Origin of the sequence: Butyrivibrio sp. XB500-5 (assembly GCF_003625505.1) — a bacterium.
GTDB lineage: Bacteria > Bacillota > Clostridia > Lachnospirales > Lachnospiraceae > Butyrivibrio.
The window spans coordinates 288,356-346,026 of the sequence record NZ_RAIS01000002.1 but is presented as its reverse complement, the minus strand read 5'-3'; the positions used below and the strand labels follow the sequence as shown (position 1 = coordinate 346,026).

59 protein-coding genes (2 of these 59 running past the window's edge) are annotated in these 57,671 nt (G+C 42.4%); 11 read left to right on the top strand and 48 right to left on the bottom strand.

Annotation, left to right across the window (positions count from 1 at the left end; all coding sequences use genetic code 11):
- From D6856_RS06295 to D6856_RS06260, 9 genes are all read right to left on the bottom strand, one after another.
- Window positions 1–60, bottom strand: partial view of an NUDIX hydrolase gene (locus tag D6856_RS06295; protein ID WP_120686221.1) — the beginning only. It extends 600 nt beyond the left edge of the window; the window shows 60 of its 660 coding nt (coding positions 1–60); it begins with the start codon at window positions 58–60; the stop codon falls past the left edge of the window.
- 14 nt (window positions 61–74) lie between these two features.
- Window positions 75–893, bottom strand: coding sequence for a hypothetical protein (locus D6856_RS06290; RefSeq protein ID WP_120686220.1), 819 nt, complete (start codon window positions 891–893; stop codon window positions 75–77).
- A 129-nt stretch (window positions 894–1,022) separates the two neighbouring features.
- The gene (locus tag D6856_RS06285) at window positions 1,023–2,615 is read right to left on the bottom strand and encodes an ABC transporter substrate-binding protein (protein ID WP_120686219.1); all 1,593 of its coding nucleotides are present in this window, start codon (window positions 2,613–2,615) and stop codon (window positions 1,023–1,025) included.
- Window positions 2,616–2,636: 21 nt separating this feature from the next.
- A complete protein-coding gene (locus D6856_RS06280; RefSeq protein WP_330544028.1) occupies window positions 2,637–3,467 on the bottom strand; it encodes a carbohydrate ABC transporter permease in 831 nt (276 codons plus the stop codon).
- A 69-nt stretch (window positions 3,468–3,536) separates the two neighbouring features.
- Window positions 3,537–4,427, bottom strand: coding sequence for a carbohydrate ABC transporter permease (locus tag D6856_RS06275; protein ID WP_120686217.1), 891 nt, complete (start codon window positions 4,425–4,427; stop codon window positions 3,537–3,539).
- Window positions 4,424–5,518, bottom strand: a complete 1,095-nt coding sequence (locus D6856_RS06270) for an ABC transporter ATP-binding protein (protein ID WP_120686216.1) — start codon at window positions 5,516–5,518, stop codon at window positions 4,424–4,426. Before D6856_RS06270 ends, D6856_RS06275 begins: the two co-directional genes overlap by 4 nt.
- A 10-nt stretch (window positions 5,519–5,528) precedes the next feature.
- On the bottom strand, window positions 5,529–5,699 hold the full coding sequence (locus tag D6856_RS15260) for a DUF6472 family protein (protein WP_177223827.1): 171 nt from the start codon (window positions 5,697–5,699) through the stop codon (window positions 5,529–5,531).
- Window positions 5,696–6,028: a cupin domain-containing protein gene (locus D6856_RS06265; protein WP_092246052.1), complete on the bottom strand. Its 333-nt coding sequence runs from the start codon at window positions 6,026–6,028 to the stop codon at window positions 5,696–5,698. Before D6856_RS06265 ends, D6856_RS15260 begins: the two co-directional genes overlap by 4 nt.
- Window positions 6,029–6,043: 15 nt before the next feature.
- Complete coding sequence (locus tag D6856_RS06260; protein ID WP_147367811.1) at window positions 6,044–7,579, bottom strand: ASKHA domain-containing protein; 1,536 nt, start codon at window positions 7,577–7,579, stop codon at window positions 6,044–6,046.
- A gap of 149 nt (window positions 7,580–7,728) precedes the next feature.
- Here D6856_RS06260 and D6856_RS06255 point away from each other — a divergent pair, with 149 nt between their 5' ends.
- The 5 genes from D6856_RS06255 to D6856_RS06235 all read left to right on the top strand — a co-directional run bounded on the left by D6856_RS06255 (window position 7,729) and on the right by D6856_RS06235 (window position 14,361).
- Window positions 7,729–8,841: an SPFH domain-containing protein gene (locus D6856_RS06255; RefSeq protein WP_120686214.1), complete on the top strand. Its 1,113-nt coding sequence runs from the start codon at window positions 7,729–7,731 to the stop codon at window positions 8,839–8,841.
- Between the two features lie 14 nt (window positions 8,842–8,855).
- On the top strand, window positions 8,856–9,917 hold the full coding sequence (locus tag D6856_RS06250) for a hypothetical protein (RefSeq protein WP_120686213.1): 1,062 nt from the start codon (window positions 8,856–8,858) through the stop codon (window positions 9,915–9,917).
- Window positions 9,918–9,940: 23 nt separating this feature from the next.
- Complete coding sequence (locus D6856_RS06245; RefSeq protein WP_120686212.1) at window positions 9,941–10,828, top strand: TPM domain-containing protein; 888 nt, start codon at window positions 9,941–9,943, stop codon at window positions 10,826–10,828.
- A gap of 76 nt (window positions 10,829–10,904) precedes the next feature.
- Window positions 10,905–12,665, top strand: a complete 1,761-nt coding sequence (locus D6856_RS06240) for a GGDEF domain-containing protein (RefSeq protein WP_120686211.1) — start codon at window positions 10,905–10,907, stop codon at window positions 12,663–12,665.
- A 1-nt stretch (window position 12,666) separates the two neighbouring features.
- Window positions 12,667–14,361, top strand: a complete 1,695-nt coding sequence (locus tag D6856_RS06235) for a GGDEF domain-containing protein (protein WP_120686210.1) — start codon at window positions 12,667–12,669, stop codon at window positions 14,359–14,361.
- 9 nt (window positions 14,362–14,370) lie between these two features.
- Here D6856_RS06235 and D6856_RS06230 read toward each other — a convergent pair whose 3' ends face one another.
- From D6856_RS06230 to D6856_RS06190, 9 genes are all read right to left on the bottom strand, one after another.
- Window positions 14,371–15,009, bottom strand: a complete 639-nt coding sequence (locus D6856_RS06230) for a hypothetical protein (protein ID WP_147367810.1) — start codon at window positions 15,007–15,009, stop codon at window positions 14,371–14,373.
- Window positions 15,006–15,845, bottom strand: a complete 840-nt coding sequence (locus D6856_RS06225) for a metal ABC transporter permease (protein ID WP_092246076.1) — start codon at window positions 15,843–15,845, stop codon at window positions 15,006–15,008. Before D6856_RS06225 ends, D6856_RS06230 begins: the two co-directional genes overlap by 4 nt.
- Window positions 15,842–16,552 (bottom strand): metal ABC transporter ATP-binding protein, encoded by a 711-nt coding sequence (locus D6856_RS06220; RefSeq protein ID WP_092246079.1) that lies wholly within the window; start codon window positions 16,550–16,552, stop codon window positions 15,842–15,844. The genes D6856_RS06225 and D6856_RS06220 overlap by 4 nt, the downstream gene beginning before the upstream one ends.
- A 4-nt stretch (window positions 16,553–16,556) precedes the next feature.
- Window positions 16,557–17,681: an SLC13 family permease gene (locus D6856_RS06215; RefSeq protein WP_120686240.1), complete on the bottom strand. Its 1,125-nt coding sequence runs from the start codon at window positions 17,679–17,681 to the stop codon at window positions 16,557–16,559.
- Between the two features lie 192 nt (window positions 17,682–17,873).
- A complete protein-coding gene (locus tag D6856_RS06210; protein ID WP_147367809.1) occupies window positions 17,874–19,349 on the bottom strand; it encodes a hypothetical protein in 1,476 nt (491 codons plus the stop codon).
- 19 nt (window positions 19,350–19,368) lie between these two features.
- On the bottom strand, window positions 19,369–20,505 hold the full coding sequence (locus D6856_RS06205; RefSeq protein WP_120686207.1) for an ATP-grasp domain-containing protein: 1,137 nt from the start codon (window positions 20,503–20,505) through the stop codon (window positions 19,369–19,371).
- A gap of 9 nt (window positions 20,506–20,514) precedes the next feature.
- Entirely contained in the window at window positions 20,515–21,441 is a 927-nt protein-coding gene (locus D6856_RS06200; protein ID WP_120686206.1) for a glycosyltransferase family 2 protein, read from the bottom strand.
- 30 nt (window positions 21,442–21,471) lie between these two features.
- On the bottom strand, window positions 21,472–22,725 hold the full coding sequence (gene sstT / locus D6856_RS06195) for a serine/threonine transporter SstT (RefSeq protein WP_120686205.1): 1,254 nt from the start codon (window positions 22,723–22,725) through the stop codon (window positions 21,472–21,474).
- A 65-nt stretch (window positions 22,726–22,790) separates the two neighbouring features.
- Window positions 22,791–23,927, bottom strand: coding sequence for an MFS transporter (locus tag D6856_RS06190; RefSeq protein ID WP_305781703.1), 1,137 nt, complete (start codon window positions 23,925–23,927; stop codon window positions 22,791–22,793).
- 186 nt (window positions 23,928–24,113) lie between these two features.
- Here D6856_RS06190 and D6856_RS06185 point away from each other — a divergent pair, with 186 nt between their 5' ends.
- On the top strand, window positions 24,114–24,677 hold the full coding sequence (locus D6856_RS06185; RefSeq protein ID WP_120686203.1) for an alpha/beta hydrolase: 564 nt from the start codon (window positions 24,114–24,116) through the stop codon (window positions 24,675–24,677).
- A gap of 6 nt (window positions 24,678–24,683) precedes the next feature.
- Here the strand turns inward: D6856_RS06185 and D6856_RS06180 are convergent, their stop codons facing one another.
- The 6 genes from D6856_RS06180 to D6856_RS06155 form a co-directional block, all read right to left on the bottom strand.
- Window positions 24,684–25,904 (bottom strand): hypothetical protein, encoded by a 1,221-nt coding sequence (locus tag D6856_RS06180; RefSeq protein WP_120686202.1) that lies wholly within the window; start codon window positions 25,902–25,904, stop codon window positions 24,684–24,686.
- A gap of 23 nt (window positions 25,905–25,927) precedes the next feature.
- Window positions 25,928–27,415, bottom strand: a complete 1,488-nt coding sequence (locus D6856_RS06175) for a 4Fe-4S dicluster domain-containing protein (RefSeq protein ID WP_120686201.1) — start codon at window positions 27,413–27,415, stop codon at window positions 25,928–25,930.
- A gap of 61 nt (window positions 27,416–27,476) precedes the next feature.
- Window positions 27,477–28,004 (bottom strand): cysteine hydrolase family protein, encoded by a 528-nt coding sequence (locus tag D6856_RS06170; protein WP_120658337.1) that lies wholly within the window; start codon window positions 28,002–28,004, stop codon window positions 27,477–27,479.
- A 12-nt stretch (window positions 28,005–28,016) separates the two neighbouring features.
- The gene (locus D6856_RS06165; protein ID WP_120686200.1) at window positions 28,017–28,835 is read right to left on the bottom strand and encodes an MBL fold metallo-hydrolase; all 819 of its coding nucleotides are present in this window, start codon (window positions 28,833–28,835) and stop codon (window positions 28,017–28,019) included.
- A 25-nt stretch (window positions 28,836–28,860) separates the two neighbouring features.
- On the bottom strand, window positions 28,861–29,427 hold the full coding sequence (locus tag D6856_RS06160) for a GNAT family N-acetyltransferase (RefSeq protein WP_120686199.1): 567 nt from the start codon (window positions 29,425–29,427) through the stop codon (window positions 28,861–28,863).
- Between the two features lie 26 nt (window positions 29,428–29,453).
- A complete protein-coding gene (locus D6856_RS06155) occupies window positions 29,454–30,125 on the bottom strand; it encodes a DUF5680 domain-containing protein (RefSeq protein ID WP_120686198.1) in 672 nt (223 codons plus the stop codon).
- A gap of 115 nt (window positions 30,126–30,240) precedes the next feature.
- On the opposite strand from D6856_RS06155, the gene D6856_RS06150 reads away from it, so the two are divergent.
- Complete coding sequence (locus D6856_RS06150; protein WP_120686197.1) at window positions 30,241–30,705, top strand: GNAT family N-acetyltransferase; 465 nt, start codon at window positions 30,241–30,243, stop codon at window positions 30,703–30,705.
- A 30-nt stretch (window positions 30,706–30,735) separates the two neighbouring features.
- Here D6856_RS06150 and D6856_RS06145 read toward each other — a convergent pair whose 3' ends face one another.
- From D6856_RS06145 to D6856_RS06125, 5 genes are read right to left on the bottom strand one after another with little or no spacing between them, the layout of a single operon-like run.
- A complete protein-coding gene (locus D6856_RS06145; RefSeq protein ID WP_120686196.1) occupies window positions 30,736–31,218 on the bottom strand; it encodes a DNA-deoxyinosine glycosylase in 483 nt (160 codons plus the stop codon).
- Window positions 31,215–31,727, bottom strand: a complete 513-nt coding sequence (locus D6856_RS06140) for a GrpB family protein (protein WP_120686195.1) — start codon at window positions 31,725–31,727, stop codon at window positions 31,215–31,217. The genes D6856_RS06145 and D6856_RS06140 overlap by 4 nt, the downstream gene beginning before the upstream one ends.
- Window positions 31,724–32,521 carry a class I SAM-dependent methyltransferase gene (locus D6856_RS06135; RefSeq protein ID WP_120686194.1) on the bottom strand — a complete coding sequence of 266 codons (798 nt, stop codon included), beginning with the start codon at window positions 32,519–32,521 and terminating at the stop codon, window positions 31,724–31,726. The genes D6856_RS06140 and D6856_RS06135 overlap by 4 nt, the downstream gene beginning before the upstream one ends.
- A gap of 44 nt (window positions 32,522–32,565) precedes the next feature.
- Window positions 32,566–33,717, bottom strand: a complete 1,152-nt coding sequence (locus D6856_RS06130; protein WP_120686193.1) for a sensor histidine kinase — start codon at window positions 33,715–33,717, stop codon at window positions 32,566–32,568.
- Window positions 33,717–34,421 (bottom strand): response regulator transcription factor, encoded by a 705-nt coding sequence (locus D6856_RS06125; protein WP_120686192.1) that lies wholly within the window; start codon window positions 34,419–34,421, stop codon window positions 33,717–33,719. The genes D6856_RS06130 and D6856_RS06125 overlap by 1 nt, the downstream gene beginning before the upstream one ends.
- Before the next feature lie 157 nt (window positions 34,422–34,578).
- Between D6856_RS06125 and D6856_RS06120 the strand changes: the two genes are divergently transcribed.
- Together D6856_RS06120 and D6856_RS06115 are read left to right on the top strand one after the other, a co-directional pair.
- Window positions 34,579–35,298: an ABC transporter ATP-binding protein gene (locus D6856_RS06120; protein ID WP_120686191.1), complete on the top strand. Its 720-nt coding sequence runs from the start codon at window positions 34,579–34,581 to the stop codon at window positions 35,296–35,298.
- A gap of 2 nt (window positions 35,299–35,300) precedes the next feature.
- Window positions 35,301–36,818, top strand: a complete 1,518-nt coding sequence (locus D6856_RS06115) for an ABC transporter permease (protein ID WP_120686190.1) — start codon at window positions 35,301–35,303, stop codon at window positions 36,816–36,818.
- A gap of 119 nt (window positions 36,819–36,937) precedes the next feature.
- Here D6856_RS06115 and D6856_RS06110 read toward each other — a convergent pair whose 3' ends face one another.
- The 12 genes from D6856_RS06110 to tig all read right to left on the bottom strand — a co-directional run bounded on the left by D6856_RS06110 (window position 36,938) and on the right by tig (window position 49,887).
- A complete protein-coding gene (locus tag D6856_RS06110) occupies window positions 36,938–37,582 on the bottom strand; it encodes a shikimate kinase (protein WP_120686189.1) in 645 nt (214 codons plus the stop codon).
- 206 nt (window positions 37,583–37,788) lie between these two features.
- Complete coding sequence (locus D6856_RS06105) at window positions 37,789–38,559, bottom strand: class I SAM-dependent methyltransferase (protein ID WP_120686188.1); 771 nt, start codon at window positions 38,557–38,559, stop codon at window positions 37,789–37,791.
- A complete protein-coding gene (locus tag D6856_RS06100) occupies window positions 38,556–39,518 on the bottom strand; it encodes an adenosine deaminase (protein ID WP_120686187.1) in 963 nt (320 codons plus the stop codon). Before D6856_RS06100 ends, D6856_RS06105 begins: the two co-directional genes overlap by 4 nt.
- A gap of 33 nt (window positions 39,519–39,551) precedes the next feature.
- A complete protein-coding gene (locus D6856_RS06095; protein ID WP_120686186.1) occupies window positions 39,552–39,980 on the bottom strand; it encodes an NUDIX hydrolase in 429 nt (142 codons plus the stop codon).
- Window positions 39,981–40,144: 164 nt separating this feature from the next.
- A complete protein-coding gene (locus tag D6856_RS06090; RefSeq protein ID WP_120686185.1) occupies window positions 40,145–40,711 on the bottom strand; it encodes an HD domain-containing protein in 567 nt (188 codons plus the stop codon).
- A 392-nt stretch (window positions 40,712–41,103) separates the two neighbouring features.
- The gene (locus D6856_RS06085) at window positions 41,104–41,994 is read right to left on the bottom strand and encodes an aminoglycoside 6-adenylyltransferase (RefSeq protein ID WP_120686184.1); all 891 of its coding nucleotides are present in this window, start codon (window positions 41,992–41,994) and stop codon (window positions 41,104–41,106) included.
- Between the two features lie 47 nt (window positions 41,995–42,041).
- Window positions 42,042–42,797, bottom strand: a complete 756-nt coding sequence (locus tag D6856_RS06080; RefSeq protein ID WP_120686183.1) for a class I SAM-dependent methyltransferase — start codon at window positions 42,795–42,797, stop codon at window positions 42,042–42,044.
- Between the two features lie 65 nt (window positions 42,798–42,862).
- Window positions 42,863–43,663, bottom strand: a complete 801-nt coding sequence (locus tag D6856_RS06075; protein ID WP_120686182.1) for a hypothetical protein — start codon at window positions 43,661–43,663, stop codon at window positions 42,863–42,865.
- A gap of 529 nt (window positions 43,664–44,192) precedes the next feature.
- Window positions 44,193–45,743 carry a glutamine-hydrolyzing GMP synthase gene (guaA, locus tag D6856_RS06070; protein WP_120686181.1) on the bottom strand — a complete coding sequence of 517 codons (1,551 nt, stop codon included), beginning with the start codon at window positions 45,741–45,743 and terminating at the stop codon, window positions 44,193–44,195.
- A gap of 116 nt (window positions 45,744–45,859) precedes the next feature.
- Window positions 45,860–47,176 carry a C40 family peptidase gene (locus D6856_RS06065; RefSeq protein ID WP_120686180.1) on the bottom strand — a complete coding sequence of 439 codons (1,317 nt, stop codon included), beginning with the start codon at window positions 47,174–47,176 and terminating at the stop codon, window positions 45,860–45,862.
- A gap of 88 nt (window positions 47,177–47,264) precedes the next feature.
- Window positions 47,265–48,656, bottom strand: coding sequence for an asparagine--tRNA ligase (asnS, locus tag D6856_RS06060; RefSeq protein ID WP_092246148.1), 1,392 nt, complete (start codon window positions 48,654–48,656; stop codon window positions 47,265–47,267).
- Between the two features lie 19 nt (window positions 48,657–48,675).
- Window positions 48,676–49,887: a trigger factor gene (gene tig, locus D6856_RS06055; RefSeq protein WP_158588846.1), complete on the bottom strand. Its 1,212-nt coding sequence runs from the start codon at window positions 49,885–49,887 to the stop codon at window positions 48,676–48,678.
- Window positions 49,888–50,036: 149 nt separating this feature from the next.
- Here tig and D6856_RS06050 point away from each other — a divergent pair, with 149 nt between their 5' ends.
- Window positions 50,037–50,510, top strand: coding sequence for a hypothetical protein (locus tag D6856_RS06050; RefSeq protein WP_120686178.1), 474 nt, complete (start codon window positions 50,037–50,039; stop codon window positions 50,508–50,510).
- A 47-nt stretch (window positions 50,511–50,557) separates the two neighbouring features.
- Here D6856_RS06050 and D6856_RS06045 read toward each other — a convergent pair whose 3' ends face one another.
- From D6856_RS06045 to ispE, 3 genes are all read right to left on the bottom strand, one after another.
- The gene (locus D6856_RS06045; protein ID WP_120686177.1) at window positions 50,558–51,589 is read right to left on the bottom strand and encodes a hypothetical protein; all 1,032 of its coding nucleotides are present in this window, start codon (window positions 51,587–51,589) and stop codon (window positions 50,558–50,560) included.
- Window positions 51,590–51,681: 92 nt separating this feature from the next.
- Window positions 51,682–52,122, bottom strand: coding sequence for a DUF1934 domain-containing protein (locus D6856_RS06040; protein WP_120686176.1), 441 nt, complete (start codon window positions 52,120–52,122; stop codon window positions 51,682–51,684).
- A 42-nt stretch (window positions 52,123–52,164) separates the two neighbouring features.
- Complete coding sequence (gene ispE / locus D6856_RS06035; protein WP_120686175.1) at window positions 52,165–53,040, bottom strand: 4-(cytidine 5'-diphospho)-2-C-methyl-D-erythritol kinase; 876 nt, start codon at window positions 53,038–53,040, stop codon at window positions 52,165–52,167.
- Between the two features lie 210 nt (window positions 53,041–53,250).
- On the opposite strand from ispE, the gene D6856_RS06030 reads away from it, so the two are divergent.
- A complete protein-coding gene (locus D6856_RS06030; RefSeq protein ID WP_092246165.1) occupies window positions 53,251–53,871 on the top strand; it encodes a hypothetical protein in 621 nt (206 codons plus the stop codon).
- A gap of 79 nt (window positions 53,872–53,950) precedes the next feature.
- Here D6856_RS06030 and D6856_RS06025 read toward each other — a convergent pair whose 3' ends face one another.
- The 4 genes in view from D6856_RS06025 to D6856_RS06010 are tightly spaced (at most 40 nt apart) and all read right to left on the bottom strand, a layout consistent with a single transcriptional unit that may run on beyond the window.
- Window positions 53,951–54,850: a dihydroorotate dehydrogenase gene (locus D6856_RS06025; protein WP_120686174.1), complete on the bottom strand. Its 900-nt coding sequence runs from the start codon at window positions 54,848–54,850 to the stop codon at window positions 53,951–53,953.
- Between the two features lie 3 nt (window positions 54,851–54,853).
- Window positions 54,854–55,633, bottom strand: a complete 780-nt coding sequence (locus tag D6856_RS06020; protein ID WP_120686173.1) for a dihydroorotate dehydrogenase electron transfer subunit — start codon at window positions 55,631–55,633, stop codon at window positions 54,854–54,856.
- Window positions 55,634–55,669: 36 nt separating this feature from the next.
- Entirely contained in the window at window positions 55,670–56,662 is a 993-nt protein-coding gene (locus D6856_RS06015) for a hypothetical protein (protein WP_120686172.1), read from the bottom strand.
- Window positions 56,663–56,702: 40 nt separating this feature from the next.
- Window positions 56,703–57,671, bottom strand: partial view of a dihydroorotase gene (locus tag D6856_RS06010; RefSeq protein WP_120686171.1) — the 3' portion only. Its footprint extends 318 nt past the window's final position; 969 of the gene's 1,287 nt are visible here — the last part of the coding sequence; the start codon falls outside the window, past its right edge; the stop codon is at window positions 56,703–56,705.

Sequence of the window (57,671 nt, the reverse complement as noted above, 5' to 3'; positions counted from 1 at the left end):
TAAGAACTTTTTGTCAGTGACAAGCTCTACGCATTCTTTTGTAATCTTTGGTCCCTGCATAATATCTCCGTCTATTACTTCACGATTACCTTTGTGATATGAGGGTTAACTCCCTGATACCAGTAAAGGAATCCTTCAAGATCTACTGTCTGTCCGATCTCAAGACCTTCTACAGCCTTGTATACATCTGAATCCTTGTCGCAAAGGTAAGACTCAACCGTGAAATTGTATGTCTTTCCGTCAATTGAAACATTGAAGTAAAGATCATCACCCTGCTCACCTGAGCCGTCCCACTTATAAAGATAAGCAACCTCGTTGCCGTTTGCATCAGTTGAAGCCTCAACCGTCATGCCCTTAAATGCAACGAACTTGTTCTGATTTTCAATAAGCTCATCTGTTCCGAGAAGTGCTGTTACATCCTGCGCGGGAGCAACATAGTTGCCTTCCTCGATCTCGAATGTTGCGTCTGAGATCTCTACTTCGCCTTCCCACTCTGACTTGTAACCTGTAACCTTGATCTTGGTTCCGGGAGTAAGCTTAGCATAATCCTCCTCGGAGCAAGCCATCTCATAAAGGAAATAAGCGCCGTCCTGATCCTGTGTATAAACAGTTGCCTTATCTTCCCACCATGACTGCTTGGCCTGTACATAAGTCTCAACGACAACTTCACTGTCAATTTCGGCTGCGGCATACTCTGCGTATGTCATAACGCCTTCCGACTTAACATCCTCAAAAGTTTCCGTTACTACAGATACTGCTTCGCTTGCAGCCTCTACTGCCTCAGAAGCGGCTTCGCCGGCGGTCTCTGCTGTCTGCTCTGCCTTCTTGGGCGTGCATCCGATCATTGAAACAGCCAGACCCATTACCAAAACAAGTGCCAATGTTTTTTTCATAATATTCCTCCCTGTTCGTGCATGCGCTCATCTGTGTTGCGTCACGCCGTGTCTTTCAAACAATGAAATTATACTAGATTATATAAAAAATAAAAACACTTATTTAAGTAACAACCTTGCATATATCCGTTATTTCTTTTTCCGTGAAGAAACCTTGTCAAAAGCGGCATATCCACCGATTATCACCCAAGCAAGAACAATAGCGGTCAAAAGAATTACCGAAGCGGCCGGAAGTTTTCCGAGTTCGGCTTTTCCTCCGAGACTTTCTCCACCCGCTCCCCGGTCAAGATGATACAAAGATCTTACATCCTTGTAGAGCCCATCAATATAGGCATCATCCACTGTCTTTTTACGCCTTACGGACTTAACCACGTTCTCGATAAGCTGTCCCGAAGCATCTCGCACAGAAGCCGATCCGTTAAAAACAGGCGTCACAAAGGTATTTCCCGTATTGGCCATCAAAAGCTCCGCAGCATCTATCTTAACTTTGTAATGCTCATTGTTGTCGCTACCTTTTTTACCAAGATAATCTTTATATTCAGGAGCATTCTGAGCCTTGCTCGTAACAGGTACATAGCCCTCCGTTTTGGAATAAGCTATCTGAACATCATTGGTCAAAAGATATTGTGCAAAGATCCACGATGCCAGAACAACCTGCGGATCCTGCTTGTTAAATACGCATATAGAAGGTCCCTGTGAGATCATACATGGATTCTCGGGATCATACTGCGGGATTGTCATTACCCTTGTATCAAAATCGACCATCTTTTCTTTTGCGATATCAACAAGCGGCGCATCGGATCCCATCCAGGAAGCTCCCGCCGTTGAATCGACCGCAAAGATACACTGTCCCGCATTTAGGAAATTAGCGGGATAACCTGATACCTTAAAGGTTGAAAAAGCACCGGTTTTCACATGGCCGGCGATAGTCTTAAGAACCTCTTTTGTGTCATCGTTAAAAAGAAGGATATTGCCGTCTGTATCCGAATAGCCGGCGCCAAGCTGCTTAAGACTCTGTATCATCATGTTATCCGTAGACTTATAGATAAACGGAATCATAACCTGCTGCCCATTGACCGCAAACGTTCCGTCTGCGTTCTTCTCCATAGCTGCCTCGGAAACCTCCCACACAAAATCCCATGTAAGAGTTTCGGGAAGCTCGTATCCAAGCTTCTTCACATATGTCTCATTTACATAGCAGGCTTCGGTAGATCTCATATACGGAATGGCGTAATGCTTATCGCCTATCATACACTCGGAAAGAAACTCAGGAACTATCTCCTCTTTTTGGGGCGAGTCAAACTTAAGCTCCGAACCGCCAAGTCCGTATCTCTCATCCTCAAAAAGCTCATCCAAAGAGAGTACCGTGTTGTTACCGGTCAGATACGTCGCAATGTGATCCGGATATGTAATGCATACATTCGGAGTTGTTCCCGTTGAAATATTGGTGATGACATCGTTATATATCTTGCCGTAGTCGGTATAAAATCTGACATTTACGGTTATATTCGGATATAGCTTTTCAAAGTCATCGATCGCTTTCGAATATATTCTTGTCTGATTTACATTGGTGTCATTCTTTGCCCAAAAAGTAAGCTCTATCTTTTTGGATTCATCAAGTTCACCGGGAATATCAAATTCCGCAGATTCCCTTGCTCCGTGGCAACCTGTCAGAAGCACCGATATGCATATGAATGTAATTATCTTCTTTAATACTTTCATCTTTATCCTCGCCGGGTTATCTCAGCCCTTTGTTCCGCCCCTTGCAACGCCTGCCATGATCTTGCGTCTGAAGATCAAAAAAAGTACAACCAAGGGAACCGAGATAACAACAACCGCCGCCATCATAGCGGGAACATTCTCTCTTCCGAATCCGTTCTCTCTGATCTCCTGAATGCCGTTGGAAACAAGGAAATAATTGGAATCATCGGTTATAAGCCTCGGCCAGACATACGAGTTCCAGCACTCAATGACCTTTAATATTATTATGGTAATTATCGTAGGTTTGGATATAGGAAGCATGACCTTCCAAAGATATCTGAAATCGGAAGTCCCGTCGACCTTAGCCGCCTTATACAATTCCTCGGGAATCTGCTCAAAATTCTCTTTTAACAGATAAATATAGAAGACCGAAGTTACGGAAGGAAGTATAAGTCCAAGGAATGTATTTCTGAGATCAAGGTTTGTGATCGTAACGAAATTCGTGATGATAACAAGCTCATTGGGGATCATCATAAGAGAAAGAAACATCGAAAACAAAATATCTTTTCCCTTAAAATCAAGCCTTGCAAACGCAAACGCCGAAAGGATAACAACAAACATCATTATCGCAGTTGTGATCACAGTAAATACAAATGTATTGAAAAAATACCTTGCAAGCGGAACAGCGGTAAATGCCGTTATATAGTTATCCATAGTGGGCGCTAAAGTAATAAACTTAGGGACATACTCGGAATTGTATGAGCCGTAACTTTTTACCGAAGTAAGGATCATCCAATAAAACGGAAAAAGGACAATAATTCCCCAAAGAGACAGAAACAGATGCGTTCCGATCTTTCCCAGTCTCTTTTGCACGGCTGACCTTATTTCAATTTTTCTATTCTCCGATTCGTTCATATAATACCTTTAAAACCTTTCAGACAATCAGCTGTAATAAACCGTCTTTTTGCTGACCATAAGATTTATGGTAGTTATCGTAAATACTATTGTAAAAAGAATGAGTGCTGCCGCAGATGCGTAGGAAGGATATCCTCCGCTGTTTCCGTAGAGCATGTCATACACATAGCCCACTATCGTGTTCATTCCCGCAGCATTAAGATCCGTTCCGAAGAGAGCAACCTCATCGCTGTATGCTTTAAACGCCCCGATAAATCCGGTGATCACCAGATAAAAGACCATCGGCGATATCATAGGAAGTGTGATCTTGTAGAACACTCTCCACTTTGGCGTTGCGTCAACCTGCGCAGCCTTGTAGTACATCGGATTGACCGATGCAAGCGCAGCCGTAAGAATCAGTATCTTAAACGGAAGCACGATCCATATCGTATATAAGCACATAACAAACATCTTAGCCCAGTACGGACCCGAGATAAAATCAACAGACGGACCTCCGAAGAACTGAATCAGCAGCGAAATAAGCCCATCCGAGTATGCTGTTTTTTTGAACAGGATCATGAAAACAAGACCGACCGCCAACGTGTTGGTGACATACGGAAGAAAATAAACCGTCTGGAAAAAATCTCTCAAAACCTTGATCGAACTTAGCTCAAGAGAGATCAAAAGAGCGATTCCCGTAGATAAGGGAACCGTGATAATTACAATTATAAAAGTATTTTTCAGCGCCTGAATAAAATAAGGATCGTGAAGAACATAGGAATAGTTGTAAAAACCCGTTCCCCAGAATTTTCCGGATGCAAAATTGTACCCCTCTTCGAAGGAGTAAATAAGTACATCAACAAGCGGATATACCATAAATATCAAAAGAAATAGCAAAGCCGGAAGAAGACACAGCCATGCGGTCAGATTCTTTTTCATAGCTTTATCCTCTCCTCGGTAGCCTTGTCAAAAAGGCGCACTTTAAATGGTTTTAAAGAAAACGATACCGTTCCGTCCTCATGGTCTACCGCCTCTTCGGATGGAATGATCGCTCTGATGTTATCTCCCAAAAACTTATCATGTAATGCAACAACGCTGGTATCTCTGCCCATTACTTCTCTGTTTATAAATTTGCAGGTAAGAGCACCGTTTTTGTCCACAATAAAGCCTTCCGGTCTTATCGCAACATAAACATCCCTGTCGCTGACACCCGAAGCATCAAGAACGGCCTTATCATCTATATAGACCTTGCCGCCTTCTATTTTTCCTTCAAATACATTGATCTGCGGCGTTCCAAGAAACTTGGCAACAAAAAGATTCACAGGCTCATCGTATATTTCCTGCGGCTTACCCATCTGCTGAAGCACTCCGTCTTTCATAACTACGATAGTGTCGGAAATACTCATCGCTTCTTCCTGATCGTGAGTTACAAAAACCGTCGTAATGCCGGTCTCCACCTGAATCCTCTTAAGCTCCTCCCTAGTCTGAAGACGAAGTCTTGCATCAAGATTGGATAAAGGCTCATCAAGCAAAAGAACTCTCGGCATTTTAACAAGGGCTCTTGCTATCGCAACTCTCTGCTGCTGACCACCCGACATCTCGGAAGGTCTCCTGTCCAGAAGCTCCGTTATCTGCACAAGAGCAGCCGCCTCCTGCACTCTTTTTTCCATTTCTTCCTTGGAAAGCTTGTCTTTACCGCGCAGATTCTCAAGCGGAAATCTTATATTCTCGCGCACCGTAAGATGCGGATAAAGCGCATAGTTCTGGAATACAAGTCCCACTCCCCTGTTTTCGGGAGGAAGATTTGTAACATCGATATCGTCAAAAAATATCTGTCCCTCTGTAGGCTTCTCAAGACCGCAGATAAGATTGAGCGCAGTACTCTTGCCGCAGCCCGAAGGTCCCAAAAGGCCTATAAGCTTGCCACCCTCTATTTCAAAATCAAAATCATTTACCGCAATGACCTCATCTTTTATCTTCTTGTTTCTGTTCGGAAATTTCTTGGTGAGGTGCTTTAATACTATCTTCATACCCATCCCCTTACATCTGGTGCCTTACAACCTTGTATTCATCATCGTCCTGATAATACGGACACTCTTTGGCCCCGCCGCTCATAAATCTTGCGTAGTCATCCTCGTCCATATTTACCATGCAGGTATAGCATTCCCAATCCTCGTCATAAACATAATTGGCACAAGTATCACAGATCATACAAAATCCTCTCTCATTGGATTAAAGATATCAAGAAGAACGCCTTTTTCCAGGCAGACACAACCATGCACCACATCATTTGTCTTGAGCATGCTGTCTCCCGCTCTTACTACCTTCCTGACACCGTCAATCTCAAATTCAAACTCGCCGCTCACAACATAAGTTATCTGCGTATGCGGATGATGGTGCAATGCGCCTATCGCGCCCTTTTCAAAAGAATTCTCGACACACATAAGGTCTTTGCTGTAGGCAAGCACGCGTCTTGTAACTCCGCCGCCCATATCCTGCGCATCAACATCCTTATAAAACACCCATCTGTCATCTATCATAATAAACCTCCGAGATCAAAAATTCATCGCTTCCACAAAAGTATCATCAAAATCATCTTTATTTGCAAGAATCAGCTCGCTTGCAGAATCTTTTATCTCTGTCAAAAGAGCTGTCTCTTCCGCTTCATTCTTCTCTCCGTAAAGCGCAGCCGAAAGGAACTTAAGCGCTCCTTTAAGAGATGTATTTCCTACGCCTTCGCAGTTCCCTCTGATCGAACCCGGAAACATCTTAAGCGGTGTTATTGCTTCGTAATCAATATTGGTTCCAAAGCCCCCTGAAATAAAGACTTTATCAGGCACCTCTCCGTCAAGAAGCTGCCTTATTCCGGAGTTAACGGCAGCCTTCGCAAGTTGAATATTTCTTATATCTCCCTGCGTAAGCCTTACCTTTCCGTCTTTTGTAAAAGAAAAACCATCTTCAAAAAACTCGTCCGAAAGAAGACCATCCGATGATATCACACCTACTCTTACAAGCTCCGCCACAGCCTCCATAACTCCGGTTCCGCAAAGACCTATCGGAGCCTTGTCTCCTATGGTTTCATAGCTTGTTTTAAGATCGTCACTGATCTTAATATGCGATATCGCACCCGGAACTGAAGCTACTCCGCACTCGATCGTTCCACCCTCAAACACGGGGCCTGCCGCAGTTGAGCATATCTTAAGCTTACTTCCGTCATAATAAGCCATCTCACCGTTGGTACCAAGATCGAGAAGAAGCCTCTTTTCACCCTTCTTGATCAGTTCCGTATAATATACTCCGGATAAAATATCGGCCCCTACAAATGCCGTAAATCCAGGCATCAAAACTGTTTTTATACCATAAAAATCACATTGCTCGATCTCAAGATTCTTTGTCTTATATGGATATCTTCCAAGACTCTCCACGCTTATGTTTCTGAATATATGAAGCATAGTCGTGTTACCCGCTATAACAAGCAGATCAACATTTTGATCAATGTCTTTTCTAAGTTCATTTACAAGCTCTTTCACATCGGCCGTGACGATCTCATTTAGCTTTTTAAGCCCCGCTTCATCGGAAGCATAAGCAATTCTTGATATCACATCGTCCCCATACTGCCTCTGATGATTGATCGTCGATCCTGTCTTAATAACAGTGACCTCGCCGTTCCCTGCTATTCCAAGAAGTGCCGCCGCGATCGTTGTAGTTCCGATATCAACGGCAATTCCGTATTTGTTTTTTCCACCGGCAGCGCTGAATACTCCGGTATCAACGTTCTGCGCCACTATACTTTCTTCATCTACGCCGCCCGGAACGTTTACTTCGCAGTCTCTGTCAAGCACGCACCTGCATAGAAGCCTATAGCCATCCGAAAGCTCTTTTTCCGAAATATAAGTACTGTCCGCAGACGTTAGTCTCGGCGCTCCCGTCACAAACCTCACCTTGCATTTCCCGCACCTTCCGTTTCCTCCGCACGGGAAAAGATAAGAGATTCCTTCCGCCTCCAGAACATCCCTAAGGAGCTTACCTCTGACGGTCTCTATATTATGAATTTTTCCTTTGTAATTTATCTTTATTTTTATCTTTTTCACGGCATCTCCACCCACTAAACATAATGATATCACAAAGGTCGGAAATTTTTGCCCCGTTATGGTTTTTTAGATACAAATGTGCGAAAATAGATATTACCTAGTTTATTTAAAGTTTGACCAATTTTTTTAGGTTATGAAAGGAGATAGTTATGGGGCTTATTCAAGCAGCAATGGCAGCAGGCGGAAGCGTGCTCGCAGATCAATGGAGGGAATACTTTTACTGTCCTGCACTTTCAAATGACACTCTTCTTACAAAGGGCGAAAAGAAGGCAGGCAGAGGATCAAATAAGAAAGGCAATGATAATGTCATCTCTGACGGTTCGATCATTGCAGTCAACGAAGGTCAGTGCATGATCCTTGTGGATCAGGGACAGATCACGGAGATCTGCGCAGAAGCAGGAGAATTCGTTTATGACACATCAAGCGAACCTTCTATCTTCTACGGAGACCTGGGAGAAGCTATCGTTAACAGCTTTAAGCAGTTCGGCAAAAGACTCGGTTTCGGCGGCGACGCAGCCAAGGACCAGAGAGTTTATTTCATAAATACAAAAGAGATTCTCGGAAACAAGTACGGAACGGTTAATCCGATTCCTTTCCGCGTAGTTGATACAAACATCGGCCTTGATATGGATGTAAGCATCAAGTGTCACGGCGAGTTCAGCTATCGTGTCATCGATCCCGTTCTTTTTTATAAGAACATCTGCGGAAATGTATCGGAAGATTTCAAAAAAGATCAGATCGAATCTCAGCTTAAGAGCGAGCTTCTTACAGCTCTTCAGCCTGCATTTGCAAAGATATCCGAGATGGGAATCCGTTACAGCGCTCTTCCCGGACACACAAACGAAATTGCCAATGCATTAAACGAAGTTCTTTCCGATAAATGGGATGACTTCTACGGAATCAAGATCTCAAGCTTCGGCGTAAGCTCTGTAGTAGCTGACGAAGAAGACGAAAAGACTATCAAAGAGCTCCAGAAAGCAGGCGCTCTTCGCAATCCCAATATGGCAGCAGCTACGCTTGCAAGCGCACAGGCTCAGGCTATGCAGGATGCAGCCAAGAACACTTCTGCAGGTCCCATGATGGCCTTCGCCGGAATGAACATGGCTCAGCAGGCAGGCGGAATGAACCCCAATCAGTTGTTTAACATGGGCGCCGCTCAGGCAGCTCCCCAGCAGAACGCCGGAACATGGACATGCTCATGCGGTAACGTTAACACGGGTAACTTCTGCCCTAACTGCGGATCACCCAGACCCGCCAACTGATCATAGAGGATAATATGGCTTTACAAGAATATGAGTGCCCCGCCTGTGGCGGGGCAATGGAATTTAATCCGCATACACAAAAGCTCAAATGCCCATATTGTGATTCGGAATTTGATGTAAAAGACTATGTTGCCAACCATAACTCATCCTCACAAGGAGAAGCTGTCGACGACTCTTCTTCCGGACAGGCCAATGCTTCAAGCGAACCCATGTATATATACTCTTGCGGTTCCTGCGGAGGTGAGATACTTGCAACAGAGTCTCTTGGATCAACCAAATGTCCCTTCTGTAACAACAATATCGTTGTAAAAGAAAAGTTCACCGGTGAATTCAAGCCTGACTACATCATACCTTTTCAGAAGACCAGGGACGATGCCATCGCTACTTACACCAAGTACGTTAAATCAAAAAAGCTTGTTCCCAAGGTTTTCCTTGAAAAGAATCACATTGATGAGATAAAGGGTGTATATGTACCCTTTTGGCTTTTTGATGCAAAAGAAAGCTTTATGGGAGAATATGAGGCTACCAAAGTAAGAACTTGGAGTGATGCAACCTATAACTATAGGGAGACCAAGTACTACAGCGTATTCAGAGCAGGAACGGAGTCTTTTGAAAGAGTCCCCGCTGACGGATCCAGAGAAATGCCCGATGATCTTATGGAATCGCTTGAACCGTTTGATTACAACAAAATGGTTCCTTTTAACATGGGCTATCTCGCCGGCTTTTTTGCCAATAAATACAATGTTGATGCCTTGGAATGTCAACCACATGCATTTAAAAGAATGGATGCCACAACAGCAGCAGATTTCAGACGTACGGTGTCAGGTTATGCTTCCGTAAGAACTCTTTCAGAGAACTTCGGAACCGTTACATCGTCGCACAAATATGCGCTCTATCCTGTTTATATGCTTAGCACCACATGGAATGACAAGAACTTTATCTTCGCCATGAACGGACAAAACGGCAAGTTTGTCGGAGACCTTCCGTTTAGCATGACGCAGGCACTTAAGTACTATATCCCTATAACACTTGTTGCCTCATTAATCGTTTTCTTCTTCATGGCTTTCGTATTCTGATAGATAACGGAACAATTATCAATATGAGAAAACACATACACTTAAGAAAATTACTTATAACAGCATTGTCGGTGACTTTTCTGAGCTTTTTATGTGTAGCACCCGTATGCGCTTCTTCATCGGATCTATGGGACAGCTACAACGTTCCGAGCTCAAGGCAAAAGCCAAGACTTCTGGATAATGCCGATCTTCTTTCTCCCGATGAGGAAAAAGATATTCTGGCTAAGCTGGACACACTGAGTGAAAACAGGGGAAGTAATATCTGTATCCTTACAACTCCTTCTCACACCGGTCCCATCCAGGATTTCGCCGATGATTATTTTGATTACAACGGCTTTGGTGCGGACTACAACGAAAGCGGTGCTCTTTTCATGCTCAGTATGGCTGACAGAGAATGGGCTATAAGCACTTCCGGAGATGCCATCCAAGCCTTCACCGATTACGGCCAGGAAATGATGATGGACAAAATGCTCCCGTATCTAAAAAACGGTGATTATCACGGCGCCTTCTGCAAGTACATTGAAGTCTCGGATTATTATCTGGATCTCTATGCAAAGGGAACACCTTATGATGTGCAGAGCGGCTCGATCAAGGCTCCTCGCACCCGTGCCGATTACATAAGATTTTTATTAATGAGCTTTGGAATAGGTGCCATCCTTTCGATCTTCCCAATAGCGGCTATGGCTTCGCAATTAAAGACCGTGCACAAACAGCCTGCCGCCAATGATTACAGATCGCATGACGGACTGATAGTCAATAAGCACACAGACCAATTTATCAGAAGTCATGTCTCTCGCCACATGAGAAATACCGACAGTGGAAACGGAAGCAGAAGTCACGGAGGCGGCGGAAGCTCCATCCACACTTCAAGCTCAGGTCATTCACACGGCGGAAGTCACGGACATTTCTAATTATCATTTCTTTATTATCTAAATACTGTCAAAGCATTCTCTTTTGAGCTATACTTATAGCATAGGAGGAGCGTCTTTGAAAATAAGAACAAGGATGCAGGCAGCTGTACTTTCGATCCTGGCGATCGCTATAACGGCTGCCGCAGTTATCTTCTTAGGCGGAGATAAATACAATACCCCAAACCGTCATCCCGTAGTTCAGCTAGAAGAAGGCTGGACTATTCATCGTGGGGATTCCACCTTTTCCGCAGATTGTCTGTCAACAACCGGCATCGACATGATGAATAAGTACGACACGATAACTCTCGTTAATACGCTTCCGTATTCCGATGTCAATCCCGCAATGCTTCACTTCCGCTCTTTCCTATCCACCGTAGATGTATATGTTGACGGAAGAAAGATTTATTCTTTCGGAAAAGACTATGCCGAGAAGAATAAAATGATCCCCAAGGTCCAGAATTATATTCCTCTTCCCGACAATTACCCGGGAAAAGAGGTAAGAATAGTTATAAAATCCTATGAAAACAACGCATTTTCCGGTATCAATCCCATAACTCTCGGAGACTGCGAAGATATTTCGATGACTCTTTTACAAAAACACAGATTACCCCTTGTTGTCGGAGTATTCATGTGTGTATTCGGGTTCCTTACCTTAGTTCTGGCCCCATACATTATCTTTTATAATTTCCATGATTACAGCATTATATTCAGTGCCTTTGTAACTCTGATCTTAGGCATATATGTTCTGTGCTTTAATGATCTCTTTTCCCAGATTTCGGACAAGATAGAGATTTTTTCTTTTATAGAATATCTTGCTCTATTCATGATCCCGGGCACGATACTTGCCTTCGTTCTGGCAGCCAACCAGCTTGAGCAAAAGTATCTGGGCTACATCGTTCTTATATTTAACGCCCTGTTCGTATTTGGCACAGCGACCATGCATTTTTTAAATATATGCCATATCTGCGCTTTCGTTTCTTGGCTTCATATTTTATCAATTATCGAGGGTGTCCTCATCATTTCTATACTGGTCATCAATACGATCAAAAAGTTTTCATCAAACAAAGAAGATCTTCACAAAAGGGTTATGTCAACGAATATCCTTCTGTTTGGTCTTATAATAACTCTTTTGTTTTCGATCATAGACATTGTAAAATACAACATTTTTAAATACTTTGAACTGGAAGACGTAAAGTCGGACATAGACTTTTTGACCGTTGGAGCTCTTCTCTTTTCAATCTGCCTTCTCCTTAACTATTTCTATCACTGTATAGAATATATAAGCGAAGAGACGGTAAAAAAACAGCTCGAGGGTCTTGCTTACACCGACGCTCTCACCGGGCTTTTTAACAGAACCAAGTGTGAACTGACACTTGCCGGTCTAAAAGGAAAATACACAATAATCAGCTTTGATCTTGATTATCTTAAATATACAAACGATAACTACGGTCACGCAGCAGGCGACGAGCTTCTTAACGGTTTTGCCGATCTTTTGCGCCAAAGCTTTTTTGATGCGGCGATCATCGGAAGAATGGGCGGCGATGAATTTATCGTAATCCTTCCATATGTCGATGACAACAGAACAGAAAACGGATTGGCTCTTCTCACCGATCTTATGATAGATAAAAACGAAAATGAGCCTGTTCTTCGTTATTCCGCATCGTGGGGTTATGCAAGCAGCGAATCTCTTAAGCCGAAGCTTACAGGAAATGCGCAGTCAGTATATCTTCTTGCCGATAAGCGCATGTATACCATGAAAAAAATTCATCACAACGAATCTCTGGGTCGTCTGTACGACGATCTTATGAAGAATGCAGCTCTGAAGGGAGGTGTGTGATATGCTGACCAAAAAGCGCGTTATCGCAACTCTTCTTTCAATCCTCATAATGGTAATTATCTTCTCACTCTGTCAGCATGTCTTTGCAATTCACCCCGACTACCCGATAGCGTTTATGGATGAAGGCTGGGACGTTACCATTAACACAGAAAATTATAAGAACATTAAGATGTCTGAAGTATTCACCGTCATGGATTCAAAGCTTAAACACGGTGATGTTATCTTCATGTCCAAAACACTTCCCGATCTCGGAGAAATACCATTTCCCGCAATTTCATTCAGAAGCAGATATACCACGCTCGAATGCTTTATCGACGGCGAACTGATATACAAATATGGTCTTACTATGTACCGCGAAGACAAATTCATCGGAAAAATGATGCATTTTATTACCCTGCCCAATGATTATGCCGGAAAACAGATCACGTTCAAAATGCTCGCAGAAGAAAACGATGCATTTACCGTTCTTGAAGGTCCGTCACTTGGTTCAACTCCGGAACTTAGGATGAACTTTATCAACTCACATCTATTTATTATTGCAGCCGGAATGGCGCTGTTTGTCTTCGGTATCGTGTTCCTTATGTTGAGTCTTTTGTTTGTAACGGCTATACCCGACATTGCAGTCCAGCTCTACTCATCACTTATGTGTATCAACTTGGGGGCATGGCTCCTTAGTTATTACAATGTATTATCACTTTTTGTTTATGCTCCGCTCGAAACGCAGATTGAATATTTTACTTTGTATCTTATAGTCCCGTTTTGCTACATAATCCTTTACTGCATACAAAAGCCGGAAAAGAAAAAGCTGTTTTTCGCATTCTTTATAATCAGCAGCTTGATCCCTTTCTTCCAGTTTATCCTGCACTTTAGTTTCAACATACACCTTAGGGCAACTCTCCCTATGTATCATGTAGACTGTGTTGTGGGCTTTATTGTTGTAATCTACTATACGATCAACAGCATACGTAAGAAAAACATCTCTTCCGCAGGCATGATACAGATGATCGGTCTGTTTATCTTTACGATTGCCGAATTTATACATCTGATCGTATATATCTTGGGGCCGCAAAGAGCTCAGATAACATCGCTTACAGCAAAAGTCACCATTGCAGGCGGATGTCTTTTCTTCGTAATCTGCCAGATTGCTTTTTATCTTTTGTATATTACAAAGACTTTCGCGCAGAGGCAGGAGTATGCATCACTGTCGCGACTTGCCTATGCTGACGGACTTACAAATCTATCCAACAGAGCTAAGTCCGATAAAGCTCTTATGGATCTTAATAAGGCAAAAACCGACTATTGCATAATCAGTATCGATCTTAACGGACTTAAGCCTATTAACGATAAATACGGACACCTCTCAGGTGATAAGTACATAAAAGACTTTGCTAAAGTTCTTACAAATACTTTTGAAGAGCTTGGTCTTTGCGCCAGAATCGGCGGAGACGAATTCCTTGTCATCATTGAAGATGCCTCGGATCTTGATATTGAAGCACTTATCGGAAGAATGAACAGTGCTCTTAGTGTCATGAATGCACTTTATCCGGAATATCAAAGAAGCGTAGCCTCAGGCTACGCTTACAAGCATGAATGTCCGGATAAAGATTCTCACGAAGTTTATCTTCTCGCGGATCAACGTATGTATGAAAACAAAAGACGAATGCACGAAGAACTCGGTATTGCTTTAAGAGTTTGACACTCCCTGTTAATTAGCATTTTTCTTAGTGAATTTAGCATTTCGGAGCGTACAGTACGTCTCTCCGTCTTCATCATATGTATCAAAAACACCCTCTACTATGATCTCATCGTCAACTTTAGGAAAATCATCGGGGTATTTATATTCTTCCGTAGGTTCAAATTCGACTCCCTGCGCACAGCACGCTGCTGCGTCAGGTACAAAGCACGCAAAATAACGCTTGTCTGTAGACTCGACATACATTTCCGAAAAAAGGCCTTCGAGCTTGATCGTCTTTCCGACAAAATTCTCCGGATAAAAAACCATATTGAAAACTACTGAATAAGTCATGGTTGAAGACTGACCCGTCAGATCGATCGTGTCCCCAAAATCATCCATATATTCTGCGGTATGCATTGATGTTGCTGCGGAAGACACCGCTGTGTCAGATTCGGTAGCGGCGTTATTGGAACCGGTAGCGGAATCGAACGAACCGGAATTGTCTGCGTTCGATCCGGATGCATCCTCTTTTGCCATCTGCTCTTCCAAAACATCATTTACACTTTTGGATCCACCGTTATTCCTTGAATTCGTACCCGCAACATCACCACATCCCGTAAGACACAGTGCTACAACAAGCACCGTAGCAATAAGCTTTCCTCTCATCATGCACCTCCTTTTATTGCTGCTATCAAGGAAGTGATGGCGAATGCGCAAACATCGGCGATAACAATTGTTGATCCTACCGGTGTTCCCACAAGGACTGAAAAGATCATTCCGGAAAAAGCACATACCACTGACAATACCGCTGCAAAAACAGTAACGCCCAAAAAGCTTTTAAACAGTCTCATTGCAGAGATAGCAGGGAATATTACCAGCGCCGAAATAAGAAGTGAACCCACAAGGTTCATAGAAACAACGATGATAACTGCTATCATTATCGCTATCAACAGATTATATCCATCTGCATTTACTCCCGTAGCTTTTGAAAAATCCTCATCGAAAGTGACCGCAAAGATCTTGTTGTACAGAAAAATAAACATCACAACAACAATCACTGAAAGTATTGCACAAATGATCACTTCATTCTTGGTAAGCGTAAGTATCGACATAGATCCAAACAAAGTGCTGCACACATCTCCGGATACATTGGCCGACGTTGTAAAAACGTTCATAAGAAGATAACCGAAAGCAAGTGCTCCGACTGACAGCATCGCTATAGCCGCATCGCCTTTTATCATAGCTTTCTGTCCGTTTTTAAGGAGTAACACCGCACATATAACGGTCACCGGAAGAATGAGCAAAGTCTGATTAGTCAGCTTAAGCACGCTTGCAACAGCCATCGCACCGAAAGCAACGTGTGACAAGCCGTCACCAATATACGAAAAACGCTTAAGCACCAAAGTAACTCCAAGGAGTGAGGCTGAAAGAGCGATAAGTATACCGACTATAAACGCATATCTTACAAACGAATAGCTGAAAAATAATGTAAGCTTATCCATCATGCCCAGTCACCTCCTTCTTTGCTAAGGAAAAACTTTCCTTCTTCACTGTTTACGTATTCTTCTTTTGTTCCGAAGAAAACCTCTTTTCCTATATGCAGAACATGGCTTGCATACTTAGCAGCCGCATGGATATCATGGGATATCATGATTATTGTGATACCGCTGTCGTTAAGCTCTTTAATAAGCTCATACATCTCAGCGGTAACCTTAGGATCAAGTCCGGAAACAGGTTCATCCAGCAAAAGAACCTTTCTCGTAGCGCAAAGCGCTCTCGCAAGAAGGACTCTCTGCTGCTGTCCGCCCGAAAGCTCTCTGTAGCATCTCTTCTTAAAGCCCAAGATGCCCATATGTTCCATGTTTTCCAAAGCGATCTTTTTTTCTTCTTTAGTATAAAAAAATCTGGCTCCCATGTGAGACTGGCATCCGGAGAGAACAATCTCCCAAACCGAAGCGGGGAAATCTCTTTGCACCACAGTCTGCTGAGGAAGATAACCTATCTCGTTCGCCTTTAGGCCGTCACCTATAGTGATCTTGCCACCCATAGGATCCTGAAGGTGTAAAAGAGTCTTCATAAGAGTACTCTTACCCGATCCGTTCTCTCCCACTATGCAAAGATAATCGCCTTCGTTGACTTCAAAACTAATCCCATCTGCAACGATCATCCTGTCATATCCAAGGGTCAGATCTTTTATGGAAATAAGTGCCATTTAATCAGCCTCCTAAAATCTGATGAAGCAGTATCATGCACAAAAGCATGATGATATTGATAACAGTAAATTTAAGTAAATAAGCACCCTTTTTATCCGGATACTCATTGGCAAAATTCTTATACGATATAAGACTCGCCATAGACGCTATAAGCGTACCAAGTCCTCCAACGTTCACGCCCGCTATGATCTCTTTTACATCGGACGCAAACCCGATAAGAAGGAATGTAGCAGGAACATTGCTTATAACCTGACTTGCGATTATAGAGACAAAGAATTCCCTGCCACCGACAACACCTTTAAGTAGCTCGGAAATACGTTGTATTCTTCCAAGATTTCCTGTAAAGATAAAAAATCCTATAAATGTAAGAAGCAAGATATAATCCGCTCTGAACAAGATCTTATAATCCATGCCGAGAACGACAATAAAGATTGCCGAAACGGATATATACCACGGAAGATATCCAAGGACAGTCATAAGTGCCAATACAAAAAGCACCGTATAAATAATAATCTGTCTCTTTGAACCGAATTTCCCAACAGTTCCGACTTCTTCACTAAGTACAATGGGTTCTTTTCCCCTAGGCAAAAGAATTATTCCGATTGCTATAAGTATAAAAGCAAGTATGGTATACGGAAGTGTCACGGATAAAAATCCCGGCAAACTTAAGCCTGCTACTCCGTACAAATAAAGATTCTGCGGATTGCCAAGAGGAGTAAGCATACTTCCGAGGTTCGCCGCTACAGTCTGTAAGATCACAACCCATATCGTAAGGTCTTCTCTCTTACAGCTACTTAGCATCATGAGCGCAAACGGAACAAATGTTATAAGCGCCACGTCATTGGTTATTAGCATACTGCTGAAAAAACAAAGAAAAACAAGTGTCGCTGAAAGCTGCCTTCCGTTCTTTACCTTGGAAAGAAGCGCCGTCGCGATCTTTTCAAATACAGTGTTCTCTTTCAGTCCCTGAATGACTACCATAAGTCCCCACAATATTCCGAGAGACCTAAAATCAATATAGCCGATATACTCTTTTCCGGGTCTTATTATGAACGCCGAGACAACGGCAAGAATGAATGCAACGCATAACACCGGATCTATCGTGATCTTACGCTTTTCTTTTCCCATTTTTCCCACAGATTCTTTCTATACTCTTTTTCTACATAAATCATAAATGATTTTCCGTGACATATTATATTCCGACATATTGAAAAGGTCAAAAGAATTTGCTAATAATTTGCAATTTTACCACAAAATGCAGATTATGTCTCATTACAGCAAAAACCCGCAGCCTAGCTGCGGGTAAAATAGTCATATGGATCAAGGTGTAAGTATTGTCGTTGTATGAAGACCAAAAAGATTTGCTGCCGATCTGTTTTCAAACCACTCGGAATCTGCACCGATTCCCATACCGGGGAATGACTCCGTCGAAGTATCCCACGGAACATATATGATGCAATCAGTACCATCTTCAGCCATCTCGAACGTAGAAAGCACATACTCTCTAACTCTGTACGATCTCACAGCTGCTCCCGATCTTATATCTCTGCAGGTTCTTGCGGTAAAACTGTCATGTATTATTCCTCTTGAAACAGGAAGCACAAGTATCAAAAGAACTGCAACGGCACATGCTGCCTTTAATACATTCTTCTGCATTTCTACTTTAGAGAAATGTTCTCTTAGCCACTGTGCAAAACATACCGCTACAAATATCATGGTAAATCTCACCGCTATAATATGCTCGATCAAAAGATGACCGGTAAGCTGACCGGTTTTTCCACCATACGCGGCGGGAAACGCTTCAATAAAATGTATTACAAGCACGCCGCCCAATATGATCAGCATCCTGATTCCTGACAGTCCTCCCTTTATAACTTCTACTCTATAGAGGATACAAAGAGCTATAAGAATGATCGCAGTTAAAATAAAGATAATATCAACAGCCTTGAAGAAAGATCCGAAAGCGCATGTAAATGTATCTCTGATTCCGTCTAAAAGTGTCTCATGTCCCGGAACGGCAGAATCGCCTGCACGCACGAAGTTACCGGGCGCAACGGCATTTATCAGCGCTCCGATAAAACCTGCCACAAAAGGAATAACGAGAAATTTTCTCTCTATAAGTTCTTTGTAGTCAATTATAAGAACCGCACCCATAACTGCGCAGTTAACCGCAACAAGTGTAAGTGATGCTCCCGAAGCAAGGAATGCAAACACGGAGCTTAATATGATATAGATCACAGTCTTATAACCGTTGTTTCTTACCGACAATACACTGAAGGTCAACGCAAACAGCATAAATCCAAGCATCAGAGTATAACCCAAGGTCTCTGTGTGCCAATACATTATATCAGTATCAAGGCGTGTATAGCTCATGGTGAAAAACGAGAGCACCAAAGCCAGTATCACTGCCAGCGACACTGTTTTATTCTTGATAAGGACAAGTGATACCGCAAATACGGATGCAAGGAATATCGCCACATATGAAAACATCGCAAAGTGGAATCCCGGCATACCGAATCTTGAATATGGTCTGAACAGATGATCCAAGAACATAGGTGTATAGCAGCCCTGCTGGCTCTTATAAATATTTGCGGTCTTCATAAATGAACCTACGATCGATGATTGATACAGTACAGAGCCCTCAAGTCCACCACTCTCATAGGAAAAATCATCTTCACTTAAAAAGGTGAACATTGTTCCCGCAACAGGGGTGGCTATAACGGCAACTATAAGCAGCACGAGAACCGCTTTCAGTATTCCGTCCCAAATCTTTGAATTCTTGATCACACTATTCATATCTTTAAATCAGTACTCCCTATCCTTCTATAATCTTATGGATCCGCTTCTCATCTTCTCCGGCTACTATTATGTAACCAAATCTTGATGAGCTGTCCACGACTCTTCTGTCGGTTATTTCTTCTATGTCACTCTCGACAACAAGGTCCTTGTATTTCTCGCAGATATCTCTGCAATAATCCGCATCTTCCTGTCCGAAGATAAATTTTATTCCTGCAGCATTGTGTGCTTTGTCGGATGTAAGATCAGGTTCCTGTCCCATAGCCACATCAATGACCGCTTTAACAAAATCAATTCCCGTTGTGAGCTGCACCAAAGAGCTTCCGATACAATCTCCGCCCATTCTTCCGCCGATCTCAACTATCTTGATCTTTCCGTCAGCCTGGATCATTATCTCGGAATGTGATGCACCGTTCTCGATCTCAAGTGCATCCAGTGCGGCATAAATGATCTTTCTTATGTTCTCGTAAGTATCTGTGTTTACAGGCGCAGGTTCAAAATGTCCCGTCTCGATAAAGTTGGGGCTTCCTGTCGTAAACTTTTCAGTCACTGCCAAAAGAGTATGCTTCCCTTTGTAAGAAATACATTCAACACTGTATTCTTTGCCTTCAATGTATTCCTCTATTATTGCTTTCTTTTCAAAGCTTACATCTCTTGCGGCTGTTATCGCAGCCATCAGTCCTGCTTTTGTCTTTAGCTTTGTAACCGCTCTGCTGCCCGACCTGTCGGTGGGCTTTACTATGATCGGATATTCAAGGTCAATACTTCCGGCATTTACAGAGTCGTCTGCGATAACGTATCCCGGACACGGGATATCTTTTTCCGAAAGAGCATTTCTCATTGCAAATTTATTGGTCGATTTCTCGGTGCACGAAAGAGAATTACCTGAAAGTCCCATATTAACAGCCACATAGTTTACCGTGACCATCGCTAGATCGGAGGAAATACTGCATATTCCGTCAATCCCTATCTCTTTACACTTTTCAAGAATCTTCTCTTTCTCCACGATGCTGATCGGATAAAAATGATCGGCAGTGGATTCTCCTATGTCTCCTACTCCCCAAGCAAAAACGTGGGTCTCAAGCCCCATCTCTTTTGCCTTTAATATCAATGGGTTTTGAAGATATGAAGCGCCTATTATCGCTATCTTTTTCATGTATCACTCCTACTTATGCGAATTTAAAATATCATCGATCACATAAATCGGTCTTCCCTTGCTCTCCGCGAAGATATTACCTACATATATTCCGACAACTCCCAAAGCGCTGAGCACAAGCCCGCCCATCAGGTATATCGCCGCAATAACAGATGGCCATCCCATATCAAAGTCTTTTACGACCAAATATCTGATAAGCAGATAAACCAAAAACAGCAGCGATGCGCATGAAATTATAAAGCCGCCCTTTACCGCCAAAAACAGCGGTTTGTTTGACTGTGCTGTTATAAGACTTACAGCCAGATTTACTTTCTTTCCGAAAGTGTACGAGGATTTACCCGCAAACCTTTCGTCTGATTCTATCTCAATAGTTGTGTCCTTGTAGCCAAGCCACATAAGGAACATGATATAATCTCTGTTCTGCTCCTTCATTTCAAGGAAAGCATCAACGACTTTCCTTCTTGCGATGCTGTAGTTTCCGACCTCGAAATCATACTTCATGTCGGAAAGCTTATTGTACACCGCATAAAAGGCTCTGGACAATGCCTTTACGATAAAGGTGTCCTTCCTGTCTTTTCTCTTGGAATAAACTATATCATATCCTTCCTCGATCTTGGCGAGAAACTGCGGTAAAAATTCAGGTCTGTCCTGAAGGTCGCAGTCCATGACAACTACCAGATCTCCGACAGATTTCTCAAGTCCGGCCGTTATCGCTCTCATCTGCCCGAAATTTCTGGATAATCTGATGCCGACAACTCTTTCGTCTGCTTCGCAAAGCTTCTCTATCTCTTCCCAAGATCTCTGCGGGCAATGATCGTCCACCATGATGATCTCAAAAGATTTTCCTTGCGCTTCAAGAGTTGCGGCAAGCCTCTTATAAAGTTCCGGTACAGCTTCCCTGCAACCGTATACAGGAATGACTACTGAAATATCCATATAAATCCTCGTGTTTTAATTTATTTCCTATCAGATATCAACTTCTGTTGTTCCGCCAAGGAAAGTCGGAAGTGATTTGCCGTCTCTCTTCCACTGAGCATACTCAGCAGTTGCGGCGAACATAACGTCTCCCGATGAATTAAGTGCTGTCTCAACAGAATCCTGAACAACACCGATTATAAATCCAACCGCTACAACCTGCATAGCAACGTCCGGATTTACTCCAAAGAGTGAGCATGCCATCGGGATGAGAAGGAGTGATCCTCCTGCAACACCTGATGCTCCGCAAGCTGCAAGCGTTGAGATGATAGCAAGTATAAGCGCGGTTGCAAATGACACATGAATTCCTACAGTGTTAGCTGCGGCAAGAGCCATAACAGCGATGGTGATCGCAGCTCCGTCCATGTTGATGGTTGCGCCGAGAGGAATAGAAACAGCATACAGTTCTTTATCCATTCCGAGCTTCTCGCAAAGTTCCATATTAACAGGTATGTTGGCAGCGGAACTTCTTGTAAAGAACGCTGTTACTCCCGATTCTCTAAGGCATCTGAACACAAGCGGATAAGGATTAACCTTAAGTGTGATCGCTGCAAGAAGAGGATCGATAACAAGTGCCACAACAAGCATACATCCTACAAGAAGTGCAAGAAGCTTGCCGTAATCGGTAAATATCGCAAGACCGTTGGTCGAAACGTTCTCGTAAACAAGACCCATGATTCCGAAAGGTGCAAGATTGATTATCCACTTAACCGCAGTAGATACCATATTTGAGAAGTCCTCAAGTACCTTCTTGGTGCTGTCGCTTGCGACCTTCTTTGCAGCAAGTCCCAATATAACCGCCCAAAACAAAATACCTATATATCTACCCTCAAGAAGTGCTCCGACAGGGTTAGCCACCATATTTACGAGCAAATCTGAAAGCACCTGTCCCACTCCTGTAGGAACGGCCTCAGTCTGATAGGCCTCTGCGAGCATTATCGTCTGAGGAAAAACAAAACTTCCCACAACCGCTACCACAGAAGCAAGCAGCGTGCTTACCATATACAAAACAATTACAGATACAAATCTTCTGTCGAGCTTATCGTTTCCCTGCGCGAGCGCGGAAATAACAAGCACAAATACAAGTACGGGAGCAACCGCCTTAAGTGCTCCTACAAATATCTTTCCAAACAGCGTGATAACTGCCAGATCCTTGAATAATAACCCCAAAATTGTTCCAAGAACAAGACCGCACAAAATGCGGATGATCAAACTTACACTATTATAAGCCTTTACTATTTTCATACCTTCTCCTTTCAAGTCTGATATAGCATAATTTTATCACTTCAACCCGATAACGTAAAACAGAATCATACCACAGACACGATAAATCCGAACAAAGGTGACAACGCTATCATCACGATCGAGAAGGAAAAAGAATTAACGGATACAAGTGTCGCCCTCTGATCTGAAGGTATCATTGTATTTAGTACCACATCAGACCTTACGCAGAGCAGCGTATCGGAAAATGAACCGATAAATCCGCCAATCACCATCAGGATACTGTTCCCGGTCAGTATTGATGCTACGGAAAGTGTCACGCCAAACGCCCCTATCATTGCAATATGCTTAAACCTTCTGCCTGCCATCAGCTTTGCGGCAAACGCGCCAAGCACCGCTCCCATTCCCATTATAAAAAGAGCCGGTCCCAGCATGAGCTCCGGAAGTCCTGCAATAGGAAGCTTTGCCTGTAAAAAGAAAAGAATGAGCGTCGCCGATGATCCGACAAAAGCATTCAAAACAATGATCTGCCTTGTCCTCTTATTTTCTTTTATAAACGCAGCGCTCTCTTTTGCGACTTCAACAAATCTCTTTTTAATACTCGCTTCTTTTGAAAGCTCGGTAGAAATTTCTTTTAACGAAAGAGCTATACCTATGCTCAGGATCCCCATAAACACATCAACCGCGTAAGCTCTTTTATATCCGAGCATGAGCGCCACGCCCGCCATAAGCGTTGCTATGGAACTTGTAATCTTATATATCACCATATCCACTGAAGCAAATCTGTCGTATTCACTCTCGATATCCGCTTCCTTCAGACTGTCATATGCAAGCGCTTCCCTTGTTCCCGACGCAAGGTTAAAGCTCAGCGCACTTGGGATCATCGCAAGCGCCAATATCCAGAATGAATTAGACAAGATCATAATGATCCCGGATATCACAGACATGATCCTTGCGGCCACCATGACCTTCTTTCGTCCGAACACATCCGCAATAGCACCCGACGGTACTTCAAAGAGCATACTTGCAACATGGAATATGCTCTCCGCAAGTCCTATCTCGACCATGGAAAAGCCTCTTGCCGCAAGCAGCGCAACCCATGACGCTCCCGCGATCATAAGCGCTCCCGCACCGTCTAATAACAATAATTTTTTTATCTGTTTTCTCGCATTATTTTTATTCATAAAAAAACTCCTTATCTTTTTTTGTTCAAAAAATAAGGAGATAATTACGCTTTATAGATGTTATTTGCACTAAAAATCATCTAAAAAAGAGCGCACTATCCCCGTCAACCGCCAAAAAGTTACCTTTCATCAAATGAATATTGGTTGTTTTCCAGGTCATTCATGTGCTCCTTTCTTCGAAAAGTATGATATCATTAATTTATGGATTTAACCAGAGAGGGGGACGCTATGTACGCAGAAAAACTTGCCGTTATTTTTCCTGGTATCGGTTACACTCACGATAAGCCTCTTTTATATTATGCAAAAGAAATGGCCAGAGAGCATGGGTATAAGGTAATAGAGATCACTTACAAACTGCCCTACAAATCTCACGAGGTTAAGGGCAAGGAAGAAGTCATGCATTCTGTCTTCGAGATAGCGTTAAAGCAGACTATCGATCAGCTTAAGGATGTCGAATTCGATAAATACGAAGAAGTCCTGTTTATCGGAAAGAGCATCGGAACAACTCTCGCCGGTTACTACGCATGGAAGAACGAGATCAACGCTATTCACATAGTTCTCACTCCCGTTGCGGAAACATTTAAATTTCTTGAAGGCGTCAAAGCGATCGTCTTTCACGGAACAGCGGACGCATGGTGCGACACCGAGCTTGCAAGAAAACAGTGCAACGAGCTCAATCTTCCGCTTCACGAATTCCAAGGTGCGAACCACTCCCTTGAGACAAAAGAGACTATAAAGGATATCAAAAACCTTAAAGTGATATTCAAACAGATAGAAGTCTTTTTGTTTTGATCTTGCTTATGAAAGTGCAAGCATTATTCTGCTCTCTCTAAGTGTTTTGGACTGCTCGTAGTCATATTCAATAGTATTGATATTCGCCTTCGGATACATCTGCCGAAGCTTTTTAAGGATCCCTCGCTCAGCGACATGACTTACGAGACACCCAAACGGATGCACTATCAGTATCTTGTCATATCCCTTTTGAAGCATATCGATCACTTCCGCGAGTACAAGCCAGCCGTCACCTATGTTGTAATACTCGCTTAGAAGTTCATTTGCCTTTTCTTTCATTTCATAAAACGATCCGTCAGCAATAAATCCGTTTTGCTCCAAGAGCTCTTTTATCTTATTCTGCATCTTGATCATTCGATCCATTAAAACCTTATATGCTTTTAACAAGGCTTTGGGCGCCATATTGAGCTCCGCGGATTTCATCTCGGTATAAACGACATAAATACAATAATTCAAAAAGCCTTCCATTCTGTAATCCATGTCGTGGTCTTTGAGAAAATCCTCAAGATGCCTGTTTCCTATAGGCGAACATTTTATATATATTTCTCCTGCCACACCGACTTTGGTAAGCATTCTCTCATCCTTGGAATAACGAGGGATCTTTTGGAATTCGGAAATGATCTCCTGATAGATATTGTCCTTTAATAATATCTTTTTTCCTACGGAAATATACCCGGAAAGCCTGTCGATCCACTTGTGATAAAGTGATTCCGTCTCACCCTTATTCTTTTCATAAGGTCTTATCTGCTGTAAAAGGCTCATCAGAAGATCGCCGTAGCACACCGCCGCGATCGCGCCAAAAAGCAGCTTTAGATTGATCTTAAATCCGGGATGACTCTCCGCGCCTCTGAAATTCAAAGAAAGAACCGGGATCTTATATCCGCTCTTTTTCACACATTGAATGATAAGATCGTAGTAATTACCCGCTCTGCAAGCACCTCCTGCCTGAGGTTCGAGTATGGCGGTCCTATCAAGATCAACGTTTCCCGATGCAATATGCGCCATAAGATTTCCGATAATATCTATCGCACAAGTGCAGTAAGCGGAATTGATGAATCTAAACGCATTCTCGGGAACCCTCTCATACTCAGGCACAACCGCAAGGTCATAGCCACCATATTTAAACGCCGCAATAAGAAGCTCATTGTGATAATGAAGCATATCCGGCATGTATATGGTATGTGTCTTTTTCATTTTTGGAGTAAAAAGCGTGTTGTCCCTGTTCAATTCACGATCCCTTGTCCTAATATTTAATCGGGAAGATCTATTTTCTTTCCGTCTCTGTGCATTGAAAACTTATCCATAGGATACTTCTTGAGATTCTCAAGAACCTTTCTGTTGTCTGCCTTGGAAAGAAGGTTCTCTCTTGCTTTTGTGATCTCGATCTCGGTCTTATGCTTGGAAGGTCCGCCGACACATCCGCCGGGGCAGACCATGCCCTCTATAAAGTCATCGGTAAACTTTCCGGCCTTAAGAAGCAAAAGAGCTTTCTTACACTCGTTTCCTCCCGCAACCTGATGAAGCTTGAGATTACTTACGTCTTCTCCTCTTTCTTTCATGCATTCAATAACCGCATTGGCAACGCCGCCGCTTGTAGCAAAGCGTTTGCCCCAGATCGAAGACTCCTGATACTCATCGGTAACAGGCTCAAAATCTATATCCTTTGATCTCATAAGAGCACGAAGCTCTCCGTATGTCACAACATAATCAGCATTATCCGGAACGCTCTCATCCATAGCTTCCGCTTTCTTGGCAATACACGGTCCCACAAATACAGTTACGCAACCGGGACGTGTTGCCTTAAGATATCTTGAGATCGCGCACATTGGCGAAACAGTTGAAGACATATTGTTCTCAAACTGTTCAGGGAAATGCTTCTTAAGCATGTTGATAAATGCAGGACAGCAAGACGTAGTCATCTTCTTGCCTTCCGCATATGCTTCAGCCCACTCTTTTGACTCATAAGCAGCCGTCATATCTCCGCCGAGTCCGACCTCAACCATATCCGCAAAGCCAAGCTTGATAAGCGCTTGTTTAACAGAAGCCATGGAGATATCTTCTCCGAACTGGCCTTCTGTAGCGGGTGCGCACATAGCGATGACTTCTTTTCCTGATTTAATGGCTTCTATGATCTGAACAAGGAACGTCTTTGATCCTATAGCTCCGAAAGGACAACTGTGAATGCAGTGTCCGCACTGGATGCACTTGCTCTCATCGATCTTACAATATCCGTTTTCATCATAGGTGATCGCACCTACGGGGCATGCCTTATGGCAGGGGCGCTCAAGATGAACGATAGCACCGTAAGGGCAAGCATTTGCACACATTCCACACTCTTTACACTTGGTAGAATCTATATGCATCCTGACATCGCCCGGATGGATCGCGTCAAATTTACATGAATTGATACAAGCCTTTCCCATACAGAAACGACAATTGTCAGTAACAGAAAAAGCATGGATCGGACATTCGTCACATGCCGGATCGATTACCTGAACTATATTTTTGGAGTCTTCGTTGTATGAGGTACTCTGTCCACACGCAAGGCGTATCCTCTGACGAACGATCTCTCGCTCTTTGTAGACGCAGCATCTGTAAACAGGCTTTGGTCCCGGAGCGAGCTCATATACAAGCTTATCCTTGTGCTCCTCATCAAGCTCACCTTGCCACGCGAGCTTGCATACTTCCACCATGATCTTGTGTTTAAACGCAACAAGTCCCTTGTCATTTGTAATCATAATATTCTCCCACCTAAAAATATTAATAGTTACATTTATGATCCCTTGCCGGATCTTACTCTCACTCTTTTATTCTGTTTCTTGCCTCGTCCATGGAGATGCATTTGGCGTATCTCGGATCCCACATGAACTCATTGTAATAGCGATAGCAGGTTGCCCTATCCATGAAATCGCTGTCAAATGTTGAATTGGTATATTCCGGAACCAGAACTTCAAAGCCGTTATCAAAGCCGGTTCTTATCGTCGCATCAATGCAAAAATTAGTTTGAAGACCCACAATCATTATGGTCTTCTCACCTTTTTCTTTTAAGTAATCCAAAAGACCTGTCGAAGGATGAAGCGCGCTGTTTACAGCCTTTGTATATATCTTTTCTCCTTCTTTCGGTGCAAATTCATCATATATCTCATAGTCCGGGTCGCCTTTGCTAAAACCGGATCCGGGACCGTCGTCATGCTGAACATAAATAACTTCTTTTTTATTGTCTCTTGCGAGCTGAATGAGTTCTTTAATATTCGACTTTAATTTTTCAAATTCATAAAGTCTGTCATCAGTGATTCCTTTTTGAGTATCGATTACAAGTAAAACCATGTTGTCTCCTTTTCAGAACTCTTTTACAAGCCCCACATGAAGCTGCTCAAGCTTATCTCCAAGCTCCTCTTTCATGATACCATAAGCCTTGCCCATAGTGCAGTGTCCTGTGCAAATATATTCAATCCCGGTCTCGCTGATATTCTTAGCAACTTCTTCAACTTCTTTTTTACTCTTGTTATACAGATGGAAGCCTCCGATAAGGCCGTAGATATGCTTATCAGGGAAAGTACTCTTAATCTCATTAATGATATTTACAGCGCCACCGTGAGAACAGCTGTTAAGTATAACAAGGCCTTTTTCGGTCTCTATAACAAGGCTCTGTTCATGCGAGAAATTATCAGGTCTAAGCCTTCCACCGACCTTGGTATACATCTTTTCCTTTTTTCCTATAAGATCAAGGCACGGCGATTTGTGAGGTATAAGATAAACGCCGTCGCAGAGCTTATAATCACCCGATACGAACTCTATTCTGTCGCCGTAGTCCCTGATAACATTCTTTGGGATTCCGATATATCTTCTGAATATCAGATAATCTATCGCATAGCAGTTTTCCGCCGTGGTCTTTCTAAGATAAAACTTGGCTTTCTTGTTATCTTCAAAAAATCTGGGCATGCCATTAGCGTGATCGTAGTGCGCGTGACTAAGAACCGCGTAGTCTATATCTTTGATGTCAAATCCAAGCTTTTGAAGATTCTCGGCAAAAAGATCGGAACCGCCGACGTCAAGAAGGATCTTTTTATCATTGTGCTCGATCAGGATCGAAAGTCCCCATTCTCCTTTTAATTCCTGTCCTGCTTTGTTATCAACTATTACTGTAAGTTTTGTCATCATGTTCCCCTTTGTCTGATATTTCTTATTTCTTGATAGTCCAATAACAATTATAACCGTAGTTGTCATTGCCACCAATTAGTAATTTGTCGGTCTTCTCAAAACCGTATTCTGAGAACGCCTTTGCACGCTCAACGGCGTACAGCGGAACTTTGGATATTATCTCGTCGCAGTCAAAAAGCTCATATGCAGGCGGGATAATAATCTCCAAGATGCTCTTTAATTCTTCCGCCTTTTCATACTTACTTCCGACATCAAGTCTGATAAGTCCGACATGTCCGAAGCTTCCGTCCGGCTCTCTGTGGAACATCTCTATCGTGCCGACTGCTTTGTTTGAAGCTTTATCGACGATCGTCCATCTCACAAAATACTTTTGTTCATAGGAATAGAGCCAGAAATCTACCGCTTTATCCATCAGCTCTTTTGTATTGTAAAAGAAATTGTCCCCGTGGCAATTGTCGCTGTTAAAAAACGGAAGTGCATTCTTATCTCCGTAAACTTCAAGAAGATCATCCGAATCTTCCGTCTTCACAAAGCGAAGAATAAATTTGTCATTTTCAAGTACCGGGCAAGTCTCATAAACGTTATTCATTCTGTCCTCCTGTTTAAGCATTATTTTTATTTCATAAGTCCGCCGTGGAATACACATTCGTAGACTTTTTTATCATCAAGATAAATCTCTTCGAATCCCTGAAACCATGCAAAATCTCCGGTCACCCTGCATCTGTATGTGAACTCTCCCGACTTATACATCTCGGGGCCTCGGTATGGCATGTTTTTATCTGCATGCAAAAGAGCTTCCTTAAGGAAATCTCCGCTGAATCTGTCATCGAGTACTCTTCCCATGTAATTCATGGCATAAACCGCGATATCTTTTTTCCAGATCGCCTCTTCTCCGGCGAACTTCTCGCCTCCGACATAGGTGTCATGATACCTGTAATCTCCGCTCTCATAAACAAAATCATGAGATGTGTATCTTGTTGACTCAACTTCATTTATCTTGGCCGCGTATGTATTTTTATTGGCTTCAAGCCTGAATGCGATCAGCTCTTCAAGATCTGTCGGCTGCGTGGAAGATATATTGACTGCGCAGTCCCTGTCCTTGACGAGGTAATCAACGCTCACATTCATCAGGTCGCTTATCTGAATGAGATTCGTTATATCCGGATAGGCTTGTCCCGCCTCCCACTTGGCGACCGCCTGCCTTGACACTCCAAGCTTCTCAGCCAGCTCTTCCTGTGTAAGTGCATTATTTTTTCTAAGTATTTGTAGTTTATCGGGAAAAATCATTTTTATCACCTCCAAGAGGTATCATATAAAAGAAATGCATGCGGTAACATCACCCGGAGGTTGCATTTTTGCTACTTTCTTTATACATTTATAATATCACAGGGAGGTAGACAAAATGGAATACAAAATTGCAACATTGGAAGACCTCGATCTTTTAACTTCTTCAAGAATCGAAGTTTTGCGCGCAGCAAATAAACTCGATTCTTCCGTAGACATGTCTGAAGTTGAAGCCTCTTCGAGAGAATATTATAAAAGAGCTCTTGCAGACGGAACTCACACGGCTATCCTTGTTATGGACGGGGATTCTTTTGTCGGCGCCGGCGGCATGAGCTACTACGAGGTAATGCCTACATATCACAATCCAAGCGGAAAAAAAGCTTATGTAATGAATATGTACACCAATCCGAATTATCGCAGGCAGGGCATCGCGCTCAAGACTTTGGATATGCTGGTAAAAGATGCCAAAAAACGCGGAATTACCCAGATATCACTCGAAGCAACGGATATGGGAAGACCCTTGTATGAAAAATATGGATTTACCGATATGGGTGCAGAAATGGAGCTTGTCGATGCCGATTGATTCGGCACCGCAGCTCCATATTTTATTTCGTTATTTACTCGTTTTTATAATCTTCCACGCGTCAATCAGCTTTTCCATATTCCATGCTGCGTTCGCGGGGCTTGTGGAAGGCAGGCAGATTGCCGATCTTTCAATAATCTTTTCCGTATATTTCTTATAATACTTTTCCGCAGTCTTTCCGTTTACGTAAATCGCTTCAACATTTGAATTATCCAGAATGGTTTTTAGATCATTCGGTGTTACGTTCTTTATGCTCGAATCGGACGATCCCGTTATATCGCATGAATGAATAACATCCCAGAGCGCTATCTTATTTCTTTTTAAAAGAGCTTTCTTCTCAGGAATTGTATTCGGAACTTCCTCATCTAAAACCGCAGCGATAACATTCCAAAATCTGTTCTGCGGATGTCCGTAGAAAAACTGCGCCTCCCTCGATTTCACAGAAGGGAAACTTCCAAGTATAAGCACTCTTGAATTCTTGTAATAAAGAGGCGGTATCGGATGAACGATCATCTTAATGCAAGCTCCTTGTAGATTTTCTCTATTACAGGTGATTTATATTCGATATATTTTTCAATGTCTTCTGGGTATAATTTTGCTGCTTCAAGTTTTATGTTGCTGTATTCTATGACCGCTCCGGGATTCTCTCTCAAATAATCTCTGAACATCAAATGTCGTTTCAGTTCCTTGGAATCTTCCGGACATACATATAAGTGATGCGTCTGCAAATGCTCTTTTCCCTCATACGCAAAAGCTTCTCTTCCCTCTATCCCAAGATTACCTTCATGAATATATCCTATTCCACTGAGAGCTTTGATTACTGCCTGCAGGTCATCCGGCTTAACCACAACATCAATATCTATAATGGGTTTCGCCGCAAGTCCTTCAACAGAAGTACTTCCGACATGTTCGATTGAAATTGCCAAATTTCCAAGTGCTGCTTCCAGCTCATTTTTTATTTCTATAAATTCTTGCTTCCACTTCTCGTCATAAGGAAGAACTAATATATGTTTTGTTCTCATTTCTTTTTACCAGTTATAATTACATGATTACTCATACCAAGAATAGATTTTTCTTTACATACAGAAAGGTGATATTCAAGCCAAGTATTGAACTTCTCTTCGCTCCATGTATCTGCAACATCTGCTAGCATAGGTAATATCCCATCCTGTGCGAAGTGCGATATTATTTCCACATTATTCTTTGCAAACAGTTCTTCCATCTCATCTGCCGACGAATAATAAGTATCAGTCCAAAAGCACTTGGGATCATCACTGTGAAGTTCTCCTGTATCTCTTATCTGAGACATAAGCCTTCCATCAATATACTTTTCATCAGCGGTCACGATCATCTGATTTAGGTAGAATTTCGGGACATATGCCACTACAAGCAGTCCATCTTTTCGCAATACTCTGAGTGATTCCTCGATACATTTATTTCGCATGTTCTCTTCTGTTAAATGATAAAAAGGCCCCATGTTGAGAACCACATCAAAAGAATCATCGGAAAACATGCTCATATCAGTTGCGTCAAGAACAGCAGTTGTCATCTTGTATGGCTTATTTGCAAGCTGTTCATTTATGATATCAATATGGCGCGGCGTGAGATCTGTCGCTGTAACGTTATACCCTTTATCGGCAAGATAAAAAGCATACGCACCTGTTCCCGCAGCGCAGTCCAATATTTCCTTTGAGGAATCGCCAATGATATCATCAAACATTCTTACCGTTGTAAGAAATTCTATCTTTCTTGCGTTATTGGTCGTTAAGCGATCTTCCTCGCGATAATTTTCATAGTAATCAACAACGTTGTTCATGGTGGTACTCCTGTTTCATAAGCGCTTATTTATTCCTCATGTTATCACATATCTATCTCACACCTAAAATATTCATTTTCTTCCGAAGAAAAACGTACCGCGTACTTATACTTTTTTGCAACCTGCTTTACAACACGGATCCCAAGACCATGCTCCGGAAGATATGCATTTTTTATCCTTTCATTAAGTGCCTTTATCTTCCGCTCATCTGCGCCTTGTCCGTTGTCGCTTATAACAAGTCTTGCCTTGGATTTACCGCGCTCAGATAGCTTGACCGATATCTCACAACCCTTTTCGTTATGAACGATAGAATTGGTGATTATGTTCTCTATCATACGCCTGATAAGCATGTGGTCCGCTTGAACACTGTAGTTCTCAAGCTTCTCATCTACTTGCAGGTCAAAAGAATAATCTTCATAAGTGTTTATATGATCGCACAGTATCTCTCTTAGAAGTGATGTGAGATTTATTTTTTCATTATTCCACTTGCCTGTTCCGGCTTCGAGTTTGTTCTCGGTGTTAAGGTTGCCTATAAGATCTCTGATCTTGAAGCACTGCTTTTCCTCAACACTTCCTTTTTCTACAGATCCCATGACTATGCTAAGCGGAGTCCTTATGTCATGTGAAACGCCTGCGATCCACTCTGTTCTTGCTTTCTCTCTGGTGATCATCCACTTGCGGGTGATCATAAAAGGTAACAGCAAAAGGATCAGCACATTAGCTATGAACATATAAGGAGCAACCATGATCATTTTATCCATGGTTTGCATGTTCATTTCCAAAATATACTTCCATATGCTTCCCTTGGGATGTCCGACCACTAGGATCCCATCATCTCTTATCCACGTATACGTGGGATAATCGTTCAGATACCAATGCGTAAATGTAGCAACATCTTTTATCTCATAAGAATCAGGAATGTCCGATGGCATCATGTAATTCCAGATAACACTTCCGGAATCATCTATGATCATTGCAAAAGAATCTGTTTCATCGAGCATTTCATACACTGAGCTGTCAACTCGATATTCACCGTCTGTGCTTATGATCTTTTCCGAAACCTTTTCTATATGATAAGTATTAAGATAATTCTCCTGCTTTTGAACGCATATAAAGAATATGACTATAACATCGATGATCATCAATGACACCAAAACAAGCATCATTGAAAGAAGATAACCGGATATTTTTTTCATTACTTTCTACCTCTGATATTCAGCCTGTATCCCAGTCCGCGGACCGTCTGCAGATACTCGGGGTTCGAAGGATCCTCTTCTACCTTTTCACGAAGTCTTCTGATATGTACTATAAGTGAATTCTCAAGTCCGTAACTACCGTCCGGCCAAAGCGTATCCATGAGGACATTCAGCGAAACGATCTTTCCCTGATTATCATACAGCTTGGAAAAAAGCTGAAACTCTTTTGCAGTAAGCTCCGTCTCTCCATCAGGTCTTTTTACTATTCCCGAAGAAAGGTCGACTCTTACCGCGCCAAGGTCAACAATCTTATTCTCCGTCAAATGATATGTCCTTCGCAAAACAGCTTTTATTCTAAGCAGCAGCTCTTCGGGAGTATAAGGCTTTGTCACATAGTCATCCGCTCCAAGCCCAAGTCCTTTGAGCCTGCTTGTTTCTTCATCTCTTGCAGAAAGGAAAATAACAGGGATATTTATCCCTCTCTTTGTCCACGACTCATAGAGAGACAGTCCGCTTATATCAGGCATCATTATGTCCAACACAACCAGATCCACTTTCTCTTTTTCCATGATCTCATCTGCTTCTTTTCCGTTTAATGCATATAAAACATTATTAAATCCATTTTCTGATAAGAGTTTTTTATTGATCTCCAAAATCTGTTTCTCATCATCTACCAAAAGGATCCTGCAATCTGATAACACCATAATCATTACCTCTTTCCGCTTAAATATTAGTATACACATATAAATTGCATAATTAAATAACCGCGCCTCCTACGTAATGTAAACGTAATGTAGGTGTCATGTTCAAGTAATCTTCCCTTTTTATACTGAATTTATCAAAAATACGGAGGACGTACTGATGAAAAAATATGTAATTGAAACCAGCGGTCTTTGCAAAAAAAGCGGTCGCAAATACAGAATAAAAGACGTAAACTTAGCAGTCCCGAAAGGATGTATATACGGTTTTCTCGGCCCCAACGGCGCCGGAAAGACCACTACAATGAAGCTTCTTCTTGGGCTTATACAACCTGACGGCGGAACAATGGAAGTGCTCGGTCAAAAGATGTCTCCCAAGAACAGATTCGAAATAAATACAAGAACCGGAAGTCTTATTGAAAGCCCCGGATTCTACGGACATCTCACAGGACAGGAAAATCTTGAGATAATAGCCCGCTACAAAAAGCTTGGTGCAAGCGATATAAAAGAAGCTCTTAAAACAGTAGGCCTGTACGACAGAAAAGATGACAAAGTAAAAAACTATTCGCTCGGAATGAAGCAGCGCCTTGGCATAGCAATGGCACTTATGGGAAGACCTGAGCTGATCATCCTGGATGAGCCCACAAACGGTCTTGATCCTGCAGGTATTAACGAGATCAGGAATCTGGTAAAAAGTATTCCGGAAAGATACGACTCAACGGTCATCATTTCAAGCCATCTTCTTTCCGAAGTTGAGCAGATCGCTGACTACGTAGGGATCATCAACAAAGGACATATGATCTATCAGGGTCTTTTATCTGAACTTGAGATCGGTGATGCTTCTCTCGAAGAAGTCTTCCTCGAAATGACAAAAGGAGCTTAAAAATGGGTATTATCGAAAATCTTTTTATAGAACTGAAAAAACATAAACGCCGCCATAATCTACTACTCTTCGCCTTGGTCATAGCTGCTGAAATGCTGTTTATTTTCGGAAATTATCACGGTAAGCAAGGCTCCGCCGATGGCTGGATGATCCTTTTTTATACCGTTCCTATCATAAACTGCCTGTTTTTCCCTGTTACGATCGCGGGATTTGCTTCCAGATTGATGGACATAGAGCACAAGGGTGAAATGCTAAAGTGCTTATATACTTTCTCCACTCCGCAAAAGATCTTTTTCACAAAATATATTTACGGTGCAATATCAACACTCATACTTGTTGCGATGCAATGCGGATCGTTCATACTCTGTTGCAAGATCCTCAATTTCGAATGCACATTTCCGCCCGTATATCTTTTTATACACGGAATGACCACATACGTAACTTGTATGGCCTTATTTAGCCTACACCTCATGCTGGCGTATTTTTACAGGAATCAGGCACTTAGTATTTCTTTGGGAATATTTGGAAGCTTCACAGCTTTCTTTTCCTTATTCCTTCCTTCAACGATCATACAAAAGTTCCTTCCTTGGGCAACCTTCGTGACATCCGGATTTATAACAATGGACTGGGATAAAGATACAAGAGATATATCTTACAGCATCGGAAAGCCTGATTTCATACCGGTGATCATCTGTATCGGCTGGATAATCCTCTTAACCTGTATCACACTTATTTTGCTCAGAAAAGCCGGTGTAGAGGAAACAGAAAAAATAAACAATCGAAAGTCTAAGAAGGTACTTCTTCACAAGCGCCCCGTAGAGCTTTTGAAATTAAAGGGCTCACCTGCCTGGATCGCTTTTTTCATTGTTCCCTTGATATCGGCAGCGATCGGAACCGTAAATTATCTCAGTAATATCAGTATCCTGAAGGATGGCTGGTATTCACTGTGGACTCAGCACACTATATTTTTATGTTATTTCTTCATGCCTGTTATCATAGGGATTTTTACAGGATGCATCTGGAGAGTTGAGCACAGCGGAACAAATATGAATCTTATGATGACTCATCAAAGGCCCTCAATGATAGTACTCGGCAAATATGCAGCTACATGTTTCATCACATCTGTTTCACTGATCTGGGTCATAGTTTTATACCTTATTTCCGGTTCGATAATACACATGGAAGGTGCTCTCCCATCGGGGATCATTCAGTGGTTATTCATGGGGATAGTAAGTTCCTGGGTTATATGTGCTTTCCAGGTTCTTGTTTCACTTGTCATCAGAAACTTTGTCCTTCCAATAATTGTTGCATTTCTCAGCGGTTTTGCAGGTCTTGCTTGTATTGCAAAAGGTACCCCCTACCTCACACCGTTCTCTTTATTTGACCTTGCCATGAACCAAAGAGAAATGGGCTCTTTGAACATCGGTTTATTCGCCCTCTCGTCCACCATCTTTATAGCAGCTTTTATCATGATAGCTATCATGTATCTGAGCTGTACCGATGTAAGATCCAATGAATGATCTTATAAAAAATCGAGTAGATAACCCATACTCGATCTAACAAAAAAGTACAGCAGAGCATTTATATATGCTTTGCTGTACTTTATTATCTTTTAAATATTACTACTTACCCTGTTAATTCAGGCAAGGCCTAAATGCTTTTCAACAAGAGCTACTGTTTCATCAACGCTTCTGCTCGGATCTCTCTCAAGCCAGAAATAATCGCTGTTTTTGATGTCATTGTATTTACTCATATTGAGCTCATACAATGTCTGAGTGCAAGTCTTCTTGGCCTTTTCATAGTCAGTCGCACTATGAATATAATTGCTGAAGTCTTGATGATCGGGGCGAATGCAATAAGTCTCGACCAAATCTGTTGGATCAGAAATCATAAACGCTGCTCTTGAAGATTTCGAAAGCCTTTCTATCTGTTCCATGGTCAAATGACAATCACAGATAACCGGTCCATTCTGAGAGAGTTTTATAAGGTCAAGAATGATAAATCCCAGCTGTTCATCCATAATTCCCATAAGCCAAGCTTTATACTCTTCCACGCTTCTTCCGAAGAATTCATCAGCATCCTTGAACCCTTTGTTCATATTGGGCTGATGCTCAGAATCTGAAATCGATTGGTGAAAAGAAAACCGTTCATCAATATCATAAACCGGTATTCCGTGCTTCTTTCCCAATGCTCTTGAAACTGTGCTCTTTCCTCCGCAGGGTGTTCCTGTAATAAAATATACGTTACGTAAATACTCTTTGAGTATATTATCCTGAAATATCATTTTGATTCTCCTTTATTATTAAGTTTGTCTACAGTAATTTCTTTGTAGCATGAAACCAATAATAAAGTTTCATGCTATCAGATATTTCTTAACTTTCTAAACATCACCATAATAATGTTCTCCTTTTTATAAAATAGTCTTGGCATCTGCCTTAGCCATTCTAACACGGTTTAAGTACATAAGACAATTGTCCGCATATATACTCCTTATTGCTTTCTGGCCTTAATACAAAATGAAAGCGGAAGCATTTTTGCTTTTCTCATCTTGGGCTCTGCATCTTCCGGTGCATTCAAAGCCTCTTGGTCACTTTCTTCCAAGAGCTGCTCGATCACAAATCCCGCTTTGGCAAGAGCATTGATATACGTGGATATCTTGCGATTGCACAATACGATCTCGCTATCATGCACTGGCATTTTAAAATAGGATTCGTCAAAATAGCTTTTTGTCATCTCGAGCTTATCATCATGCAATACTACTTTTCTTTCTTTAGTATCCCATGCTATGCAATAGTTCAAAGTATGATGCCAGCTAAAGATAAAATTTCCGTCCTCTTTAAGATACGATGCGATCTTATCAAAAGTCCCCTGCAGATCGGTCGTCCATCCGATTCCGTAGATAGAATAAACGTAGTCAAAATAGTCCTTTGGAACATCAAGCTTGTCTTCCATCTTGGCGCATATCAAATTAGCCGAATACCCGTTTTCTTTCAAAAGCTTTTCTGCAGTATCAAGCTGCTTTTGCGACAGGTCGACTCCCCATAATTCTCCTGCTCCTCTCTGAGCATTATAGAGTAAAGAGTGTCCGCTTCCGCAGCATATCTCAAGCATCTTCTTACCGCTTAGATCACCAAACAAATGTAGTTCGTCTTCTGTCGGAAAGTAAACGCCGTATTGTGGAAGCGCTGTCGTACCAAACCAAAGATCTGCATGTTCGTTCCAGTAATTCTTATTGATCTCAATTATCTCTTCGTCTCTCATTTGCTTTTTGCTTTCAATCCATTCTTGCGAATATCATCAAGTTCCTCAACGTTAAAGCAACCGCTTTTATATAATCTTAGATATTCCTTGGAAACATCCGAATCAAAAATAAGAACATCATCGGAATTGATAGTTACGTCTACACCGCTTCGATAGAGCTCCGCAATGGGATGCGTCTTTAAATTTTCCACTCTTCCCAGAAGATAATTACTGGAAGGTGTGATATTTAATCTAATGTGATTGTCTATGAGAAACCTTATAACAGAAGGATCTTCTGCCGCCGCTATGCCATGTTGTACCTCATCAAGTTCAAGGCACTCTACTGCGCGGCGTACATCCTCCGCTGTTCCCCACTCTCCAACATGCGCTTTAAGTCTAAGTCCTTCTTCTCTAGCACGTCGATAGATGGTCTTAAAATTCTCTATAGGCTGCGCCAGCTCGTCGCCGTATAGATCAATAGAATAAAAAGCTTTGCATCCCCAAAAATTCGAAAGGCAATCTTCCAAGTATGCAATATCGCAATGTCTGGACATGCCAATCTGTAATCTCAGCTCGATATCAGGCGAGATCTCTTGATGCGCTGTCTCAAATGCCGATACGAGTTCATCTATATCGTTATGAAAAAACTCGTTTAGCCCCCAGACATCTTCACCTATTTCAAGAATAGTCACGCCATCTTCCTTGGCCTGAACAAATGCAGCCTTTATAAGCATCTTCCGCCCTTCGGTGGAATTAAAATATTCTCCTATGTTTTGGGAATTCCATGTATGCATCTCATCCATAGACTGAAGCGGCTTTGTGATCGGCTCAATATCTTTTGCCGAATGCTCTAACAAGAACTTTCTGCTTCCACCAAGCACAAAATGATTGTGCAGATCAGCCTTTGGGCATTTTTTGATAGCATCAAGATCCTCTTGTTTCAGAGCATCTATAAATAACGTCTTTCCTTCATTTATCATTTATCTTTTATTCCCCGCAACTCTCGTCAAAAATTATATGATCCCTCTTCGCTCCGCTTCCTGCATTAACTTGGGCTGGATCAGAGGGTATGTCCAATTATCAGGTAACCTGTCCGTGATCTCAATTCGCTCAATTTCACTGTGAAGTTCCGACTCAAAAGAGTGGATATCTGCATAACAAAGTAATCCAAAGGTTTCTTTACCATCGAAATTATCCGGTGCAGTAACTGAATAAACACAGACCGGCTTAAGCTCATGATCGATAGCGCCTGTCTCCTCGTACAATTCCCTCTTAGCGGTGTCTATGATCGCTTCTCCGATTTCTCTGTGACCTCCCGGTATCTCCAGTGTGTCTCGTTCCTTATGCTTGCAGAAAACCCATTTACCATCCGTCTTCGCGATGATAACTGCAAATTTCAGTAAGCTGTCATCTACCTCATCATAAAACTTTACTTCAACCATTTTATAGTTCTCCTTATCCCCATATGTTCCACTGAATTAAATTCTAGCAAATGCGCCTGACTCAAACAACAAAAAATCAAGCCGCTGCGCTGCACCTCTGCAGCACGCGGCTTGACATATAATTTATTATTCCAGTTCGCAAATACAGCTTTGCTTTGCAGAAGTTACTGCTTTTCAGATTCAATCTTCTTTAAAGTATCATCTAATATCTCTTTTCTCAATTCAGTAAGCCAATCTGAAAAAGAAACTGTATCAAATGCATATGTTTTATTGAGCTCATACTCATTATCAGACCAGGTATCTAACGGAGATTCATTATGCTGTATAAGTGCTTCAAGCTTATCCAAAGACTTATATAACTTTGCTTCCTTGGTCTCTTGAGCATCCATCTCTTTGTATAACTCAGTTATATCCGTGGATAATTCCTCCGGAAGTGATTTTACCCATTTGTTTAGGAGCGAATCCTCAACCTCTCTGTCATTATCAGTCTTGATAAATGTAGGAATATCCCCGGTAAAGCATTCTCCAAGATCGTGAATAAGGCACATATCTACAACTTTATCTATATCTAAATCCGGAAACTCATGTTTCAACAGAAACGCCATAAGTGAAATACGCCAACTATGCTCAGCTACACTCTCTGTTCTGCCTTTTGTAGTAGTACAGTGGCGAGGAGTATCTTTTAATTTTTCAGCAACGTGCAAAATATCCAGGTACTCTCTAGCTTTCATACATATCCTCCGTTCTGTCTCTCCAAGTCTAAGAAAATACTATCTCAAGCACTCGTATTTTAAATTATACGTATTCCTACTATTCTCTTCCATACACAACCGCATAAAAAGCGAAAACGTAAGCCCCCAAAAATAAGCGCAGCAAAAAGCCATACCATTCTGTACCTCTAACACATCTCTTTTTATTACCTAACCCACTGTTTAATCGGATTCCCACATTTTATCGTCTACTCCAGCTCGCAAATGTATTTTTTGATCAACGTACATATGCTGACTTTAGGTTTGTTTGACAGTTCTTTTCTGAACGGTTTGAATGTATCTACTGTACTTTTTGAAGTTTGTATTGCCATTTTATTGTCACGGGTGACAAGATGATTCTAACATTGTCTCGCTCATGCGTCACCCACGTTTTCAAAAAAGCTTACTGCATTTTCATCCATTTCTTTCACAGTACTGAAGTATTTGAAACTATTATCAGCTTCCTGCCTGTCAAAGACGAAATTGCCATGTTCTGCCACCCATTTTGACACATCATAGAACAGCCGGCACATAGATTCCACGACGCTCCACATGTCGTTAACATCGGCGCCGCAATAAGTGTCCAGATACTTCTGCCACTCTTCCTCAGAGAGCCATTTCTTCATATATTTTCCGGATTTACCAACACTGACAGAAAAATCGGTCAGCTCTCCTATTTTCCAGGAAAGCATCTTTTCAAGCTGCTTTCTGACCACGAAGTTCAACATATCCTGTGCGTATGTCACTTCTTTCCTCCAAAGGCCCTTTGCGACATTGTTAAGGCACCACCAGAATTCGTTGCAGACGGCCGCATACTGTTCCTTTGACGGCCGATGGACTAAATAAGTTTCTTCCGATGCCTCGGGAATCGACGGAAGAATTCCATCTTTATCAAGCAAAATCTTGCACAAGCTGTCTTCCGTAACATTTTCCTTTGCATGTGGGATCGATTTCAAAGTAAGATCCAGCCGGTTCCCATCCGTGAAGATCATAAGCAAGCCATAGGAGTTTTCTTTATCACTCGGATAATCCGGATGTTCGTCCGGGAACTGCATAAACAGAATATCCCCGAATCGCCTGATCCACTCCTTGTCCCGAATAAAGGATCCGGTTTCTTTTACGACATAAACAATGTCATAATCCTGAAAAATATCCTTTGGTGCATTGGGATTGGTTCGTGATCCATTCATATAAACGGCACGGATCCTGGCATCTTCCTTCGCTGTACGCAGGATCAGTTCCATCATCTCTTTCTCTGTGCGCATTTATCATTTACCCCCACATTATTGATTAAGAGTCTCAGACATTTCTTTCAGCCCTTTCTTGCAATCGCAGTAAACTCTCCCGGGAGTTTCTCATTCTCCCATGAAGGATGCTCATCAAAACGCTCCAAAGTAAATCCATTCCCTATAATGGAATTGATGATCTCGCTGATGGTGTACTTCCTATAATGGCATTTCGGAATCTGCCTACGTATTTCCTCATCATAAAACCTTGCATGCGCCATCTCACCTTCAAAGATACCTGTTGAGAAATAACTCATGGTTGGTTGCTGGAGACCTAAAATATCAGAGATTTTGGTAAATGGATGGAAGTCGCTACAAACCACCTTTCCACCGGGCTTAAGCAGTCCGTTCATCATGTTCATAAAAGCATCTATATCGTGAAAATAGTGAAGGATTCCACCTTCCATGAATACGACATCAAAGAAACCGGCATACTTGTCCATATCGATTTCCATGATATCGCAAACTTCATAGCCTATGTTTACACCTGCAGCTTCAGCTGTTTCCACGGCATATTTCTTATTGGCTTCGGAAATGTCAAAAACGGTAACCTCCGCCCCAAGCAAAGCCAGCGGTATTGCTTTCTTTCCGCAGGATCCGCATATATTGGCAACCTTGATACCATCAAAAGAATCAAAGTAGTTTACATACTGTTTCAGCATTTTCTTGGGATTTTCTTTATCCTTTAATGCCCTTTCTTCCGGAGTTCCGGCGGTTCTTACCCAAAAGTCATATGCGTCAAACTCCCAGGCTTTCTTATGTTGTTTACTGTAATCTTCCAAAACCGTTATCCTCCCGGCATTTTATATGGACATTTATCCCTCAAGTTGAATTGCGCCATAACCTGCTAAACTAGATATTCTTTAATCATAGCCTTTATTATATTAGAACTGATGGCATGTTGAGAAGTCTCAAATGTCATGATCATATTTTTCCCTAGAAAATATCCACTTTGCTCATATGTCTCTATCTTAACTATATTCTTGTTTGCATAAGCTATGTTATCCATCATTCCAAAATGTTCCCAGATATATTCCTTTCTAGTTCTGATATTAAGGCATGTAAAATCTGGTCTTACTGCTCCCATGCCCTTAAGTGCAAGTGGGTATTCATATCTGTATGGAATGCCACTTTGTTCCAGCATATTGGCTATTATCAGCTCAGATTTTGATCTTACCCTTATTCCATTGTTTGAAAAAAACTCTGTAACACTTTCATTAATTCCCATAGGCTCGTAGATTTCTTTTTTCCAATTCTCAACATATATTTCCAGAGGTTCAATGATTGGTGTAACAAGCTTTTTCCTTGCATCTGCCATGCCCATATACACATTTTCAAGTGACTTTATATCATAGAGCTTTAAAAACTCCCAAATATTATTTCTGATTTTTACTAGTTTCTTTTTAAGTAGCATTTCATAATCTCGCTGTGCCACCTTCTTCAGCTTGTCCATTTCTTCGATTCTCGCATACTTCCGCTTTTGTGCGAGCTTGTCTACCCAGTAATACTGGTCTTTCCCGTTGCTCTTACTTATTGCAATACCACAATTGCTCAAGCTTTTTACCCTTATAGCCTTCTTATCAATTTGGGTTATTAGAGCATCTATCTCCTGTATTTGTTTTTCCAATTTTTCCTTGTAATCCTGCATCAACAAACTCCTTTTTTCAGATCTACGTGACTCTACTTTATCTTTTGACTATTATCACGTAGTGCTGCACTGATATTCAGGCATTCTACGTGATACGCTTTGTTAACCAGCCCTTTCTCACGTAAATTTTCCAGATATCTACTCATTTCTACGTGGACCACAAGAATCAAGAGCAACATCTCACGTAGATGCCATAAACATCATGCATGTCACTACGCGAATAGTAGTTCAAAAAAGCCACTGCTCACGTAAGCCGTCTTTTGCCCCTTCTTTATCTATTATTTTGGGATTTACCAAGCTGTCCCAGAATGAACAGCCATTTCAAAACAAACTTTGAAAAGAACTATCTTGAAATACAAGTGACAATATATAACAACACAGAAAAAAAGTAAAGAGATTTCTAACCGTATGGATTTCCATACGGTTATGCCTTAAGGATTAGACTCTGACGAATTCAGCCAGTATAACAACAGAGCCCTAGAAGTCGCGTATATGCGCTTCCAGGGCCTAATACAATAACACTCGTTAATCATTCCATCTCTACCGTTCCCGGCGGCTTGGATGTGAGGTCATACATTACGCGGTTAACGCCTTTAACCTCATTTATGATCCTGCTCATGACTTTCTGGAGGACATCAAAAGGAAGCTCTGATGCCTCGGCGGTCATGAAGTCTACTGTCTCTACTGCGCGGAGAACAATTGCGTAGTCATAGGTACGCTCGTCACCCATAACTCCGACGGAGCGCATATTTGATAGTGCTGCAAAATACTGATCAGGGAGCTTGGAAAGTCCTGCTGCAGCAATCTCTTCTCTGTAGATGAAATCAGCATCCTGAACGATTCTGACCTTCTCGGCTGTAACTTCTCCGATGATACGGATTCCAAGTCCGGGGCCGGGGAAGGGCTGACGGAATACAAGATACTCGGGAAGTCCGAGTTCAAGTCCTGCCTTACGAACCTCGTCCTTGAACAATGTCTTGAGGGGTTCGATGATCTCCTTGAAATCAACAAAATCAGGAAGTCCTCCAACGTTGTGATGTGACTTGATTACTGCTGACTCGCCGCCAAGTCCGGACTCTACAACGTCGGGATATATTGTTCCCTGTGCTAGGAAGTCAACTGCGCCGATCTTCTTGGCCTCTTCCTCAAATACACGGATAAACTCTTCTCCGATGATCTTACGCTTGCGCTCGGGTTCTTCTGCTCCCGCAAGCTTAGCATAATATCTCTCAGCCGCATTTACGCGGATAAAGTTAATATCAAAGTTGCCTTTCTCGCCGAATACGCCTTCAACCTCGTCGCCTTCGTTCTTACGAAGAAGTCCGTGATCTACAAATACGCATGTGAGCTGCTTACCGATCGCCTTAGCAAGTAAAGCGGCAAGAACCGATGAATCAACACCACCTGAGAGAGCAAGTAAAACCTTGCCGTCTCCGACTTTTGCCTTGATTTCTTTAATAGTGTTCTCAACGAAGGAATCCATTCTCCATGTACCTGCAGTCTGGCAGATGCCTCTTACGAAGTTATGGAGAATTTCTTTTCCTCTTACTGTATGTAATACTTCGGGATGGAACTGGATTGCATACAGCTTTTTATCTTCACAAGCTGCAGCAGCAACAGGGCAGTCCGCGGTGTGAGCTATGATATCAAATCCGGGAGCAACCTTGCTGATGTAATCAAAATGACTCATCCATACGATGGTGTCATCTTCAACACCTGCAAATAACTTGTCCTTGGAGCCGTCGATAAATGTCTGTGTCTTACCGTATTCTCTTACCGGCGCCTTCTCAACCTTTCCGCCAAGTACGTGCATCATAAGCTGTGCACCGTAACAAAGACCAAGCACGGGAATACCAAGTTCAAAAAGCTCCTTGGTGTATGTGGGCGCGCCCTCTTCATAACATGAATTGGGGCCTCCCGTTAAGATGATCCCCTTGGGTGCCATTGCCTTGATCTGCTCGATCGGTGTGCGATATGAATAGATCTCGCAATAGACATTGCATTCTCTGACACGACGAGCAACCAGCTGATTGTACTGTCCGCCGAAATCAAGAACTATAACCTTTTCTTCTGCAGTCATTGATTCCTCCCGAAAAACTATTCGTCTATATATTAATTCTGTACGATTATACACTACTGTATAATTCCAAACAACATATTATACAGATATCTTGCCAAAAGATATCTCGCATAACCTTACAGATATCTTCTTACACAAATGATCGATCTGTACATCGCAGAGCTGTACTTGATTCCCGTCTTCTGCGTACTTGCATGTACTATCTGTCCGCCGCCTATATATATTCCGACGTGTCCACCGTAGTAAATAACATCTCCGGGCTGTGCTTCGGAATATGAAACTTCTCTTCCGTAAGCTCCCTGCTCCCATGATGTTCTCGGAACAGAGATTCCAAATGCCTTGTAAACAGAATATACAAATCCTGAACAGTCAGCTCCGTCAGTAAGACTTGTTCCTCCGGGAACATAAGGATTACCTACGAACTGGCAAGCATAATTGGCTACGTTGGAACCTGACGCACTTCCCGCGGGAGCATAGCTCTTAGATCCGCCGGATGATTTCGAGCCTCCAGAGCCGCTTGATCCGCCGGATCCCGAGCCGCCTGAGTCGCTTGAAGCATAACTGTTCCTCTCCGCTTCTTCGGCGTCACGAGCTGCCTGCGTGGCTTTTCTGGCCTCATCAACCTCTTTCTGCTTGGCCTCTATCTGTTTCTGAAGGCTTGCCATTCCCGACTGCTGGCTCTTGATCTGCGCCGTATAAACCGCAGCATCCTGCTTAGCCTTGGCAAGCTTAACCTCATAGTCCGCATAAGTAGCCTTGTACTTCGCAAGAAGCTCTTCCATATATGCCTGCTCTTCTTCAAGCTCAAACTGCGAAGTTTCAAGTTCGCCCTTCTCAACCTCAAGCTGCTCCTTAATAGCCTTGGCCGTTTCCTTTGCTTCTACATATTCAAGCAGCTTATTTCTGTCATACTCATAAAGCTCTTCAACATACTGTGCTTTATTAAGCGCATCCGCGTAACTTGTAGCAGTCAAAAGAATCTGTACATACGATAAGTTTCCTTTCTCGTACATAAACTTGATTCTCTGAACCATCGCCTGATAAAGAGTCTCTTCTTTCTGCTTGGCATCCTCATACTCTTTTTGTTTTACATCAATCTCAGCCTGCTTCTTGGCAATATCCTCTTTTATCATCTCGATATCGGCCATGATGGCAACTATCTCAGAGTTGGTTTCGTCAATAGCTTCCTGCGTCTCACCTTGCGCCTCCGAGATTGAACCGATCTTGCTGTTGGCATTGTCGAGGCCCTTCTGGCTCTCTTTTTTCTGCTTCTCAAGTTCTTTCTTCTTGTTCTTGAGCTCCTGCTCTTCCTTTTCAAGCTTGTCCTGTTTTTCCTGTAAATCAGAACTGGTGGTAGCCCGGACAGGGGTCACCACCAGCATACTAAGGACTAAGGAAAGAATTATTGCAGAAAAAGTATTTCTTTTTTTCATTTCATCCTCCTTGTCCTTTATTATTCAAAACTCTATATATCTATAATAACATGTTGACGCGGCAAAAGAAATTTCGCTAATCCGTCAATTACAGGTCGCAATTACCCACAGTTCTGGGGAAAGATTCAACGTCTCTGATGTTGCCCATACCTGTGAGGTACATTACGCAACGCTCAAATCCAAGACCGAATCCTGCATGACGAACGCTTCCGTATCTTCTGAGGTCAAGATAGAACTGATAATCATCCTTCTTCATTCCAAGCTCATCCATGCGCTTTTCAAGAATCTCAAGATTATCTTCTCTCTGGCTTCCGCCAATAATCTCTCCGATTCCGGGGACAAGACAATCGGCTGCTGCAACAGTCTTGCCGTCTTCGTTGAGCTTCATGTAGAACGCCTTGATCTCCTTGGGATAATCAGTTACGAATACAGGCTTTTTGAATACTTCCTCTGTAAGGAATCTCTCGTGCTCGGTCTGAAGATCGCAGCCCCAAGATACCTTGTAGTCGAACTTATCATTGTTCTTGGAAAGGATATCAATTGCCTCAGTATATGTGATACGTCCGAATTCGTTATTTACTACGTTGTTAAGTCTGTCGATGAGACCCTTGTCGATAAATTCGTTGAAGAACGCCATCTCCTCAGGACAATGCTCAAGAACATAATTGATAACATACTTAAGCATAGCTTCAGCTGTGTCGCAGTCATCCTTAAGATCTGCAAAACACATCTCAGGCTCGATCATCCAGAACTCAGCTGCATGTCTTGTTGTGTTGGAGTTCTCTGCACGGAATGTAGGTCCGAATGTATAAACGTTCTTAAATGCAAAAGCATAAGTCTCAACGTTGAGCTGTCCGCTTACTGTAAGGTTAACGGGCTTTCCAAAGAAGTCCTTGGAGAAATCAACTCCGCCGTCCTCAGTCTTAGGAACATTGTTAAGGTCAAGTGTTGTTACCTGGAACATTTCGCCTGCACCTTCACAGTCACTTCCTGTGATAAGGGGAGTATGAACATATACAAAGTTTCTCTCCTGGAAGAAAGAGTGAATTGCATATGCGGCAACTGAACGAACCTTGAACACTGCCTCAAAAGTGTTGGTTCTTGCACGAAGATGAGGAATTGTTCTAAGGAACTCAAGAGTATGTCTCTTCTTCTGAAGAGGATAATCTGAAGTAGAAGCTCCCTCGATCTCAACTGTTTCTGCCTGCATCTCGAAAGGCTGCTTTGCTCCGGGAGTGGCAACAATTGTTCCTGTTGCGATAACCGCTGCTCCTACATTCAACTTGCTGATCTCAGCAAAGTTGGAAAGTGAATCAGAATATACAATCTGCAGGGGCTTAAAATATGTTCCGTCGTTAAGAACAATAAATCCTATAGCCTTGGAATCACGAATGCTTCTGATCCAACCACCTACTGTAACCTTCTGTCCTGCGTATTTATCCTGTTCTTCAAATAATGCTCTGATATCTGTAAGTTCCATAGCATCCTCCCTAATCAAATCATTTCTCAACAGGCTCAATTACATTTGCACTGTCCATTAATATCTTCATAACTTCTTCTGCCATGAGTCCTTCTCTGCAAACCTCGGGATCAACCTTCTCCCTGAAGCTCTCATATGTGCTGAATGCAGTATTGGATCCGTCGCCATACATATCCTTGAGGTACTTCTCAACAGCATCATCTGTTATCTCAATGCCCTCTTTTTTGGCTACGGCTGCAAGAGCAACAAACTTATTGGCATTTTTATTAACCAGATCCTTGATAAAATCTTCAGGCTCTCCCGTAACACCCTCGTTCTGCATAAGAATAGCAACGAGATCTGCATCGGTAGTCTTCTGACCTGTATACATATAGTATGAATTCATATATGTATTTACCATATCCCTCTGCTCAATAAGATATCTATTGAAAAGCTTCTCGGGAATTTCCTTGAACTTGCTGTTATCAACCAAGTTGTTGATAAGCTGTTCTCTAAGTTCGGTTTCGTAATCAGAATCAGCTGTCTGCTGAAGATTGTCTCTTACACTCTTTCTGAGGCCTTCAAGATCCGAAACATCTGTGATGGCAAGGCTCTTAGCCCATTCATCTGTGATATCGGTTGATTTCTGTGAGATCTTATTAACCTTAACGGTAAAGATTACATCTTTTCCGGCAAGATTGGCTGCAGCATAATCATCGGGGAACTTAAGATTGATATCTTTGCTCTCTTCAAGAGCCATTCCGATAACACCGTCCTCAAATCCGGGGATAAAAGAGCCTGAGCCGATCTCAAGGTCGTATCCCTGAGCAGTTCCGCCATCAAAACCCTCTCCGGAATCAGCATATTTGCCTTCAAAATCAATATTTACAACATCGCCGCTCTCAACCGCTCTGTCTGTAATCTCAGTCATAAGAGGTGAGCTCATTGAAAGATTCTTGATATATTCCTCAACCTGCTCATCTGTAACGGTTGCGGGTGCAAGTTCAACGGTAATACCCTTGTATTCTCCAAGTTCTACATAATCTTCGGGATTGATATCATTAAGACTGATTGTCTCAAGCTTGTCTACATCTTTGAAAATAGCGAGTGTAGAAGCAGAATTATCCTCTGATGAAGCTGATGCTGCAGAAGCACTGTCCGCCTCAGCTGCCTTATTGCTTGATCCCTTACAAGCAGTTAACGAAGTTGCCATTAAAACACCGATCATAACGAGTGCCAATTTATTTTTCATAATGTACTCCTTAATTAATGCAAATTTCATAAAAACAATATTTTTTATACTACCACACCTTGCAAAATGATTAAAGTATTTATTTGCCTAACGCTCCAAAGAATGCTACAATACTTCTTGCTATTATTTGTGTTTTGGAGGAATGAAAATTGAGTACAGCACTTATCGTTACAATCGTAATTGCGGTTATTTTAGTAGCGCTCGTTGTTGCGCTTATCATTATAGGTAAAAAAGCCGAAAAGAGACAGGCAGAGCAGCAAGTACAGCTCGATGCCATGAAACAGACCGTTGCAATGCTTATTATTGATAAAAAGAGAATGAAACTTAACGAAGCAGGTCTTCCTCAGTCTGTAGTAGAGCAGACTCCCAAGCTTCTTAGAAGATCTAAGCTTCCCATTCTTAAAGTAAGAGTCGGCAACAGAGTTATGAGCCTTATCTGCGACGAGAAGATCTTCGAATCGGTTCCCGTTAAAAAAGAGGTTAAGGCAACCGTAAGTGGTATCTACGTAACAGAAGTTAAGGGTCTTCACGGCAAAACCGTTGTTACCGAGAAAAAGAAAGGATTCTTCAAGGATCTTATCTCAAAGGCTCAGGAAAAAGCCGGAGCCAAGATGGTTAAATAATAAATGAGGGCTTTCGCATTAAATAAAATGCGAAAGCCCATTTTTATTTACTGATTATCCGATGTCAATCCAAATTTTTTCCCTAAGAAAAGAAATCCCGTATATCCTTTTTTGTCCAAAAGAGCTATAGTATCTGTCCCCTTGGGTATAGTTACTTTATAGCGCTTTCCTTTGTGCCCTTTTTCCAAAAAATGAATCTCAACAGTAACATCGGGTCTTTTTGCTATTTCCTCCATTATTACCCTGTTGAAAGATAACCATGAGCTTGTCCTGATCACAACCGTTGAATTCTTTGGAGCTTTTCTGATAAGCTCAACAGTTTCTGTAATAAACTCGGCGAATGGCGAAACAGACACGGTTACCTCTTCTTTGGGGCCGTGGTCATCACTATCTTCGTCATCGTCATTATCTTCATCACCACCGACATCAACGATCTCTTCAATCGGCGTCGGCTCTTCCTTTTCTTCAGCCTTTATTTTTACTGCGATGCAAACAGCCATCGTATCTGAATGAGTATCGTCTCCGGTTGCCTGATACCAAACGTAATAAGTACCTGCATCTGTAGCGGAAGGGACTGTCTCGCTCCATCCTGATGTAGGTTCACTTGAAGAACTGCTACCCAATGCATACTTAAGCTCACCGTTTGTTACTTCGCCGGCTGTTACAAGTTCTTGCGCAGCACCTGTAAATGTCAGCTCCTTGGCTGAAGGTGCCGTATTTATCGTTGCTGATTCGCATTCTGTATAAGTAAATGTGAAAGTCCATTCTCGACGAATCATACGCGATGTAGGATCAATATCCCATTCGCCTCCCTTGTATCCGGGATTTGGCTTTAATCCTACTGCCGGAACCTCATCCGTCGAGAGCGTCGGCCCAAAATCTTCATCATCCCACATATGGGTCGGATAGATAATATCCTCTGTCGTTCCATCATTCCAGGCACCGTTGACTACAACAAAAATAACATTGTTGGTCAATAGCTCTCTTGCTTCTGCCTTTAGCGGTCTCCCCCACATAATTCCGACCATCATTATCAGTGCCAATGCGACTGACATTAGCCTTTTCCCCATTTTCTTCATACCATTACCTCCTACTATAACCTTAAATATCTATAATAAAATGAATGATGCTATCGGCATCGTCGTGGTATGCGAGATAGCATACACTACATTCATCTTATTTTTGTCTCTATGGTTATCACCGAATCCGAAATGATCTCATCCCCCATCTTTATTGCGTACTCGGCGACAGCCTTAATCTCCCCAACATCTCCCTCTTCAAACACAAGGCTCTTCGTGATCACGTTCATAAACATCTTGCCATAAGGCGTGTTATACTCGGTCTCGTGGTCCTTACCTTCACTAAATACAAGGCCTGTACTCATTGCTCCGCCTCTTTGGATTTCCATTGTCTTTCTGTCAGCGGAAATAACTGCCTTGTTGTGGAACACGAGTCTGTGTCCGGCTGTTTCCTGTATTTCTTTATACTCGATAACGCTTACCCCATCGGCGCCAATCTCATATATTCCCTCAGATACGGTATTTATCTTTTCTTCCGGCTCTCCCTGTCTGTTGTGGATACCGGTCACGTTTACTTCTATTTTTTTCTTCATAAAATCATTCCAATTCTTCTATATATTCAGCCTCGAGCATTTTTACCTATTCTGCCCGGGATTTATCGGTGTTGTTACAAACAGCTGCGGAGCAAGACCGCTTTTTTCAACAGCCTTATAAGCACCTTCCGCTGTTTCCTTATCATCAAAAATACCAAAGACGGTCGGGCCGCTTCCGGTCATAAATGCTCTGATCGCGCCGTTATCTTCCATGATCTTCTCCAATTTACCTATAACTCCATGTTCTCCTGCCGTTACAGGCTCAAGCACGTTGCCTATAAGATCACAAATTTTATGCACATCTCCGTCCTCGATAGCTTTCCTGACACCATCTATATCGGGATGAACATCAATTCCTTTTTTATCAAGCTCCTTATACACCCAAGGAGTTGAAACGCCGATCTCAGGTTTAGCCACTACGATATGACAGCTTGGCATATCTTTGATCACAGTAAGCTCCTCGCCGATTCCCTCTGCAAGAGCCGTTCCTCCGATTATACAATAGGGAATATCTGCACCGAGCTTAACCGCGAGCTCGCAAAGCTCATCATTACTGAGCCCAAGTCCCCAGAGCTCGTTAAGAGCAATATATGCCGCTGCTGCGTCGGTGCTTCCGCCCGCCATTCCCGCTGCTACGGGAATTCTTTTGATAAGCTCTATGTTAACGCCTTTATTTATCCCATATTTTTCCTTAAGCTGATAAGCAACCTTGCATATCAGGTTATCTTTTCCAAGGGGAAGATTACTTCCGGGAGCGATAAGAATAACTTCGCCGCTTTCATTATCTTCAAAAGTAAGGGTGTCATAAATATCAACGTTTTGCATTATCATACGCACGATATGGTATCCGTCTTCACGTGTACCCACAACATCCAGTCCCAGATTTATTTTTGCATAAGCTTTTCTTTCTGTCTTCATCGCTATTTACCTCGTATTTTCGCAGTCTAAAAGCCTTTTTTCGCTTCCCGACAAGGCTATTATATCAGATAAAAAAGTTTATAAAAATTTATTATTTTTTATTATTTTACCCCTAAATTATTTGATAAAATAGCCGATAAGACAGATAGGTAAACTATAGTTTCGTTTCAGCGCGGTATTTAGTATCCTGTCGCGGAAAAGGAGTTCACTATGGGCGTAAACGGAGTTACCGAGGTTACTAACAACATCGCAACCACCTATGCTTCATCGATCAATCCTTCCTCCGTCGAGGAGAAAAAGAAAGACAATGAAGTGCAGGAGAAAGCCCAAGCTGCGGCTGTGTATGAGAAGTCTGATGAAAAACAGGCATCCTCTTCTCAAAACACAGACAGAACTAAGATCATTAAACAGATGCAAGCTGATGTTGCAGCACGCCAGCAGCAGTTGCTGGATATTGTCCAGAAGATGATGGGCAAACAGGCAAAGGCATACGGCATTGCTAATTCTGAAAATGATGAGGATTCTATCTGGAAATTCCTTGCAAAAGGTGATTTCACCGTGGATGCGGCTACCAAGGCTCAGGCTGAGGCAGACATCGCCGAGGACGGATATTGGGGCGTTAAGCAGACCTCCGAGCGTATCCTCGACTTTGCCAAAACTCTTGCCGGAGACGATCCGGAGAAGCTTGAAAAAATGAGAGCTGCTTTTGAAAAGGGTTATGCGCAGGCGGAAAAGACATGGGGAGGCGAGCTTCCCGATATCTCTAAGCGCACCTTTGATGCAGTAATGAAAGGATTTGACGAGCTTACCGGAAAAACAGAGACAGAATAATCGTTGCTAGTAACAAAAGGAAGAGCCTATAAAGACTCTTCCTTTTACGTTGCACAAAAATAAGTTGTTCAATAAAGGATCAAACAATACCTCTTATCTCATTTATATCCTGTACATTACATTTCTTCATGTACTCTTCTATTCCATCGACAACCTTTTCAGTTGTATACGGATCGTGGAAATTCATAGCTCCGACTGCAATTGCCGTAGCTCCCGCCATGATAAACTCTATGGCATCCTCGGCATTTGCTATTCCGCCCATTCCTATTATAGGAATATTAACGGCGTGAGCCGCCTCATATACCATTCTTACGGCAACGGGTTTGATTGCAGGGCCTGACATTCCGCCGGTTTTATTTGCAAGCGCGAACTGTCTCTTATAAATATCAATCTTCATTCCTGTGATCGTATTTATAAGCGAGATCGCATCGGCGCCTGCTGCCTCTGCGGCTTTTGCCATCTCGGCAATGCTTGTTACATTGGGGCTGAGCTTCATGATAATGGGCTGCTTAGCCTTCTCTTTTATCCTCTTAGTGATGTCATAAAGAGCATCCTTGTTCTGACCGAATGCGATTGCTCCCTCTTTAACGTTGGGGCATGAAACGTTGATCTCAAGCATGTCTACCTTCTGATCACCGAGTCTTTCAACAACCTCAAGATAGTCCTCAACCGACTTACCGCATACGTTGACGATGACTTTGGTGTCATATCCGGACAAAAAGCTCAGATCTCTGTCGATGAACACGTCGATACCGGGATTCTGAAGGCCGATCGCGTTGAGCATTCCGCCGTATACTTCGGCAACTCTCGGTGTCGGATTTCCGGGCCACGGAACATTGGCAACACCCTTGGTCACTACTGCGCCAAGCTTATTAAGATCTACAAACTCCGAATATTCCATTCCGGATCCGAATGTTCCGGAAGCTGTCATTACGGGATTTTTAAATTCTACACCTGCTATCTCTACTTTAGTATTCATATATCACATCTCCAAATCGTCAGCATCAAATACGGGACCGTCGGTACATATTCTTGCGTTATGAACGCGCGAGTGGTCATCTATCTCTTTTGTCTTGGTAATACATCCAAGGCACGCTCCGACTCCGCATGCCATTCTCTCTTCAAGAGAAAGATAAGCCTTAGCACCTATTTCCTGTGCATATGCCTTGATCGCTCTGAGCATTGGCATAGGTCCGCAGGCAAAGATAACGTCGCACTTGATGTCATTTGCTTTGATCGCATCTATGACATTTCCCTTGGTTCCTACGCTACCGTCTTCAGTTGCGATGTACATGTCCGAATACTTTTTAAATTCATCTGAGAGAAAAGTCTCGCTGTTTCTGTATCCCATAACAGCGCTTACTTTAGCATCCGTAAGGCGCTTGGCCGTCTCAAGAAGCGGAGGAACACCGATTCCTCCGCCCATGACAACAACATTTTTTCCATTTGCCTTATCAAGAGGAAATCCGTTTCCGAGAGGTCCAAGTATCATAATAAAATCATCCGGCTGATATAGAGAAAATTCCGCCGTTCCGCTTCCGACAACTCTATACACAAGTCGTATTGCCGACCTTTCGGTATCGACTTCGCATACGCTTATCGGTCTGGGTAAAAGAGTTGCCTTATTAACGGGGTATACTCCCACAAACTGCCCCGGAACAACGTCTTTCGCAAAAGGTGTCTCAAGCCACAGCTCGTATATGCCTTCGGCAAGAAGCCCGCAGCCAAGTACCTTCGCTTCTTTTTTCATCTTGTTAGCCATCAGATTTCTCCTTAATATCTTAATTACAAAAATGCATTACTGCTCTTCGACAAATCCATTACTTATAAGGTCATCAATCGCTTCCTCATCGTAACTTGAAAACTCACCTAAAGGATCATTGCCGGTATTGTCAAAGCCGGTGTGATCGTCATAATATTTTTTGTACTCTCTCCACTTATACTGGATCGCGCTGTCCAAATAATCTTCCTCAAACGTTCTAACGTATACGGTAGCTTTCTTGGTAGGAGCAGCTGGCTCAACAAAAGGTGTGAATTCAGTGAACTCATAGCCATGCTTATCTATGATCTCTTTCCACTTATCGTATGTGATCTTCTCCGCATTGTCTGCTGTAGGATCACTGTCAGAACGATAGTAGATTACATCATCTCCTGCCAGATCATATCTGATTCCTTCTACGACCTCAAGCTTGTCCTTATTGAAATTATTAAATGTAGCAACAGCCACCGTTGTATCTGAATTGGAATCTCCGACTTCTTTGATGATTGTTCCGTCTGTTCCGAAATAGTACTGATCGTAGCCTTCACACTTAACTACATGCTCGGGCTTGCCATCTTTCATAGTAAAAATATCGTATATAAGAGAATTGTATCTTCCTCTTGCCTGAAGATTGGTATCAACTATGTAACTGGTCGATCCGAGAATAAGCTCATCTGTACCGTCGCCGTCAAGGTCCTTCAAAAGATAGCCGTATCTTACATCGGTATCCATATCCATTTCTCCGGCCTTGATCTTGGTGTTTTCAGAAACGTCTAATCCGCTTACATCGCCCTTTTCTACTGCTGCCTTAATTTCAGAAATAAATGCATCGTAAGCTTCGGCGCTGTTTCCGGCTGTATCTTCGGGCGCAGCATTCTCACTGCCGACATCACTGCTATCAACGTCGATGTTCGACTCTTCGCTATCCACAGACACGCCTGAATCCGTCTTTTCATCAATTGATGACAGTCCTGACTGGCATCCTGACAAAACTACGCATAACATAATTGCTGCCACTAATTTTCTCTTCATCTTTTCTCTCCTTTTTAGCATCTTTGTTATATAAAGCGCTTTACGCCTTATAAACTACTTTCCCCGCACATATTGTATAGTAGATCTTTCCGGGAAGCGTCTCTCCGAGAAACGGTGTGTTGGACGCTTTGGAAACACTCTTATCAAACACCCACATCTCATCCTTGGAAAAAAGTATGAGATCGGCTCTTCCGCCTTCTTTAACTTCTCCGGCGTCGAGCCCGTATATCTTGGCGGGATTGATCGTCATCCTCTTTAATAGTCCCGTAAGACTCATATATCCCTTGTTTACTATCTCTCTTATTCCAAGTGAAAAAGAGGTCTCAAGTCCCGTTATTCCGCTGGGTGCGGCAGTTATCGGTCTTTCTTTTTCTTCCTTGGAATGAGGGGCATGATCTGTTGCGATAGTCTCTATCGTTCCGTCCTTAAGCCCTTCAATTATAGCTAGCCTGTCTCTCTCAAGTCGTAGCGGCGGATTCATCTTTGCGAGAGTTCCGTGCTCAAGAACCGCTTCTTCCGTAAGTGTAAAGTGATGCGGCGTTGCTTCCGCATATACGTTTACGCCTCTCTTTTTTGCCTGTCTGATAAGCTCGACGGATTCCGCGGCACTTATGTGCTGAACCGTGATCTTGGCTCCCGTCCTCTCGGCTATCTCGATATCTCTTTTTACCATGGCAATCTCCGCATCGCGCGGCGATCCCTTGATCCCAAGCTTCTTCGCAACCATTCCCGCGTTTACTCCGTTATCGGAAATATAAGCGGGATCTTCTTCGTGAAGGCTTATAACCTTATCGTATCTTGCCGCCTTTTCACAAGCTTTCTCCATCAGCTTTGCATCGGTTATGGGTTTACCGTCATCAGTAAAAAGAACTGCTCCCGCTTCTATAAGCTTCTTAAAATCGGTGAGCTCTTTTCCTTCCATTCCCACTGTTACGTTTCCGCAAGTATAAACGTTTATTCCTGTCTCTTTTCCCTTGTCGAGAGCGTATTTAAGAGTGTCGGGGGTGTC

Bases quoted from the DNA above. Each gene is read 5' to 3' on its own strand.
- D6856_RS06040 (WP_120686176.1), bottom strand. From the start codon at position 52,122: ATGAAGAAAAAAATAGAAGTAAACGTGACCGGTATCCACAACAGACAG.
- D6856_RS06160 (WP_120686199.1), bottom strand. From the start codon at position 29,427: ATGAATAACGTTTATGAGACTTGCCCGGTACTTGAAAATGACAAATTT.
- D6856_RS06085 (WP_120686184.1), bottom strand. From the start codon at position 41,994: ATGCGCACAGAGAAAGAGATGATGGAACTGATCCTGCGTACAGCGAAG.
- D6856_RS06090 (WP_120686185.1), bottom strand. From the start codon at position 40,711: ATGAAAGCTAGAGAGTACCTGGATATTTTGCACGTTGCTGAAAAATTA.
- asnS (WP_092246148.1), bottom strand. From the start codon at position 48,656: ATGGAACTTACAGATATCAGAGCATTATTTGAAGAACAGGATAAATAC.
- D6856_RS06105 (WP_120686188.1), bottom strand. From the start codon at position 38,559: ATGAGAGACGAAGAGATAATTGAGATCAATAAGAATTACTGGAACGAA.
- D6856_RS06025 (WP_120686174.1), bottom strand. From the start codon at position 54,850: ATGAATACTAAAGTAGAGATAGCAGGTGTAGAATTTAAAAATCCCGTA.
- D6856_RS06175 (WP_120686201.1), bottom strand. From the start codon at position 27,415: ATGATTACAAATGACAAGGGACTTGTTGCGTTTAAACACAAGATCATG.
- ispE (WP_120686175.1), bottom strand. From the start codon at position 53,040: ATGAAGACAGAAAGAAAAGCTTATGCAAAAATAAATCTGGGACTGGAT.
- D6856_RS06245 (WP_120686212.1), top strand. From the start codon at position 9,941: ATGAGAAAACACATACACTTAAGAAAATTACTTATAACAGCATTGTCG.
- D6856_RS06125 (WP_120686192.1), bottom strand. From the start codon at position 34,421: ATGGTGTTATCAGATTGCAGGATCCTTTTGGTAGATGATGAGAAACAG.
- D6856_RS06220 (WP_092246079.1), bottom strand. From the start codon at position 16,552: ATGGCACTTATTTCCATAAAAGATCTGACCCTTGGATATGACAGGATG.
- D6856_RS06235 (WP_120686210.1), top strand. From the start codon at position 12,667: ATGCTGACCAAAAAGCGCGTTATCGCAACTCTTCTTTCAATCCTCATA.
- D6856_RS06250 (WP_120686213.1), top strand. From the start codon at position 8,856: ATGGCTTTACAAGAATATGAGTGCCCCGCCTGTGGCGGGGCAATGGAA.
- D6856_RS06290 (WP_120686220.1), bottom strand. From the start codon at position 893: ATGAAAAAAACATTGGCACTTGTTTTGGTAATGGGTCTGGCTGTTTCA.
- D6856_RS06270 (WP_120686216.1), bottom strand. From the start codon at position 5,518: ATGAAGATAGTATTAAAGCACCTCACCAAGAAATTTCCGAACAGAAAC.
- D6856_RS06095 (WP_120686186.1), bottom strand. From the start codon at position 39,980: ATGGTTGAAGTAAAGTTTTATGATGAGGTAGATGACAGCTTACTGAAA.
- D6856_RS06210 (WP_147367809.1), bottom strand. From the start codon at position 19,349: ATGAATAGTGTGATCAAGAATTCAAAGATTTGGGACGGAATACTGAAA.
- D6856_RS06185 (WP_120686203.1), top strand. From the start codon at position 24,114: ATGTACGCAGAAAAACTTGCCGTTATTTTTCCTGGTATCGGTTACACT.
- D6856_RS06215 (WP_120686240.1), bottom strand. From the start codon at position 17,681: ATGGGAAAAGAAAAGCGTAAGATCACGATAGATCCGGTGTTATGCGTT.
- D6856_RS06165 (WP_120686200.1), bottom strand. From the start codon at position 28,835: ATGACAAAACTTACAGTAATAGTTGATAACAAAGCAGGACAGGAATTA.
- D6856_RS06150 (WP_120686197.1), top strand. From the start codon at position 30,241: ATGGAATACAAAATTGCAACATTGGAAGACCTCGATCTTTTAACTTCT.
- D6856_RS06135 (WP_120686194.1), bottom strand. From the start codon at position 32,521: ATGAACAACGTTGTTGATTACTATGAAAATTATCGCGAGGAAGATCGC.
- D6856_RS06045 (WP_120686177.1), bottom strand. From the start codon at position 51,589: ATGAAGAAAATGGGGAAAAGGCTAATGTCAGTCGCATTGGCACTGATA.
- D6856_RS06155 (WP_120686198.1), bottom strand. From the start codon at position 30,125: ATGATTTTTCCCGATAAACTACAAATACTTAGAAAAAATAATGCACTT.
- D6856_RS06030 (WP_092246165.1), top strand. From the start codon at position 53,251: ATGGGCGTAAACGGAGTTACCGAGGTTACTAACAACATCGCAACCACC.
- D6856_RS06225 (WP_092246076.1), bottom strand. From the start codon at position 15,845: ATGATGGATAAGCTTACATTATTTTTCAGCTATTCGTTTGTAAGATAT.
- D6856_RS06170 (WP_120658337.1), bottom strand. From the start codon at position 28,004: ATGGTTTTACTTGTAATCGATACTCAAAAAGGAATCACTGATGACAGA.
- D6856_RS06265 (WP_092246052.1), bottom strand. From the start codon at position 6,028: ATGATAGATGACAGATGGGTGTTTTATAAGGATGTTGATGCGCAGGAT.
- D6856_RS06200 (WP_120686206.1), bottom strand. From the start codon at position 21,441: ATGGATATTTCAGTAGTCATTCCTGTATACGGTTGCAGGGAAGCTGTA.
- D6856_RS06145 (WP_120686196.1), bottom strand. From the start codon at position 31,218: ATGATCGTTCATCCGATACCGCCTCTTTATTACAAGAATTCAAGAGTG.
- guaA (WP_120686181.1), bottom strand. From the start codon at position 45,743: ATGACTGCAGAAGAAAAGGTTATAGTTCTTGATTTCGGCGGACAGTAC.
- D6856_RS06065 (WP_120686180.1), bottom strand. From the start codon at position 47,176: ATGAAAAAAAGAAATACTTTTTCTGCAATAATTCTTTCCTTAGTCCTT.
- D6856_RS06275 (WP_120686217.1), bottom strand. From the start codon at position 4,427: ATGAAAAAGAATCTGACCGCATGGCTGTGTCTTCTTCCGGCTTTGCTA.
- D6856_RS06255 (WP_120686214.1), top strand. From the start codon at position 7,729: ATGGGGCTTATTCAAGCAGCAATGGCAGCAGGCGGAAGCGTGCTCGCA.
- D6856_RS06115 (WP_120686190.1), top strand. From the start codon at position 35,301: ATGGGTATTATCGAAAATCTTTTTATAGAACTGAAAAAACATAAACGC.
- D6856_RS06110 (WP_120686189.1), bottom strand. From the start codon at position 37,582: ATGATATTTCAGGATAATATACTCAAAGAGTATTTACGTAACGTATAT.
- D6856_RS15260 (WP_177223827.1), bottom strand. From the start codon at position 5,699: ATGATCTGTGATACTTGTGCCAATTATGTTTATGACGAGGATTGGGAA.
- D6856_RS06120 (WP_120686191.1), top strand. From the start codon at position 34,579: ATGAAAAAATATGTAATTGAAACCAGCGGTCTTTGCAAAAAAAGCGGT.
- tig (WP_158588846.1), bottom strand. From the start codon at position 49,887: ATGAAAAATAAATTGGCACTCGTTATGATCGGTGTTTTAATGGCAACT.
- D6856_RS06100 (WP_120686187.1), bottom strand. From the start codon at position 39,518: ATGATAAATGAAGGAAAGACGTTATTTATAGATGCTCTGAAACAAGAG.
- D6856_RS06020 (WP_120686173.1), bottom strand. From the start codon at position 55,633: ATGGCTAACAAGATGAAAAAAGAAGCGAAGGTACTTGGCTGCGGGCTT.
- D6856_RS06205 (WP_120686207.1), bottom strand. From the start codon at position 20,505: ATGAAAAAGATAGCGATAATAGGCGCTTCATATCTTCAAAACCCATTG.
- D6856_RS06130 (WP_120686193.1), bottom strand. From the start codon at position 33,717: ATGAAAAAAATATCCGGTTATCTTCTTTCAATGATGCTTGTTTTGGTG.
- D6856_RS06230 (WP_147367810.1), bottom strand. From the start codon at position 15,009: ATGATGAGAGGAAAGCTTATTGCTACGGTGCTTGTTGTAGCACTGTGT.
- sstT (WP_120686205.1), bottom strand. From the start codon at position 22,725: ATGAAAATAGTAAAGGCTTATAATAGTGTAAGTTTGATCATCCGCATT.
- D6856_RS06015 (WP_120686172.1), bottom strand. From the start codon at position 56,662: ATGAAGAGAAAATTAGTGGCAGCAATTATGTTATGCGTAGTTTTGTCA.
- D6856_RS06075 (WP_120686182.1), bottom strand. From the start codon at position 43,663: ATGCAGGATTACAAGGAAAAATTGGAAAAACAAATACAGGAGATAGAT.
- D6856_RS06140 (WP_120686195.1), bottom strand. From the start codon at position 31,727: ATGAGAACAAAACATATATTAGTTCTTCCTTATGACGAGAAGTGGAAG.
- D6856_RS06285 (WP_120686219.1), bottom strand. From the start codon at position 2,615: ATGAAAGTATTAAAGAAGATAATTACATTCATATGCATATCGGTGCTT.